Raw genomic sequence first — 57,671 nt, 5'->3', positions numbered from 1 at the left:
ACGGATTTTTAATTTTTAGGAATGATTATTAACCTTTTACTTCTTCGTTTACCTGTTCTGGTAAAACTTCGTAACCCATATTATATAATGTAAAGCTAAAAATATCAGCATATTGTTCAATAGTTTTCTTCACAGGAGTTCCTGCGCCGTGTCCTGCATTGGTTTCGATCCTGATCAAAGTTGGATTACTACCACTTTGCTTTGCTTGTAACTCTGCAGCAAACTTAAAAGAATGAGCCGGTACAACTCTGTCATCGTGATCTCCTGTAGTAATCAAAGTAGCAGGATATGCCACTCCTTCTTTTACATTATGTACGGGAGAATATCCTTTCAAATATTCAAACATCTGTTTGTTATCTTCTGCGGTACCATAGTCGTAAGCCCAACCCGCACCGGCTGTAAAGGTGTGATAACGTAACATATCCAGAACACCTACTGCAGGCAAAGCAACTTTCATTAGATCCGGACGCTGAGTCATAGTTGCTCCAACTAACAATCCACCGTTAGATCCTCCTCTGATAGCAAGATATTCGCTAGAAGTATACTTATTTTCTATAAGGTATTCTGCGGCAGCAATAAAGTCGTCAAATACATTTTGCTTTTGCATCTTGGTCCCGGCATCGTGCCATTTTTTACCATATTCTCCGCCACCTCTCAAGTTAGGTACAGCATAGACACCACCTTGCTCCATCCATACTGCATTGGCAATGCTGAAGGTTGGAGTTAAGCTAATATTGAATCCGCCATATCCATATAATATAGTAGGATTCTTACCATTAAGCTCAATTCCTTTTTTATGAGTTATGATCATAGGAACTTTAGTTCCATCTTTGGAGTTATAGAAAACTTGTTCGCTTTCGTAATCTTCCGGATTAAAATCAATTTTAGGTTTGCGATATAATTCTGAAGTACCTTCTGCAATGTTATATTTATAAATGCTTCCGGGAGTTTTATAGTTGGTAAAAGAATAATATAACTCTTTCTCCTCTTTTTTGGCTCCAAAACCTCCTACACTTCCTACTCCGGGTAATGCTACATCACGAACTAGTTTTCCGTCGTAATCATATTGTAATACCTTTGACACTGCATCTACCATGTATTCTGCAAAGAAATACCCGCCACCGGTACTAGGACTTAATACATTTTCAGTTTCCGGAATGAAATCTTTCCAGTTTTCTGGGGTTGGGTTAGCCGCATCTACTGTTACGATTTTTTTATTGGGTGCATTTAAATTTGTGACTAAATAAAGTTTGGAGTCTACATTTTCAATCACATACGTGTCACTTTCTGTAGTATCTAAAATGGTAACCAGTTTGCTGTTTGGTTTGGTTAAATCTTTAATGAATAATTTATTTCCTGAAGTAGATGTACTTGCAGTAATAATTAGATATCGATTATCTTCGGTCACACGTCCACTTACATACCTATGCTTTTCTTCAGGGCTGCCTCCAAAAACTAAAAGATCGTCTTTTTGGGCAGTTCCTAATTTATGATAGTATACTTTATGTTGATCAGTTTTTGCAGATAATTCACTTCCTTTAGGCTTATCATAACTAGAGTAATAAAATCCCTCATTTCCTTTCCAGGACATTCCCGAAAATTTTATATCTACTAAGGTGTCTTCTACAATTTCTTTGGTTTCAGCATTTTTTACAATTACTTTTCTCCAGTCGCTTCCTCCTTCAGAAATTGAATATGCAAGCAATTTTCCATTTTTAGAAAAACTAATTCCACCCAAAGATGTTGTTCCGTCTTCACTAAAAGTATTAGGGTCTAAGAAAACCTCGGGTTCATCACCTTCGTTTTTAAATCTATAAAAAACAGATTGATCCTGTAATCCATCGTTTTTACTAAAATACGTATAGTCACCTTCTTTAAAAGGAGCACTTACTTTTTCATAGTTCCATAAACTAGACAATCGATTTTTTAGTTGATCTCTAAAAGGTATGCTATCCAGATATCCAAAAGTAACTTTGTTTTGAGCAGCAACCCAGTTTTCAGTCTCTTCACTGCGATCATCTTCAAGCCAACGATAATTATCTTTAACTTCTGCGTCAAAATAGGTATCTATAGTATCTACTTTTTTAGTTTCAGGATAGTTCACTGGCATTATAGTTTTAGCAGTTTCAATTACAGTCTCTTTTTTACATCCTATCATAAAGGAGATCAAAAATAACATTAAAAGTGTTTTTTTCATGATGAGTTAAATTTTGCTGTATATAATTTTAGCATTACATAATTAATGTAACTCACAAATCTATTAAAAGAAGTAAATGCAACATGCTAAAGAAAGTATAAAAAACTGCTCTAATAACGATCATATAGTAATTACACATTTATAGTGTTGCTTTGGGGTTTAGCAACGCTGCTGATCGATTATGTAGAGCAGTCGGAATTTTCCGTCCTCTAAGAAACGAAAATTTTTGCATTTATACCAGTAAAAATGTATAAGAGGGATACTAAAATAAGTTTTTAAAAGTACTCCAATTGACATAGATCAAGAATGTATTTGCCAGAAAAACAAACGCGCCGGGACCAATATTTGCCGGATCTAAAGTAGCGTGAAACAAAATTATATTTACCGAAATAGGTGCCATTAAGACTAAAGCAAAAGGTACCACTTTATTGATAACCAGTAAAAGTCCTACTATGATTTCAATGAGTCCAACAGTTTTAAGAATATAACTACCGGCTAATGCATCAAAGAATATCCCAGCGTCAGGGTTGGCAAATTCAAAATCAGGTAAAAAGCCGATAAATTTATTACTTCCAAAAACGATTAATAAGAGTCCTAATAGAACCCTTAATGCTACTATCAATTTAGTATTCATTGTTTTATTTTTTGATGATTAAGTGATGTATTAGAAGGGAAAATGTTAAAAACCTTACAAATGTTGCTCAAAACCGGAGTTAAAAAAATATCTTACACCTACTGAGAAATAACTAATTGACTTAACTTTTAATATCAAAATAATGAAGCTCACACAACTTCTGATACTCACTTCTTTTATCTATTTATTTACGACAACATCTCTTATTGGACAAGATTATTTTCTAAAAGATAAGGCTCCTTTTGACGACAAAATTCCATCACCCGAAGAGTTTCTTGGCTATCCAATAGGAGAACAGCATACGAGGCATGATCAAATCGTGGCATACTTTACCAAACTTGCAGAGATATCGGAAAGAGCTTCTCTTCAAAATTACGGTAAAACCCATGAGAATAGAAAGTTGATTATACTTACTGTTTCTACACCTGAAAACGTAAATGATCTTTCTAGACTGAAAGTACAACACTTGCAATATACAAACCCCACGATTACTCCATCAAACTATAATGAGCTCCCAATTTTTATTCAACTTGGGTATAATGTACACGGTAATGAACCCTCTAGTTCTGAAGCGGCAATGTTAACAGCATATACTTTGGTAGCATCAAACAATCCAGAAATTAAAAAATATCTGGAGAATGCTGTCATATTTATTGATCCTACCATAAATCCTGATGGTCGAGATAGACATACACAATGGGCTAATCAGTTTAAAGGAAATCCATTGGTCAGTGATAATTATGATGCAGAGCATAATGAAGGATGGCCTCGTGGCCGAACGAATCATTATTGGTTTGATTTGAACAGAGATTGGTTGCTTGCCATTAATCCTGAAAGTAGAGGGAAATTGAAGTGGTATCACCAGTGGTATCCAAATGTTGTAACTGATTTTCACGAAATGGGAACGAATAGCACATATTTTTTTGAACCTATGAAACCTATTGGATCACAAGATCCGATTATGCCAAAGGAGAATTACGAAGATTTAAATAACCTGTTTGCTCCATATTTTTCAGGTGCTTTAGATAGTATAGGATCCTTTTATTTTACCAAAGAAGCATTTGACGGTACGTATCCCGGATACGGATCATCCTACCCTGATTTGCAAGGAGCGTTAGCTCTATTATTTGAGCAAGCCAGTTCCAGAGGACATTTGCAGGACACAGATTATGGAACCATCTCGTTTCCTTTTACAATTCGTAATCAGTATGTTTCTAGTATAGCTACGATAAAAGCCGCTGTCGAAAATAAAGAAACACTCCGCAAGTATCAACAAAACTTTTTTAAATCTGCAGTAACTAATGTAGCAAAGAATACCATTGCAGGTTATGAGTTTGGAGATGCTTATGATCAGAATAGAAATAAAGCATTTATTGATAAATTATTGCTTCATAAAATCAAGGTATATAAAAAGGGAGATCGATATGTAGTACCTGTAAAACAACCTCAAAAAAGAATGGTTCAAACTTTTTTTGAAACCTACAATAAATATAGAGATAGCGTTTTTTATGATGCTTCAGCCTGGAGTGTTGCCAATTTTTATAACATGAAGTATAAGGGACTTAAATCATTAAGTTTAGAAGAAGAAGTCACTTCTTCAGCAGGTGTTGTGGATATTACAAAGGTTTCAAAATCTGATTACGCGTATATCATGGATTGGGATGATTATAACGCGCCGGCTGCTTTGTATTATCTACAATCTAAAGGATTGCTTGTAGCTTCGGGCTTTAAGCCATTTAGTATTAAAACTTCCTCAGGAAATAAAGGTTTTAATTATGGAAGTGTTTTGATTCCCGTCAGCAAGCAGAATAAAACCAGTGACGAAGTATTTACAATAATTGAAGAAACTCAGGAAAAGTTCAATGTGCCTTTTTTTAGTACGAATACTGGATTTAGCACTTCAGGAATTGATCTGGGAAGTAGTAATTTCAGGAAGTTGGATACCCCAAAAGCATTACTGTTAATTGGCGATGGGGTCAATTCATATGAGGCAGGAGAAATATGGCATTTACTGGATACCAGAGTTCATATGCCTATTACTAAGTTAAGAATGAGCATGTTTAATAGGGCTCCTTTAAAAGAATATAATACGTTAGTGATGGTCTCCGGACGATATCAACAGTTAGATTCTCTTCAACAGAAAAAAATAAAGGAATGGGTGTCTCACGGAAATACGCTGGTCACTATTGCAAATGCTTCGAAGTGGGTAATTGATAAGAAAGTGGTAAAAGAGAAGCTTATCAAAAAAGAAAAAGATACAATGAAGAATAAAACTGTAAAACGATTGCCATATGTGGATGCAAGAGAAAATATAGGACGAGAACGTGTAGGAGGTGCAATTTTTGAAGTAGATCTTGATATTACCCATCCATTAGGTTTTGGATATCGAGATGCTTCACTACCGGTGTATAAGAATAATGAGGTATTTATGGCTCCTAGCAAGAACCCATACGCTACCGTGGCAAAATATACAGAAGATCCTCATATTGATGGATTCGTATCCACGGATAATTATGAGAATTATTTAAGACCATCAGCTTCACTGCTAGTGAGTGCTATAGGAAGTGGTAGAGTAATCCTTTTTGCAGATAATCCTAATTTTAGAGGATCTTGGTACGGAACAAATCGTCTGTTTTTAAATGCTTTGTTCTTAGGAAATCACATTTATGTACCCGAAGTAAAGGAATAATTAAAATATCTGATATTTGGAATAAAGAAACCCTTGTTATCAAAACGTAGCAAGGGTTTCTCATTATGAAGGTTGGTTATTTAGCCGATCAATTTATTTTCTAAAAGATATTCACCAATCTGGACAGCATTAGTAGCAGCTCCTTTACGAAGATTGTCTGATACGATCCACATATTTAGTGAGTTCTCTCTGGAATGGTCTCTTCTAATTCTACCTACAAAAACATCATTCTTTCCTTCTGCATAAATTGGCATTGGATAGGTATTCGTGTCCGGATTGTCTTGCACAGTTACACCAGAAGTATTGCTAAGTATCTGACGAATATCATTTTCCTGAAACTCATTCTCAAATTCAATATTTACACTTTCACTATGTCCGCCAACGACCGGTATTCGTATTGCAGTAGCGGTGACAGCAATGGTACGGTCGTCTAAAATCTTTTGAGTTTCATTGACCAGTTTCATTTCTTCTTTGGTATATCCATTTTCTTGAAATACATCACAGTGCGGAATCGCATTTCGATGGATTGGATAGGGATATGCCATTTCTCCTTTTTGACCTGCATATTCGTTTTCCAACTGCTGCACTGCTTTTACTCCTGTACCTGTAATAGATTGGTAAGTAGAAATAATAGCTCGCTTAATTTTATATTTCTCGTGCAAAGGACCAAGTGCCATTACTAATTGTATAGTTGAACAATTAGGGTTTGCTATAATTTTATCTTCTTTGGTTAACTGTTTTGCATTAATTTCTGGAACTACTAATTTTTTTGTTGGATCCATTCTCCAAGCTGAAGAATTATCGATCACCGTAATTCCGGCTTCGGCAAATTTTGGAGCCCACTCTTGAGAAGTGCTTCCTCCGGCAGAAAACAATGCTACATCCGGTTTCATTTCTATAGCAGTGGCTAATCCAACTACCGTAAAGTCCTGATTTTTATAAGATATTTTTTTTCCTATAGATTTTTCTGAAGCTACAGGAATTAATTCCGTTACCGGAAAGTTACGTTCTTCTAACACTTTTAACATCACAGTGCCAACCAGTCCTGTGGCACCTACAACAGCTACTTTCATGCGCTTAATTATTAATGACTTTGAAAAGACACAAAAATCGGTCTTTGTTTTTAAATTCCAGCAAATGTGCTGATTATTTCTATAACAAGAATGATTTTTTCGAAAATTATATTAATTTAAACATTTTGTTAAATAATATACATTTTGTAAAAAAAGAACCGCCCAATTTCTTGAGCGGTTTAGTTAGAATATGTAGTATAGCGGTGAAGCTATTTGTTATTACTTGTTCTGTTTTTTTAGTTCATCTCTAATCTCAATTAGTAACTCTTCTTGAGTAGGACCTGCTGGTGCTGCAGGAGCTTCTTCTTCTTTTTTCTGAGTTTTTTCATACGCTTTTAGAACCATAAAAATACAGAATCCGATGATGATAAAATCAATTACAGTTTGTACAAAGCTACCATAGTTAATAGAAACTGCTTCTTTTATCACTTCGCCATTTTCCATAACAGCATCGGATAGTTTTATTTTTAATTCTGTAAAATCAACCCCTCCCAGAACTAACCCAATTGGTGGCATTAGTACATCATTAGTGAAAGAAGTTACAATTTTACCGAAAGCCCCACCTACTATTACCGCAGTAGCTAGATTTACAATATCACCTTTCATCAAGAAAGATTTAAAATCTTTTAAAAATCCCATTTTATTAAGTTTAGATAATTAGTATGCTACTAATTTAACAAAAATTAAATAACAAAATTAAAATCGATGATTTCTTAATTCCTTACTTTTTCGATTAAAATCAATTATTGTCGATAACAACACGCTTTACTCTGGGAGAAATTGCAGTAAGCAGCTCATAGGAAATAGTACCGGCTGCTTCAGCAATGATAGCAGCAGAGGAGGTATTGTCAAATAAAACCACTTCGTCACCTTCTTCACATTCAATGTTAGTGATGTCTACCATAATCATATCCATGCATACATTACCGATTATAGAAGCCTTTTTACCGTGTATGGTGACGAAACCTTTATTGTTTCCGTACTGTCGTCCGATACCGTCCGCATGTCCTATTGGTATGGTGGCGGTTTTTGTAAAATCCTCTGCTTTAAAAGCTCTATTGTATCCCAGAGTTTCTCCTGGTTCTAACATATGGATCTGAGAGATTATAGATTTCAAGGATGCCACCGGTTTTAATTGATCATCATAGATTGCTTCGTTACCGTATCCATATAAGCCTATTCCAGTACGTACCATATCAAAATGCGCTTCTGGATAGTTGAGTATTCCAGATGTATTGCATTGATGCAGTATTGGTTTGTATTCTAGTTTGTTAATCATCTCTGAAGCGATTTTGTTAAACGAGTTGATTTGTTTTAAAGTGAAATCTTTTTCGTCGTGGTCCTCGCTTGCTGCCAGATGAGAGAACAAGGATTTTACTATTATTGAGCTAGTTTCTTGTAGCTGATCAATAATGTAATCCCCGTCATTTTTCCAGAAACCTATTCTATTTAATCCGGTATTAAATTTTATGTGAACAGGATATTTTTTTTGTTTTTTAGCTTCTGCAACTTTTATAAACTCTCTTAAAATCCTGGGACTATATAAACTGGGTTCCAGTTGATAGTCTATTAGTGATGAAAAATTTACTGGTTGGGGATGTAGTACTAGGATAGGAGTTTTGATTCCCGCTTCCCTTAAAGCAATTCCTTCAAAAACATAGGCAACTGCAAAATAATCTACTCCTATTTTTTCCAAATGTTTTGCCATAGTAACGGCGTCACTACCATAACCGGCAGCTTTTACAACTGCTAATAGTTTTACTTCTGGTTGTAGCTTACTTCGTAAATAATGATAATTGTGAGTAAGGTGTACCAGATTGATTTCCAGAACAGTTTCTTTTACACTACTCATCAGGATTTTCAGAATTTTTAGATAATTCTTTTGGATCTTTGACCTCTATTTCTTTAACTTTTTCTTTTAAAGTAGCTTTATAATAAGCTGCACGGCTTAAAGGTTCATATTCGTCAGTTTCTCCCAGTAACACTAAATCATCTTTTTTAGATTTTCGGTAACTAAATTGGGCAAGATTACCAGTTCGTGTACAAACCGCGTGAACTTTGGTCACATATTCTGCGGTAGCCATCAATGCAGGCATGGGACCAAAAGGATTTCCTTTAAAATCCATATCCAATCCTGCCACAATAACCCGAATACCTTTATTGGCTAAATCATTACAAACACTAACTATTTCATCATCAAAAAATTGAGCTTCGTCAATACCTACAACATCACAAGTATCTGCCAGAATTCTAATATTAGCTGCTGCAGGAACCGGCGTAGAACGAATTTCATTGGCATCATGAGAAACTACCATTTCATCATCATACCTCACATCAATAGCGGGTTTAAAAATCTCTACTTTTTGTTTAGCAAACTGTGCACGTTTCAGTCTACGGATCAACTCTTCGGTCTTACCCGAAAACATCGAACCACAGATTACTTCTATCCATCCAAATTGCTCTTTATGATTTACCGTATTTTCGAGAAACATTTCGTATTTTTCAGCATCAATTAAAAGAAAATCTACTCCTTTAATACCAAAAGAATATTGGAATAATAAATGAAACTATTATTCATTCCGTTTAATTATTTGGTATTGCTTTAAAGATGAGGTAAATTTATTAAAAAACAAAAAGCATAGCCCAAACGAACAAGAAAGTTATGAAGAAGAAATTGGAAGCAGAACTCATAAGCATTGCGCATAGAATTCTAAAAGGTAAGGATAAATCTACCTTGTCGCAGTTACAAGAAGAGGCAAGACAACTATATGAAAAATTAAGTATTTTAAATTATGCTGAATCTCATTTTGGCGAGATCCAACCGACTATTGGACAGATCAGAAGTTCTATGGAAGAGCATAATATTTCTGGGAATCAGTTAGAGCCAGTAGAAAAGATAAAACCTAAACCAATTATTAGTCTTGATGAAGAACCAAACACCGAGGAGGTTTCGGAGACAATGTTTAATTTAGGCAACGAAACAATGCAATCATTCACTCAGGAAGTAGAAGAGCAAAAGCCAGAAATTATCATAGAAAAAATCAATGAGAAGGTAGCCGAAGATCTTTTTGTTCCTGTTCCTAAGTTTACAGAAGAAAATGTTTCTTTATCAGAGCCTATCTATGAAAAAAATGATAAGGGTGAAATAGGTTCAGCCCCTCAAAGTATGCCAATTTTAGATAAAGTTAATCACCAGGATGAAAAACCTAAATCGTTAAATGATCAATTAAAAAAAGGAATCCATATCGGTTTAAACGATCGACTGGCTTTTATAAAGCATTTGTTTGATGGAAGCTCTACAGATTATAATCGTGTACTGTCTCAACTCAATACGCTTAATAGTAAAAGTGGAGCGAGGCAGTTTATAAAAAATATGGTAAAGCCTGATTATAACAATTGGCAAGGGAAAGAGGAATATGAAGAACGTTTTATGGAGATTATAACCAATAAATATGAATTCTAGGTAAAGAATATGATTTTTGACGATAAATTTTTAAGTGTCACAAAAAAACCGCAGGATCAATGAAGATTATTTATTGGATTGCCACGGTAGCAATGTGCGGAATTATGTTATTTTCTGCGCAAATGTATGTTAGGAATACTGAAATGGTGAAAGGTTTTTTTGAGAATCTTGATTATCCTACATATTTAGTGATACCCCTGGCAATTGCAAAAATAGGAGGAATAATTGTGATTCTTACTAACAAAATAAAATGGTTAAAGGAGTGGGCATACGCGGGATTTTTCTTTGATATGGTATTAGCTTATACAGCACATTATGTGAAAGAAGATGGACAGAGATTGTTCGCAACCTTAGGATTGATATTCCTCGTCATATCCTATACAACCGGTAAAAAAGTAAGACCATAATACATGTCTAAATTATTCTTAGTCCCCACCCCAATCGGTAATCTGGAAGATATGACTTTTAGAGCCATTAAAGTGCTTAAAGAAGTCGACCTTATTTTGGCCGAAGATACTCGTAACAGTGGTAAATTATTAAAACATTATGAGATAATGACTCATATGCAAAGTCATCATATGCATAATGAACATAAAACTATAGAAAGCATTATTAGAAGATTACAAAGTGGAGAAACAATAGCTTTAATAAGCGATGCAGGAACCCCGGCAATCAGTGACCCCGGATTTTTATTAACCAGAGCTTGTGTAGAAAACAATATAGAAGTAGAATGCCTGCCTGGTGCCACTGCATTTGTACCAGCATTGGTAAATAGTGGATTACCTAATGATAAATTTGTATTTGAAGGGTTTCTTCCGGTAAAAAAAGGAAGGCAAACTCGATTGCAACTTTTGTCGGAAGAAACCAGAACTATGATTTTCTATGAATCACCTCATAAACTAGTAAAAACATTATCTAATTTTGTCGAGTATTTTGGAGCGGATAGATTGGTTTCTGTGTCAAGAGAGTTGAGCAAGCTTCACGAAGAAACTATTCGGGGAACTGCTCAAGAGGTACTGACTCATTTCGAAAACAAATCTCCAAAAGGGGAAATCGTTCTCATCACAGCGGGAAAAGGCAAGCACTAATGCAATCACTATTATCACAAATCAGGTCGTGTACTATTTGTGAATCGAATTTGCCAAAAGGAGCAAATCCGATTATCTCTGTGGTTGAAACCTCTAAAATTGCTTTGATAAGTCAAGCACCTGGTTTAATTGCTCATAAATCGGGGATTCCTTGGAATGATCCAGGAGGAAAACGATTAAAAAATTGGTTAGGTGTTTCTGATACTGAATTTTACGATCAAAACAACTTTGCTATTGTTCCTATGGGACTGTGCTATCCGGGAAAAGGGAACAGTGGAGATTTACCACCTCGTCCAGAGTGTGCTCCGTTATGGCATAATACAATATTTAATTTTTTAAAGAATTTACAGTTGATAATTTTGATTGGTAGTTATTCTCAACAATATTACTTAAAAGAAAATGTCAAATCCAATCTAACAGAAACGGTAAAATCTTACGAAGATTACCTGCCCAAATATTTCCCAATTCCTCATCCATCGCCTAGAAATAGATTCTGGTGTTCTAACAATCCGTGGTATGAAAAAGAAGTCATCCCTCAGTTACAGAGTCGTATTCGCCAGATTATAACGAATCATTAACGTGGTAAGGTAACTTAAGGTTTACTATTATTTTTGATGTCTTTCATAATTTCTTCAATACTTTTAAGGCGTACGGTTGTTAATGAAGAAGTTGTCTTTGGATTTAATGAAAGATAGGGTTTATAAATAGGCATAATTTTAGGATCTGTGTCGTTAATCAGTGTCTGATTAATTTGTGTATCCAAGGTATAATTTGGATTATGAATAGGCATTTTAGAGTTTGGAGAAGTTACAGGGATTACATTTTTAAAGGATTCCTGATTCGAAAAAGAAGATTGTTCTGTAACTTTTTCCTGACCAAAGATACCTATAGTTATAAAGCTAGTGAGCAGAAGTAATTTGTGCCTAAAACAAGAATAATTCATAATATAAGATTTTGTTATGGTAAAGTTACAAGATTTGTGTTGTTTTAAAAATTGTAAAAGAATTTAAAAATTATAGGTATCTCTAAACGTTTTGATTATACGATAGTAATTGTAGCCATAGCTGTTATTGTATTATGGCAATTGCCTTATTTTGGATGGGTACAATATCCTTTTCATTTGTTAGGAACCTGGTTTCACGAAATGGGTCACGGACTAACAGCCTTATTAGTAGGTGGGAGTTTTGAGTATTTAGAGATTTATGAAAATGGTGGAGGTGTTGCTTATTATCATTTAGGAGGAAGTTATCTATCCTCTTCTGTTGGTAATGCAGTGGTTGCTGCAGGTGGATTATTAGGTCCTGCAATTGTTGGAGCATTATTGATCGGTTCTGCAAAATATCATAGAAGTTCGATGATTGCCATCAGAATACTTATCGGCTTGATGATACTATCTTTGCTAGTGTGGATCCGATCTTTTTGGGGCATTGCGGTGCTAAGCTGTTTTGCGGTGTTTTTATGTATAATCACACTTTTTAAAAGTAGAAAGTTAGAAGTAGTAGTGATCCTGTTTTTGGGTTTACAGTCTGTGTTAAGTACCTATCTGCAGTTAGATTATTTATTTACCAAGCAGTTTGAAAGAGATGGAATAATTCAGATTTCGGATACCCAAGCTATTGCAGAAAATACGATAGGGACGTATTGGATATGGGCAATATTAATTATTCTAATAAGTGTCTCGCTGCTCTGGAAGAGTTTTAGATATTATTTTAAAAAATAAATATAATGTCTTTGATGAAGCGCTTCATATAAAAAACCTGTCAGGTCTACATGTTCTATAATCTAATACTCCGTAAATCCAAAATCCCAGCTGATAAATTAAAAAAGTTTAAAGCTGATTCAGGAACCTTAAAATCCACTTATAAATCAAAACTTTGTGAATTTGTAATAAATGGAGATTATATACACAAAGACTTCATAGATGACAATGAAATTTTAAAAACGATTATTGAAAACTTATATGACTTTATAAAACCCCAAAACTAAAAACCTACCAAATCAGAAGTCTGGTAGGCTTTCGTATTTCAAAATTCTAATTTCTGATTTATCTAAACGTGTTTTCCTTTTTCCCAGCCGTGTTTACCCAAGTATTTTTCTCCGGACTCAATGGCTCCTTCTTCTACGGTCGTTCCCATAGAATCGTTCCATCTATTCAAATAACCAAATAAAGAAATGACACCAAGCATTTCTACAATTTCACCTTCATCCCAGTATTTATAAAGTTCAGTTTTAATAGCTTCGTCTACATTGTTAGGTATTACAGAAGCCGCCAAAGAAAAATCAAGAGCTGCACGTTCCGCATTGCTAAATGCAGGGTGTGTTTTATATTCCCAGATGTTATCTAATTTTTCTTGCTCTGCTCCATAGCGTTCTGCAGCACGAATAGCATGTGCCTGGCAGTATCTACAACCGGTGGCATTACTGCTTACCCAGGCAATCATACGTTTTAAGGCTGAGGTAACTCGGCCTTCATTCGCCATTACCGCTTTATTTAGATTGATAAAAGCTTTAGAAATAGCTGGTCTTCGCTGCATAGTCAGTACAGAATTAGGACAAAACCCTAAAGTTTCATTAAAGAATTCTGCGAGTTCTTTGGTTTCCGGATCGTGATCAGCTGATAAAGGCGTTACTAAAGGCATGTTTTGAGTATTTGTTTTAAGAGTTAATTGAAGGCACCAAAATACAAAATATGTTTTTGCTTACAACTCATCTAAAATTCAATTTTTACAGTGGAGGTTTTTGAGTGCAATTTTATTTTCTTTTTTTCTTTATCAGATAATCGATTTCTATCTAATCGCACATAATTCAGATTTTTTAATGTATAAAATGATGATGGTAAAATGGCAATTTGATTATAGTTAAGGTCTAAATCTTCTAAGGAAGTTAGAAATTTAATATTTTCTGTCAATTCTGAAAGTTGATTCCCTCCCAGATCTAGTTCTTGCAATTTCTTATAGTTTTTTGAAAAACGAAAATGTGTTAGTTGATTATTACTGATATCCAGACTTTTCAGGTTTGATAATTGATCAAAACTTTCAGGTAAATCTTTTATTTTGTTTTGACACAGATTCAATACTTGGAGTTGTTGAAGGTTTCCAAAGGAATGAGGAAGTTCTGAAATATTGTTATCAAGAAGAGATAATTGCCTCAACTTAATTAGATTTCCAACAGACTCTGGAAGCGATGTAATATGATTCCATTCGAAAAAGAGTTTTTCAAGATTGCTCAAGGCTCCAATAGCAGTAGGTAAACGTTGAAGATCATTGCTGCTTATGTCCAAACTTTTAAGATTGCATAAATTGCCTATCTGGTCAGTGATGGTTGTAATATTATTTTTTGAAAGATCAAGATGAGTAAGTTGATTAAGTTCATAAATAGTTTCAGGAATATTTGGTAGATCACTATTAGAAATTTCTAACCATTGTAGTTTTTTTAGTTTTTGGAGGGAAGAAGGTAAAACAGTTATTTTTTTATTCGAAATTGAAAGCTTCTGGAGGTTTCTAAATTCTCCAATTGATTCATCAATCGGAGTATTCTTTCCAATAGTAAGCCTATAAACACGATCTCTATTAGCAAGAGCTTTTTCTATTGAATGATAAGTTATCACCTGTTCAGGAACAAAAGAAACTAAGCAAGTAACTATCAAATTTTGGATTTCTTCCTTTTTATCTTCAGTAAATTTATTATTGAAAATGATCACTTCTTCTAGCTTAGGTAATCCTAATAAAGAGGTTGGTAAATCTTTGAGATTGTTCTCAGATGCTTCGAGTACCTGTAAATTAACTAATTTGCCTACGCTATTAGGCAGACTTGAAAGTTTGTTTTGGGTTAGGTTTAGTTTTATCAATGAATGGAGCCCCTCTATTTCTTTTGGTAATAGCTCTAGTTGATTGTTTGATACATCCAGTTCCTCCAAATTAGATAGTAGGTTCATGGATTGAGGAAGGCTCTTAATTTTATTTTTGGATAGATCAAGAGATCTAAGATTCTTTAATTTTCCTATAGAAGTCGGAATCTTTTGTATGGAGTTTTCTGTTGTAAAAAGTACCTTTAGTTCTTTCAGAATACTTATGTTTTCAGGTATTTCCTCAAGTTTTTGGTTAAGTACGCTAAGCATTTCTAATTTTTTTAATTTAGAAAGAGACGTAGGTAGTTTTTTTAATGACCCTTTCTGTAATCCACTAGAAATCCGTAAGTTTTTTAGATTTTTAAGTTCGCCAATAGACTCTGAGATAAATTCAGCTCCTTTGGGATCAATTACTAAGTATTCTACGTGTTCTTTATGGGCAAGTGCCTCCTCTAACGAAGTATAAATTGTTGGTGGTGTTGACGGTGTTGGAAAAAAATTATTTTCTTGTGCATTCATGGTCGATATCCCTATAACTACTATTAAAGTAACAATTGTTTTTTTATAAGACATAGTACAATCTTCAGATTTCGGGTTCTAATAACTGTTTTGTAAGTTTTTCTAAAAGTATACTATTTGAAATTCTCAGAATACCCCGATTACCGTGAAAGAATATTGTAAATTTTCTAAACTCATCTTTACTTTTTGTACTTTGGATGATTAAATAATTTCCGAAGGATACTGCCGATGAGATGGACCCTGAAACCAAAACCTGAAACTAAAATAATTAATGAGCTTGCAGATGCTCTTCAAGTAGATACCGTGATAGCCTCTTTGTTGGTTCAAAGAGGAATTGAAACTTATGATGATGCCCGAAAGTTTTTTCGGCCTTCATTGCAGGATTTGCACGATCCTTTTTTGATGAAAGATATGGATAGTGCTGTTTCTAGAATCGAAAAAGCAGTTTTAGATCAGGAAAATATAATGGTGTATGGAGATTATGATGTGGATGGAACAACTTCTGTAGCATTAATGTCTTCTTATTTAGAAACATTATCACCACAGATAACCACTTATATTCCGGATCGATATGAAGAGGGATACGGAGTGTCATATCAAGGAATAGATTATGCTGAAGATAACGATATCTCGTTAATTATAGCTTTGGATTGTGGTATAAAAGCTATAGAAAAAGTAGCATATGCAAAGCAAAAAGGTATAGATTTTATAATCTGTGATCATCATAGGCCAGGAGATAAAATTCCAGAAGCAGTTGCAGTACTCGACCCTAAAAGAGAGGATTGCAAGTATCCTTATAAAGAATTATGCGGATGTGGAGTTGGATTTAAGCTGGTACAAGCTATTGCTTCAAAAAAAGGACAATCTGTAGATGATTTGCTATTGTATTTGGATTTGGTTGCCACAGCTATCGGAGCCGATATTGTTCCAATAACGGGAGAGAATAGAGTGTTGGCTTATTTTGGATTACAAGTAATAAACCAAAATCCAAGGATAGGTTTTAGGGCAATGCTTTCGCAAGTAAAAAAAGAAACATTAACAATTACAGATGTTGTTTTTATTATAGCACCCAGAATCAATGCTGCTGGCAGGATGAAGCACGGTTTACATGCAGTTAATTTGCTAAAAGAAGAGGACATAGCACTTGCTTTGCAATATGCATCAGAAATAGAAATGTACAATAGTGATAGAAAAGATGCAGATAAAAGCATTACAGAAGAGGCATTAATGCAAATTACACATAACACGGAAGAAGACAAATTTACTACTGTAGTTTATGATGAACATTGGCATAAAGGGGTAATTGGAATTGTGGCTTCTCGACTTACAGAAACCTATTATCGGCCAACACTTGTTTTTACCAAAAGTGGAGAGAAACTCGCTGCATCGGCGAGATCGGTAAAAGGATTTGACGTGTACAACGCATTAGATGCTTGTTCAGAGCATATAGAACAGTTTGGAGGGCATAAATATGCTGCAGGATTAACGTTGAAAGAAGAACAATATGAAGCATTTAAGCAAAAATTCGAAGAGGTCGTAAAAACAACGATCGACAAAAAACTATTGACTCCGGAAATACAGATTGATTCGATGCTTGAATTTGATCAGATTACACCTAAATTCTATAGAATACTAAAGCAATTTGCACCGTTTGGTCCAGGAAATATGACACCTGTTTTTATGACCGAAAATGTCAAGGATACTGGTTATGCAAAATGCGTAGGCGCTGATGAAAAACATCTGAAATGTAAATTACAGAAAAATGAATTAGCAATTGAAGCGATCGGTTTTAATCTAGGTTTAAAATATGATAGAATCACAGACAACCAGTATGTTAAAATTGCATATACCATTGATGAAAATGAATGGAACGGATCGGTATCACTACAGTTAAAACTTAAGGATATTATTTAAAGTATTTTTATTTAGATTAATTATAAATAATTCTTATTTTTGAGTCAAATACAATTCAAAATGAGTGCTATTGATAAAATTTATAATAATAAAATTGGAATATCTTTTTTTTGGAAACAACAACAGTCGACAGGTTGTCCTAAAGTACAGCTAGTTTTTAGAGATATCGGATTTTTACTTACACTAAACGAGCTTAAAGATTTTTCTGATGCCTGCAGGATTACAGAACAATCTCAGAGTTGCGATCAATGTAATCATCAGAAATGTAGGTCGCTATTGCTCAGGACACCATCGGATAAAATAGATTTGGCTATCAGCAAGGATGAGCTCGAACAAATACAGGAATTGATAAACGGTACTATTTTCAGAATAGAATTACAGCATTGGGTAACAACTTCTGGTCTTAATTAACTACTATCTTAGGAAGTCTAAAATTTTATAAGCAATTTCTTCAGCTTTTGTTTCTTGAATAAAATGTTTTTCATCAATGAAATGAATATCTGCTTCATCTATTTTAAGAGCGTTCTTTACTTTGGTTTGTTGTGGTGTCCATTGCAACATTGTGTCGTGAATTCCCCAAATTACGGAAACAGGAATATCGATACTCTCAAAAACCAAAGAATAGTCTGGAAAATAATTACAGGTTCTTGTAAAGAAATAATACATTCCATCTGTTTTTCCCTCCAACAAAGGAGTTTTGTAACCTTCTACGTCTATTTCATTTAATTTGTTTTCTTTTAGCCCTTCTTTAAACAAGGTTTTCAAAAGTGTATTTGTGGTCACCCCATTTCGATAAGACCACATAGCGGCTTTTGCAGCGGGACCCGGACTAAATCGAATTGGAGGGTAAAAACCTTCTTCGTATAGCAAGGTATTTAATACAATTAATTCTTCTATTCTTTTTGGAGCTTGATTAAATAGTTCCCAAGTCCAAATACCACCAACATCGTGCATTACGTGCGACCAATATTCAATACCTAATCCGTCCATGAGTTCCAAAAGCCTTTTTGCGTGCTCTTTCTCACTGTAAATTTTATACCCTTCTGGAGAATCACTAGAACCGTATCCTAACATATCTGGAACAATAACCCGATATCCTCCTGCAACCAAGGGATCAATCATTTTACGATATAACCAACCAGAAGTAGGAACTCCGTGAAGCAATACAATAACAGGCCCCTTTCCTTTATCAATGTATTTTATAATTCCATCCTCTGTGGGAAAAGAACGCTGCTCTGTTCTAAATTCTTCATAGGTCATCTGACCTTTTCGGATTTTGGTATTTTGATATGGTTTACATCCAAAAAAGGTTACTACAATCAGCAGTAGTAAAGAAAGCTTCTTCATTTAGAAATGACAATTTGTGAGCAGGCAATTTACTTAAAATGATCTTTTTATACTATTACATTTAACAAATTTCTAAGTAAGCCTTTGGACGGTTGAATTACATGATTTTTTTGATTGTAATTTGTCTCTCATTAAAAATAAAATGATCTCCAACTTTCTTTCCTAGCAATAACTTTCCGATAGGAGTATTGGTTGCTATGGCAAAATAAGGGTTACCCTGTATGATTATTTTTCCAGCAGAAACACCTAAAAAATAGTGCCCTTCAGAGGTTTCTATTAGGCTTCCGAGTCGAATTACTTTCGAGGTGGTAGAGATATCAATTTTGGCTAAAATTTCAAGCAATTTCTGCACTTCTACTAGTTGCACGCCTGCTTTTTCTCTCTCTAGTTGAAGCATAGCTCTACCAGTTTCGTGTTTATCACCAGCGGTACTTTTTGTTTCTGAAGTTAGAGAATGCTGAATATTTGCGATTCGGTCCTGAATACGATCAAGACGATCCTGTGCAAATTGTTTACAGTGTCTGAATAATTCTTCTTTTAGATTTTCCAAGAAATTGTTTTTAAGATTCCAATATAAAATATCATTGAGTATTGAGCAAATCGTAATACAGGTTGCGTACTGGAATAAAATCTATTATTTTGATAGCATAAAAGCTCCATAATTCTGCATTTGTTGTAGGATCCATTTCTTTCTTTCTTGAATATATATGGATGTAGGGTTGGCCAGGTATTTTTTCGGATTAGGAAGAATAGCGGCTATGGCAGCGGCTTCATCTTTCTGCAGATCTTTTGATGATTTATTAAACCAGAATTTTGCAGCAGCTTCTGCACCAAAAATACCTTCGCCCATTTCAATACTGTTTAGGTATACCTCTAGGATACGTTCTTTACTCCATAATATTTCTATCAAAAAAGTAAAATAGCTTTCTAGTCCTTTACGAATCCAGCTACGTTGTGGCCATAAGAAAACATTTTTTGCGGTCTGTTGCGATATTGTACTAGCACCTCTTAGTTTTTTTCCTGCTTTATGTTCTGAGATTGCTTTTTCTATTGCTTTAGTGTCAAACCCTTGATGTTCCAGAAATCGTTGATCCTCACTACAAATTACTGCAAGTTGTAAGTTTTTAGAAATATCTTTTAAGGGAACCCATTGATGACGTGTTGGGGAGTTATGCTCTGATTGAAAAGACCTAATTACCATCAGTGGAGTTCCGGGAACATCCATCCACTTGTATAGAAGTACCAACAGGATGCTGAGTACAACAAACGCTAAAGTGCCTTTAAAGATAAAACGAAAGATTTTTTTCATTATCAATACAACGATCTATAAAAGATCAGCTAATTCCGTGCCAACTAGGCTGCCTATTGCAACCCCCATTCCTCCAAGTCTAACTCCGCAGAATACATTGTTAGAAATTTGAGTAACAATGGACTTTTTTTGATTCCCAACACCCATAATGCCACTCCATCTTCGATCTATTTCGAATTCCATATCAGGCAATATGATTGTTTTTAAAATATCTTCCAACTTCTGTTGTACAAGCGGGGTTTGATTCATTTCGGTGGTTTCTTCAGCCTTAAAATCTAGATTTCTTCCTCCACCAAAGAGAATTCTATGATCAATATTTCTAAAGTAATAATATCCTTTATCCAGATGAAAAGTTCCTTGTATATGCAGGTCTTTAATTGGTTTGGTGATTACTACCTGAGCTCTAGCGGGTTTCACATTTTTTATACCTAGCTGAGAAGCAAAACCATTAGCGGCAATGAGTACCTTATGAGATCGTAACGTAAAATGATCTGTTTTTATTTCTACAGATTCAGAAGAATCTACGATGTCTAATACCTTGCAGTTGTTTAATATTTTGATATTGGCAGTCTGAGCTTTATTTAGCAAGGCTTCCATCATTTTACCTGTATCAATCTGTCCTTCAAACTGATTAAGAATATAATGAGGTTGAATATTTTTAAAATTGAAAATGTTATCCTTTTTCAAAAACACCTGATCATTAAAAATTGGTTTTAAAAACGTATTTATCTTCTCGATTTTTGAAAGACAAGTTTCGTATAACAGGTAATCGGTTTTAGTAAAAAGTTCATAACCTCCATTATTTCTATAATCCATAGTAGCGTCTCCCAGTTTTTTACGGAGAAGCTGAAGTCCACGATTTCTTTTTTCTACCAACTGTAAAACTTCTTCTTCGGAATGCGTGTTAAGGTCATCCAAAATTTCAGACAAACTACCAAAGCAAGCAAAACCTGCATTTTTAGTACTGGCACCATTAGGAAGAATACCACGTTCGAGAATAAGAATTTTGGCACTCGGAAATTTTTCTCTTAAACGAAGTGCACAGCTTAGTCCGACAATTCCACTACCAACGATCGTAAAATCGATATTGGATAACCAGGTTTTATATTCCCAATAGCTTAAAGACATCATCTTAAGTCATAAAAAAAGCCTCAATAAAGAGGCTTTAGGTTGTTGATTAGTTTTCTTTTGGGTCTTCCATTTCAAAATCCTCCATAAATTTTGTAGTGTAATTTCCAGATACATAATCTGGATGATCCATTAGTTGTCTATGGAATGGAACCGTAGTTTTAATTCCTTCTACTACAAACTCATCAAGAGCTCTTTTCATTTTATTGATTGCCTCTTCACGAGTCTGTGCTGTTGTTATTAGTTTAGCAATCATTGAATCGTAGTTAGGCGGAATGATATAACCACTATATACGTGTGTGTCAATACGAACTCCGTGACCACCTGGAAGGTGTAAGTTAGTTATTTTACCAGGAGAAGGTCTAAAATCTTTGTATGGATCTTCGGCATTGATTCTACATTCTATTGAATGTAGTTGAGGGTAATAATTTTTACCGGAAATAGGCACTCCTGCAGCAACTAATATTTGTTCTCTGATCAAATCATAATCTACTACTTGTTCAGTGATTGGATGCTCTACCTGAATACGGGTATTCATCTCCATAAAGTAGAAATTACGATGCTTATCTACCAAAAATTCAACAGTTCCGGCTCCTTCATATTTGATATATTCTGCTGCTTTAACTGCTGCTTCACCCATTTTATCTCTTAATTCATCGGTCATGAATGGAGAAGGTGTCTCTTCTGTTAATTTCTGGTGTCTTCGTTGTACAGAACAATCTCTTTCGGATAAGTGACAGGCTCTACCGTTACTATCGCCCACGATTTGTATTTCGATATGGCGTGGTTCTTCGATAAGTTTCTCCATGTACATATCATCATTACCAAAGGCAGCTTTACTTTCCTGTTTGGCAGATTCCCAAGCGCGTTGCAGGTCTTCTTCTTTCCAAACCGCACGCATACCTTTACCACCACCACCGGCACTGGCTTTAAGCATCACTGGATAACCGGTTTCTTTAGCAACTTTAATACAGGTTTCAAAATCAGGAATGATCCCTTCACTACCAGGTACGCAAGGTACTCCAGCTTCGATCATAGTAGATTTAGCAGTTGCTTTATCGCCCATTTTTTCAATCATCTCTGGACTGGCACCAATGAACTTTATTTCGTGTTCTTCACAAATTTTAGAAAATTTAGCATTTTCTGATAAGAATCCATATCCTGGATGGATTGCATCAGCATTAGTGATTTCTGCAGCAGCAATGATATTGGACATTTTAAGATAGGATTCGCTACTAGGAGCTGGTCCAATACAAACTGCTTCATCTGCGAAACGAACATGTAAACTTTCGGCATCTGCGGTAGAATATACCGCCACAGTTTTAATACCCATTTCTTTACAGGTTCTGATTACACGCAATGCAATCTCACCTCTATTGGCAATTAGAATTTTTTTAAACATAACGTTCTAAATTTAAAAGTCTCAAATTCCATGTTCCAAATTCCGACGTATTGGATTTTGGGATTTGTCAATTGGAATTTTAAAATTGGGTTATGATGGGTCTATTAAAAATAAAGGCTGATCAAATTCTATTGGAGAATTATCATCAGCTAATATCTTCACTATTTTACCTGAAACTTCACTTTCGATTTCATTAAAAAGTTTCATTGCTTCAATAATACAAAGTACATCACCTTCTTTAATAGTATCACCAACTTCTACAAAAGTAGGCTTGTCTGGTGCAGGTTTTCTATAAAGTGTACCTATGATAGGTGATTTTATAGTAATGTATTTTGAGTTATCGTCTGCTGCCGGAGTTTCTGCTGGCGGAGTAACGGGTGTTGATTCTGCAGTTTGTATCTGGGCTACTGGTTGGGGAGCAGCCGCAGTATTCATAGGAATCTGTTGTACAAATGTTGTTTCTTTGTTTTCTTCTGAAGTAGTTTTGATAGTAATTTTTACATCTTCCATCTCTAGCTTCACTTCGCTAGCCCCAGATTTGGCAACGAATTTGATTAAATTCTGAATTTCTTTTAAATCCATAATGTTGGGTATTGTGTGTTTTAGTTGTTTAGGAATTATAGGCCCATTTTAAGTAAATAGACCCCCAAGTAAAGCCTCCACCAAATGAGGCAAATACTATATTATCTCCTTTTTTGAGTTGTTTTTCGTAATCGCTTAATAATAATGGTAATGTTGCTGATGTAGTATTACCATATTTATGAATATTCATAAGAACTTTGTTTTCGTCCAGATTCATTCTGTTGGCAGTAGCATCAATAATTCGCTTATTTGCTTGATGTGCAACCAACCAATCAACATCTTCTCCTGTCAAATTATTTCGTTCCATGATTTTTGTACTTGCATCTGCCATATTAGAGACAGCATATTTGAAGACTGATTTTCCATCTTGTTGAACGAAGTGTTGTCTTTTGGCTACTGTTTCTTCTGATGGAGGAAGGATAGATCCACCGGCTTCAATTTTTAGGAATTCACGGCCAACACCATCTGTCCTTAAGTATTCATCTTGTAGTCCAAATCCTTCTTCATTAGGTTCAAAAAGGACTGCCCCACCACCATCGCCAAAAATAATGCAAGTGGTACGGTCTGTATAATCAATAATAGATGACATTTTATCGGCACCAATCAGTAATATCTTTTTGTATCTACCAGCTTCTATATAACTGGCAGCTGTAGACATTCCATATAAAAAACTTGAGCACGCTGCTTGTAAATCGTAGGAAAATGCATTAATTGCTCCTATTTCGGAAGCTGCATATGCTGCTGTAGCGGCTACCGGAAGGTCTGGAGTTGCAGTGGCAAAGATTACCATGTCAATTTCCTTAGGGTCAAGATTTTTTTTGGCAATTAAATCTTCTGCTGCTTTTATACCTAGAAAAGAACTTCCTTTTCCTTCTTCTTTTAATATTCTTCGTTCTTTAATACCAGTACGAGTGGTGATCCATTCATCGTTTGTATCAACCATGGTTGCTAATATCTCATTAGATAACACATAGTCGGGCACATAAGCGCCTACAGCTGTGATAGCGGCTGTGATTTTACTCATATCTTGATTTTAGTTTCATTCAAAAACTTATAATCATAAGTCTCGAATGGAATTTGCTAACGCTTATATTACAGCTATTAGCATCAATAAATTGCTTAGGTTGTTCCAAGACTTTTTGCAAAAATGTAAAAAGTGGTTGAAATTACTAAATTACATGCAAATATGGCGCAAAATAACTGGATTTTGACACATATTCAACTAAAAACAAAAAAACTCTCACAATTGTGAGAGTTCTCTATATAATTTTAACAGTATACTTACGCTACTTCTTCTTCGGTGTTGTCAATAATTACTTGACCACGGTAATATAATTTACCTTCGAACCAATGTGCTCTGTGATATAAATGTGCTTCTCCTGTTGTAGGATCTGTTGCAATTTGCGGTACAGTAGCTTTATAATGTGTTCTTCTCTTATCTCTTCTAGTTCTGGAGATTTTTCTCTTAGGATGTGCCATTGCTTAGCTATTATTTATCGTTTAATAAGTTTTTTAATTTATCCCAACGAGGATCAATTTCCTCGTTATCCTTTTCTAATGTTCTTTCTTTTGGACTTAACTCTTCAAGCTTTTCAAGTATGTCTGATTCTAATGTTCCGTCTTCGACTCCGGGATGAACTCTTTTAGAAGGTACTCCTAAAACAATAAGCTCATAAACATACTGCATTACGTTGATCTCATATTCTCCGTGTGGGATAATAAGAATCTCTTCGTTTTCGTTATTGTACTCTTCTCCAAATTTCACTACTAAAAAGAATTCATTTTTAATAGGTAAATCGAAAGGTTCATTAGTTACATCGCAATTTACATTTACTGTGCCATTGGCCACAAAACGTAGTTCCAACATTGTAGTTTTTTTGTTAAACTCCAAGTCTACTTTTATCGCGGATGCGTTAAATTCATCATACTCAAAATGTTCGAAGAACGTATTGCCAATTTGATACTCAAAATTGTGTAATCCTTGCTTCAGTCCAACAAAAGGGATGTTAAACTCTTTTTTTGGTTTCATTTCATCATCAGTTTCGAGTCTCTGCCGATTTGACAAAGGCGGGTGCAAAGATAACAAAAAATCGTTATGAATTCATTTTTGCAAATAAAATTATATCAGAAAGTTAGTATTTAGCTTATGATAATATGAGTGTTTGAGTTTATATTTCAGTTTTTCTCATAAGTATCTGGATTATAGGTTAGTATCGGATTCTGGATTTTAATACTTCATATCATCTATGTTTTTTACATTTTCAATTCCCTGCAGTCTCTTATGCTGTAATGCATACTTCTATGTTTTATTTCCTTTAAATTGAGGCTTTCGAGGTTGTTTTTTTAGCGGATTCTTGGTTAGTTCTGCATATTCCTGTCTGTTTTTAAAAATTTTTAATGCAGCAAAAACAGCTTCTTTAAAAGATCCATTATCAGCTTTGTTTTTTCCGGCAATTTCAAAAGCGGTTCCGTGATCAGGAGATGTACGAACTTTGTTCAATCCTGCAGTATAATTAACACCTTTACCAAATGATAATGTTTTAAAAGGTATTAAACCTTGATCGTGATAGGAAGCTACAATCGCATCAAAGGCTTTATAGCCATCAGATCCAAAAAAACTATCTGCTGCATAGGGGCCATATATTAATTTACCGGATTCATTTATTTTTTTGATTGTAGGTTTAAGTATTTCTTCGTCTTCTTTGCCTATCACACCATTATCTCCACTGTGAGGATTGATACCCAAAATTGCTATTTTTGGTTTGCTAATGCCAAAATCTTCTTTCAGCGCAGTATAAATAGTATCTACTTTTTGTTCAATAAGCTCTGGTGTTATGGTGTCAGCAATGTCTTTTACAGCCACGTGATCCGTAAGTAGCCCAACCTTAAGTGTATCGGTAATCATAAACATAAGGCTATTGCCGTCTAACTCCTGATCGAGATAATCCGTATGTCCCGGAAAATTAAAGTCTTCAGACTGTATACTATGTTTATTAATAGGAGCCGTTACCAACACATCTACTTCATCATTTTTTAATGCGGCTGTGGCAGCCTTTAAAGATTTTATGGCGTAGGCCCCAACTTTTTCATCTTCTTGACCAAAATTAATATCTATTCCTTCTTTCCAAACGTTTAAGACATTTATTTTACCATCTAGAATTTGAGAGGTTTTATCAATACCGTGTAAATTCACATTGATATCATACTGTTTTTTCAGAAAAGAAAGAACCTTGACAGACGCAAAGATGACGGGAGTGCAAAAATCCAACATACGGGAATCCTCGAATGTCTTTAGTACGACTTCACTTCCAATACCATTTAGGTCACCTATGGATATTCCTAATCTTATTTTTTCTTCTTTCTTCATTATAACTTACTTTATAAGTATTTTTGAAACCTAAAAACAGATTACAAATTTTAAGGTCACAAATTTAACTAAATAATTCGCATTTATGTTTACAGGAATCATTGAAGAATTAGGAACAGTAGTGAATCTAAATGCAGATCAGGAGAATCTGGATATTATGGTTCGTACGAATTTTACCCCAGAACTCAAGATCGATCAAAGTGTAGCCCATAATGGTGTATGCTTAACAGTAGTTTCTATTAAAGATGATTGTTACGTGGTAACGGCAATTAAAGAGACTTTGGATAAAACGAATTTGAAAGATCTAAAAGTCGGACAAATTTTAAATTTAGAACGGGGGATGAAATTAGGCGCTCGTCTGGATGGTCATATCGTTCAGGGGCACGTGGATCAAACAGCCGTTTGCACAAACATAAAAGAAGCAGATGGTAGCTGGTATTTTACTTTTGAGTATGACCCTTCGTTAAGTAATATTACGATCGAAAAAGGTTCAATTACCGTCAACGGCGTAAGTCTTACTGTTGTAAATTCAGAAAAACAGGTATTTAGCGTGGCTATCATTCCGTTTACCTATAAACATACTAATTTCAATACCTTTGAAGTAGGTACTGTCGTAAATTTAGAGTTTGATGTTATTGGTAAATATGTAAAAAGAATCACTGAGTTAGGATAGATTTTTCTCTAATACTTTAACTAGCCAAAATAGTATCTATTTTTTCTACTTCACTAAATCGAAATAGTGAGAAAGATTCTTCGTCTATTTTTAAAATCACGCCCCCTAAATCCTTATCGTTTACACAAGATTTAAAATCTAACACTTTCCCAAAATGTTGACTTTTGGTATCAATTACTTTATACTGCATAATCACAAGTTTTGATTTGTATTCCTTTTAGCATTGCTGGTGTTCTTTCCCCAAAAAACATGCCAGAACGTAGTGATCTCAAAAGATAAATTTAAAATGAGGAGTTGAGTTTTAAAAATTATTTTATCAAGTTTTGTTAACAATTTGAGGTTAGTTATCTGTTTTTCAGATAGCAAACGGTGTAAAATGATAAAACAATCGTTAGGGTTTGGTTAATTTTTTACTTCTGAATTTTCTTTGTTTTATCTTGGTATTATTGTTGTGGAGAAATATAACAATCTTAAGAATTGGGGTTTTGAGATATATTCGTATTGGGTTCGCATTTCAGGTGTCGTAATCCAGGAACGATTCTTAAAATATAATTTTATAAATCACTGAGTTATGGGTACACGCAAATTTTTACTTTTCATCGCTTCCGCTTTCCTACCTCTAATGATATTTTCACAATATAACATTAGAATTGAAGCTTATGTAATTGATCAAAAAACAAATCAACCAATCCCTTATGTCAATATTGGTTTTGTAGATAATGGAATTGGTACTGTAAGTAGAGAAGATGGTTGGTTTCAGCTGTTATATGATGAATCAAGAATACCGAAAACGGCAACGATACAAATCTCTAGCATTGGATATAAAACACTGAGTTTTTCTGCAAATAGATTTTATAATCTACTTACCAAAGACAATAAATTATATTTGAAACCAGAGGTAGAGGTCTTAGAAGAGGCAGTAATTTATGCCGGTAAAAATGTTCGAGACTCGCTAGGATACTTCTCATATGCATCTAACCTTATGGCATATTGGAAGGATAAACAAGCGCTAGGGGGCGAAATGGGCTCTTTAATAAAGCTAGGTAAGAAGAGAAATACCAAAATTCATAAATTAAAATTTAATATTTTAGAAAATTCGGCAGATAGCATTTTGGTGCGAGTAAATGTGTATGATGTTCGACGAGGAAAACCGAATAGGAATATACTACGCAATAATATTTATCACGCAATTTCTAAAAAGAAAGGTGAGGAGACTATTGATTTAGCACCTTACAATATTAGAACGGATGATGATTTCATAATCTCATTAGAATTGATAAAAGTATATGGAGAAAATATAGAGTTTGCCATCACAGCCAGTCCTCGTGGGAAAGCATATTTGAGATATGTCAGTAAAGATGCCTGGAAAAGATTGTATGAAAGAGGTGTAGCATTTCAAGTGGAAACGTCTTATTCTGAATCTGCAATCGATACCGAAGAACGACCAAAGCCAGATCATATTACTTTGTTTTGGGATACCTCGCTATCTATGAGAAACAGGGATTTCGAGTCAGAAAAGAAATTGCTGGAAAAATATTTTTCAGCTCTGGAAGAAGTAACTGTTGACCTAGTTCCTTTTTCTAATAATCTTCAGGATAAACAAACATTTACCATTAAAAAAGGAAATAGTAGAGAGCTCATAAGGACTTTGGAGAGTTTTACGTATAATGGAGCCAGCAATTTTTCTGAATTATTCTCTGAAAATATAGAAACAGATCAATATTTGGTCTTTACAGATGGTTTGGCAACCTACGGAAATCATCAATCAAAATATGACATTCCTGTATTTTATATTAATAGCAAAGAGGAAGGTGATCATATTTTACTTCAACAAGCTAGCCAATACAGCGATGGCTTTTATCTTCATACGCCAAAAATGGGTTTATCGCAAATGCTTACGAGTTTATTGAAAGATACTATTGATGGTTCTGTGTATCATAAAAAGAGCGAAGAAGATTTTCTAGCAGGTGAGGTATATGCAGATAATAGTCCGGTTCAGGGATGCACGGTACGTGTTAAAGGTACTTTGATTGAAACAGAAACCAATGCAGATGGAAAATTTATGATTGACGCCGAGATAGATGATATCTTAGTGTTTGAACATTTCGGAATGGATAAAAAAGAAATGCCAATTACAAGCACAAAAGATTTAAAAGTCATCCTGAACTCTAAATATGACAGATTAGCAGAAATTAATCTAAAATCTAAAAAATCCAGCGGAGGCGAGGATATTGTAAATAGAGGAGATCAAAAAGTGAAGAAAAGAAGTTTAGGAAGTGCTAATTATGTATTGACTGAAGAGGACTTTCCTAAATCAGCAGTTTTTTTATCGGATCTGATACGTGGAAGATTCCCTGGGGTTCAGGTTTTGGGGGTTGGAGATCGCGTAGTTTATCAAATCAGAGGAGCAAGATCTCTCACACAAAATGTCCCGCCACTATTCGTAGTTGATGGGGTCCAATTTTTTGAACCACCTGCGTTTTTACTACCAAATTTGGTAAAAAGCATATCTGTGATCAGCGGTTTAGGAGGAACTGCAAGATACGGGACTTTAGGTGCAGGAGGAGTGTTTGTCATTGAGACAAAACTTAATTCTCCTGACTTCAAGGATGATGAAGATATCAATTCTTTATTGGTAAAAGGAAATGACTATAATGAATCTGTGGTTTTAATAGATACCAATCAAGACAGACCAGCGTATTTAAATGATTTATGGAGCAGTGCTACTTATAAAGAAGCAATCAAAAAGTATTATGAATTAAGAGATACCTATTTTACAGAGGTTTCCTTTTATTTACAAGCTGCAGAATATTTTAGGATGTGGGACAAAAATTTTTCGAAGCAAGTATTATCTAATATTGCTGAGATTGGAAATAACAATTATAAGGCAATGCGTTCGTTAGCTTTTAAATTAGAGGAGTTAGAGCAGATTGACACATCAGTCTTGGTATACGAAAAGTTACTTGAATTGAAACCTAACTATGCGCAATCCTATTTGGACTTAGCTCGAATTTATACTGCAAGCGGAAATTATAAAGAGGCTTTTGATCTATATAAAGAAATGTTAGCCAACAGAAATGACAATGTAAAATTTGATGGCGTTTCTGGACAGTTGAAATCTCAATTGCAGCGTTTTATGAATAATCATAGAGCAGAAATATCTTACACAGATTTACCTGAAACCTTTTTGAAAGTAAAAAGCTCCCCAGCTAGAATTGTTTTTGATTGGAACGATCTCAATGCGGCTTTCGAACTTCAGTTTGTAAGTCCCGAAAATAAATATTTTAAATGGTCTCATCACTATGAACAACAACCTGATGTTCTATTAAAAGAATTAGAACAAGGAGTGAGTTCAAAGGAGTTTGTTCTGGATGAAACTTTCCAGGGACAATGGATTGTAAATATTAAATCATTAAATAATGATGCTTCTTCTTTAAATCCTATTTACATGAAATATACTATTTATCATAATTATGGATTACCAGAAGAAACGAAAGAGGTAAAATTTATTAAATTAAATAATCAAAAAGAAAAAGTTAGTTTAGATAAGTTTACGATCTAGTACAGAAGATATTTAATTGATCAACAAATTTAAAAAAAGCCTTAGTATAACACTAGGGCTTTTAGGTGGTTCAACTTGGGCTCCCTTCGGCTTTGCGAAGGACAGGCTTCTCGTCGCCCTATTTATTTTTTTAAAAAAAGAAAAAGCTGCTCCTATAAAAAGAAACAGCTTTATTCAAAATGGGTGGTCCCACTTGGGCTCGAACCAAGGACCCCCTGTCCCGATAGCTATCGGTAGAGTCAAGTGCTCTATAAAGATTTGATAATTTTTTCAATCATTTCAGGGTACTTTGTAAGGTTTTTAATATACCGTCTGCTTTTCATCGATTTAATTTTTCTTTCTACTGCTAATGCCATACGATAAGTTTTGGTCGGAATAAATAAGTATAATTCCCAGTCATTAGTGATAACGGTATAGCTTTTCTTACCATAAAAGCCAGAATTGTGCTTTTCTATTCTTTCGGATAAATTTTCTTGACATACTCCTACATAATACTTGCTTATTTTTTTACTGTATAAGATGTAACAGCCTATTTCTTTATTTTGTGTCATCGATTTATATGTGAATAAAAAAAGCCCTAGCTACTGCTAAGGCTTCGGGTGGTCCCACTTGGGCTCGAACCAAGGACCCCCTGATTATGAGTCAGGTGCTCTAACCAGCTGAGCTATGGGACCTAAAACGGAGGGCAAATTTAAGTAATTGCCGCAAACACGCCAAAAAAATCTTTCTATATTTTGAGAAAACTTTAGACACGCTAAAATCTACCTTCATGCTCTCTCGTTTTTGGTAAGGGTTAGAAATGGGCTTCCTGACAAAGCTCTACCAAAACACCATTAGTAGTTTTAGGGTGTATGAAAGCAACCAACTTATTATCTGCTCCTTTTTTTGGAGTTTTATTAATCAATTGAAATCCTTCTTTCTCTAATCTTTCCAGTTCTTTTTCGATATCATCTACATCAAACGCAATATGATGAATTCCTTCCCCTTTTTTAGCGATAAATTTTCCAATAGGACCATCATCTTTAGTGCTGGCCAGAAGCTCTATCTTGTTTTCACCGACTTTAAAAAAAGAAGTAATCACAGCTTCACTTTCTACAACTTCTTGTTTGTAAGGAGGAACTCCCAATAATTGTTCGTATAAGGTATTGGCCTGATCAATATCTTTTACTGCAATTCCAATGTGTTCAATCTTATTAATATGATTCATCTATTAAGTTTATTCTTTTTTGTTGTGAAACCTACTTTGTATGGAGGCAGGTGTAACTCCAAATTTTATGGCTGATTTTATAAATTATTATCATTAGTAGGATGTAAAAGTATAAAATAGTTGTAAGCAAAGGATTTTATAATAAAAGAAAATCAATACATCACATAATTACCTATTTTTGTAGCTATGGAAACAAACAGACAGAAAAAAATAGGTGGTGTATTACAACGAGATGTTGCCGACGTAATCCAACATGCTTTACGTGAAGCAGGAGTACAAGGGATTCTAGTTTCTGTTACGAAGGTAAGTGTAACCACAGATTTATCGATAGCAAAGGTATATATGAGTGTTTTTCCTCATAGTGAAGGTGAAAAAGTATTAAATGAAGTCAACGCAGTAAAATCACAAATTAAACATCAAGTAGCGCAGCGTACAAAAAATCAACTTCGTCGTATGCCCGAGCTATCTTATTTTATTGATGATTCTTTGGAGTATATAGATAATATCGAAAAAGCAATTAAAGGAGAAGAGAATCCTATCCAGAATCCTGATTTGCTGCCACGTCGTAAAAAGAAATAAAATTTTATAATGTTTGTTAGAGAATAAGGGTTTTATAATCTTATTAATCTTTTATCTTTATTCCAAAATTAATTTTAGTTAGATTCCGTAGTTTACGATTTGAAATTTCCTTATTACATCGCTAAGCGATATCTATTTTCTCCAGGAAGCAGTAACGCTATTAATATCATTACTGGTATTGCTGCAGCAGGAGTAGTTATTGGTGCTATGTCATTATTCATCGTATTGTGCGGGTTTGCAGGCTTAAAAGATTTTAGCCTTCAGTTTTCGACGTATTTTGATCCTGATCTTAAACTTTTTCCCGCAAGTGGAAAAACATTTGCTTTTACGAATTCTCAGGAAGAAAAACTTTCTAATTTAAAAGGTGTTGCCAATTTCTCTGAGATTATAGAAGAGCGTGTCTTTCTGGAATTTAAGGATAAGCAAAAAACTGCTTTTATAAAAGGCGTTGATGCTAATTATAAAAATGTAATTCAGACAGATAGTATTATTGTCATAGGCGAATGGTTAGTAGGTAATGATGCGCAAGTAGTTTCTGGATTTGGTGTTAGTAGAGAATTGGGTATGGGGGTAGAGCAAGTTTACACTAATTTTTTAAATATATATGTTCCCAAGCCCGGCAAAGGAATTCCTAAAGATCCATCTAAAGCATTCAGAAAGAAAACAGCGGTAAATACTGGTATTTATACGGTAAACGAAGATCTTGACAAAAAGTATGTTTTTTCTACGATTGGTTTAGCAAGAGATTTGTTAAAAATACCAGAAGGTTTTGTTACCAATATAGAGCTAAAATTATCACCGGATACAGATGAAGATGATGTTAAAAAACAATTACGGTTAATTTTTGAAGATCAGATAGTTATAAAGAACAGAATACAACTTAATGATACTCTTTATAAAATGCTAAATACAGAAAATTTAGCTTCGTATTTGGTAATTACCTTGATCGCAATCATCGCGTTATTTAATGTTGCCGGTGCAATTATTATGATGATTATTGACAAAAAAAGTAATATTAAAACACTATATAATCTAGGGGCGACCTTACCAAAAATAAGGGCTATATTTTTGCTGCAGGGATCGCTGATGACAATTTTAGGAACTTTATTGGGCCTTGTCTTAGGCTTTATAATCATTGTATGTCAACAACAGTTTGGTCTTTTGATGATAACACCATCACTGCCGTATCCAACCAAAATCACAGGAGTTAGCTTTGTGCTTGTATTTTTAACAATTACCGTGATTGGTATTATAGCTTCCTTATTAGCATCTAGTAGAATCAATCAGAAATTGGTGAGTTTGTAACCCAAAAAAAAGTTTATACAAACTCAAATCCTGCAAATTTTTCCTGAATCTCATCAAAAGCAGCAAATACATCTTCAGAATGATCACTGGTTACCATCTTGGTTCGGTATTCTTTAAAGTGCGGAATTCCTTTAAAATAATTGGTATAATGTCTTCGTGTTTCGAAAACACCTAGCTTTTCTCCTTTCCAGTCGATAGCCATTTGCAAGTGTCTACGTGCTGCAATAACACGCTCTTCTATACTTGGTGGAGGTAAATGTTCTCCGGTTTTAAAAAAGTGTTTTACCTCTTTAAAAAACCAAGGATATCCGATACTAGCTCGACCTATCATTGCGCCGTCCAATCCATATTGATCTCTCATTTCCATCGCACGCTCTGGACTATCCACATCGCCATTACCAAAAACAGGAATATGCATTCTGGGGTTATTTTTTACTTCTGCAATCGGTCTCCAATCCGCATTACCTTTGTACATCTGCGCGCGAGTGCGTCCGTGAATAGCAATAGCTTTGGCTCCTGCATCCTGTATTCTTTCGGCAACTTCTACTATTTTTATAGAATCATGATCCCACCCCAACCTGGTTTTGACAGTTACGGGCAATTTGGTATGCTCTACCATGGCCTTGGTTAAGGAAACCATCAAATCAATATCTTTCAGAATACCTGCTCCTGCACCTTTACTCACTACTTTTTTTACAGGACATCCAAAATTAATATCTATAATATCCGGTCCAGATGCTTCTACAATCTCAACAGATTTAAGCATAGAATCCAGGTTGGCTCCAAAAATCTGAATTCCTACCGGTCTTTCTTTTTCGTAAATATCCAATTTCATGACGCTCTTTGCCGCATCCCGAATCAATCCCTCACTAGAAATAAACTCGGTATACACCACATCTGCGCCTTGCTCCTTGCAAAGGGCGCGAAAAGGGGGATCACTCACATCTTCCATCGGTGCTAACAGCAATGGAAATTCTCCTACATCTATGTCTCCTATCTTTGCCACAATCTATGTATGTTACGTTATTTCAATTTTATTATGACGCAAAAATACGAATTCTAAGTAATCTTAGAGGATCAATAAAGCTACTGGTCTAAAAATGCAACATTAGATGATATAAACCTTCTAAAATCGATTATATTTGCAGACTAAATGATTTTGATTCAGCAGAATCAAATTTTTCGGGCAGGGATAGAAGTGGCATCCTTTTTTGTTGTTGAAGGCAAGAGCGGTAGAAAACAAAAAAGATATAGCGGATAGCTCGGTTTAGCCCGCCAAAAAAAATAGAGATGAAGAACATAAGAAATTTTTGCATTATTGCGCATATTGATCACGGTAAGAGTACGCTGGCGGATCGGCTTTTAGATTTTACCGGATCTGTTACAGCTCGTGAGGCTCAGAATCAGTTATTGGATAATATGGATCTGGAACGCGAACGTGGGATTACGATCAAGAGTCACGCGATCCAGATGGAGTACACATATAAAGGTGAAGAGTATATTCTGAATCTTATTGATACTCCGGGACACGTAGATTTTTCTTATGAAGTTTCTCGTTCTATTGCTGCTTGTGAAGGTGCTCTGCTAATTGTTGATGCTGCACAAAGTATACAGGCGCAGACCATTTCTAATTTATATTTAGCGTTGGAAAATGACCTGGAAATTATTCCGGTGTTAAACAAGGTAGATTTACCAAGTGCTAATCCAGAAGAAGTAACAGATGATATAGTAGATTTGTTAGGTTGTGATCCTGAAGAGGTGATTCCTGCCAGTGCAAAAACCGGTATTGGAATCGAAGAAATTCTGACCGCCATTATCGAACGAATTCCTGCCCCGGAAGGAAACCCTAATGAACCATTACAGGCTTTGATTTTCGATTCTGTATACAATTCTTTTAGAGGAGTAGAGACTTATTTTAAGGTGGTGAATGGTGAAATAAGAAAAGGACAGCAAATTAAATTTGTTGCCACAGGAAAAAATTATTTTGCTGATGAGGTGGGTACTTTAAAACTAAAACAAGCTCCCAAACAAGTAATTAAAACAGGTGATGTGGGGTATCTCATCACAGGTATCAAAGATGCACGCGAAGTAAAGGTAGGAGATACCATTACAGATGCAAAAACTCCAACCAAGAATGCTATCGCAGGTTTTGAGGATGTAAAACCTATGGTATTTGCCGGGATTTATCCTGTAGATACAGAAGATTATGAGGAGTTAAGGGCTTCTATGGAAAAACTACAGCTTAATGACGCATCGTTGGTCTTTGTGCCGGAGAGTTCTGCAGCATTAGGTTTTGGTTTCAGATGTGGATTTTTGGGAATGTTACATATGGAGATTATCCAGGAGCGTCTGGAACGTGAGTTTAACATGACTGTAATTACTACAGTGCCTAACGTATCATATCACGCCTTCACCAATAAAAATCCTGATGACATTATCGTAGTAAATAATCCATCTGATTTACCGGATCCATCGTCAATGAATCGTGTAGAAGAGCCTTATATCAAAGCGTCAATTATAACAAAGGCTGATTTTGTGGGATCTGTAATGTCTTTGTGTATTGAGAAACGTGGTGAAATCACAAATCAAACATATCTGACAACAGAGCGTGTAGAGCTTACCTTTGATATGCCACTAGCGGAAATCGTTTTTGATTTTTACGATCGTCTTAAAACTGTGTCCAAAGGATATGCTTCTTTTGATTATACTCCAATTGGGATGCGTGCTTCTAAATTGGTAAAAGTGGATATTTTACTGAATGGAAATACCGTAGATGCATTGTCCGCATTATTGCATAAGGATAATGCGTATGCTATCGGTAAAAAGATTTGCGAAAAACTGAAAGAATTGATTCCGCGTCAGCAATTTGATATTCCAATCCAAGCTGCAATTGGAGCTAAATTTATTGCTCGTGAAACGGTAAAAGCGCTACGTAAAGATGTAACGGCCAAATGTTATGGTGGAGATATCTCTCGTAAACGTAAATTACTTGAAAAGCAGAAGAAAGGTAAAAAGCGTATGCGTCAGGTAGGAAATGTAGAAATTCCTCAAGAAGCGTTTATGGCGGTGCTAAAGCTGAATGACTAATTTTATTTAGGGAATTTTACTGGAAATAAGTAGGAATAAACCTATGTTTATTGAGTTAAAAAACAAGATTAAATGCATTTTTTTAGGATAAAGTGTATTTATTGATTGTATTTTGCTATATTTGTTCCAGATTTAAAATATAATTAAAAATCCCTAACGCAACTAGCTATGCAGAATTTTTTTACCAAGCAACCTATTTACGTTTACTTTTTTATTATTTCTATCGTATTGGCTTGCCTTTCTTAGTAAAAGATAGTTCTCTATCAGTCACCTTTTGATATAAAAATTACTCGGATTAAATAAATTTGTTTTTTTTGGCTTCGATCATCTTTGCCAACATATATTCTACACCGTTTTCATCGTTACTCTTGGTGCTGTAATTGGCGGCTGCTTTTACATTAGGATGTGCATTTTGCATAGCAAAACTGTAGGTGGCTTGTGACATCATCTCCAAATCATTGTTGTAATCACCAAATACCATGGTTTCTTGGGTTGAAATATTGAGACTCTTTTGAAGATTTTGAAGTGCGTGTCCTTTATTAGCATCATTGTGAGATAAATCTAACCACATTTTGCCAGAAACTTTTACTTTTAATCTGTTTTCTAGATGTTTTAATGCAGGATATAAATATTTTTCTGATCCTTTTTCATTGCAGATAGCGATTTTTAGATACTGATCATCTAGTACCTGAGACAAATCATCTACAATCTTATATCTTCCGTAGAATTCGTTAAGCATGTTTTCAAAATCTTTCCCATAATCTTCGATATATGCTCTCTTTCGACCACATAATATTACCTGAGAGCCTTTTAAATCTTTTGTGATTTCTAATAACTCTAAATAGGTTTCGCGATCAATTTCTGTGGTTTGCAATTCTTCATCCTTGTGCATGGTTAAAGCGCCATTTTCTGCAATGACAATCATATCATCTTTAATGGCGTTCAATTTATGTAGGATACTATAGTATTGTCTGCCGCTTGCTGCAACAAACGTAACTCCTAATTCTTTTAGTTCGTCAAATAGATAGAAAAAGGATTGACTTACTTCTCCTCTGGAATTAAGAAGTGTGCCATCCATATCTGTAGCAACCAGTTTTATTTGGGATAAACCCATGCGATTAAAATTTAAAAAGCAAAGGTATAGGAGTTAAAAGTAATACAATCTGTTATTGATATAAATTTATATTAAATTGGTGTTTTAGAATATTTGAAAATGAAATTTTTCCAAAAAGAAATAAAACTCCAATCGTATCCCAGAGGCTTTCATTTAATTACTGAGGAGGTTCTTGCCGAAATTCCAGAAATTACCAAGATAGAAATCGGACAATTACAAGTATTTATTAAGCATACGTCTGCAAGCCTAACCATCAATGAAAATGCGGATTCAACGGTTCGACAAGATTTTGAAAGCCATATGAACCAACTGGTTCCTGAAAACCAACCGTATTATATTCATACTTATGAAGGACCTGATGACATGCCGGCACACATTAAAGCTTCTTTAATGGGAACATCTGTGCAGATACCCATTACAAAAGGGGAACTAAACTTGGGTACCTGGCAGGGAATTTATTTATGCGAACATAGAAATTATGGAGGTTCCAGAAAATTGGTCTTGACTGCTTTTGGTTCTTAAAACCAGTTAGCCCAGGGAATTCTGGAAAGCATCAATAACCAGGCAATTGTATAAAAAATCGCAAGCATTTTAAACTTGGGAGTGGATGTAAGTTTCTTTTTATGTTTAGAATATCCAATAGTAATAAAAACAACCATAGCAATCATCATGGTAGGGTGTTCTACATTATACAGTCTTAATAGAGGATCACCCATAATATCCTTTACAGGAACATCACTAAACCATAAAACAGTAGGTGATACAAAGAATATAATAATTCCGATCAAGAGTTGCAGATGAGTTACGATTAGTGCAAAAAGTGATATTCTAAAATCTTTGGGGGCGTATTCTCTTTTAGAAAAGAAACCGATTAAAGCATTAATAGTGGCTAGTGTAACCACTAGAACAACCAGATAAGCCCAATAAGAGTGAACGACTTGTATAGCTTCGTACATAATGATGTGTTTAGTTAGTGAAAACTATTTTTATCCCGAACTATTCAGAGGTAAAAATAGCAAGTTGAACTCATCCCGCTGCAAAGCGGAATCTTATTTTTAAATTAATTTTCTCAAAGGTAAACATAATGAATAAAAAAACCTCGCTCAAATGGAGCGAGGTTTTGATATATAATGATAAGAAGGTGTTAGTTAAAGATATATCTTAAACCAACTTGCATTTGCCATCTTGATGATTGTAATCCTCTATCATCTAACTGCTCTAATCCATCTTCGAAAGAAGCAGGGTTAAAACTAAACTCTGGATTTGGACCAGCCTGCTCTGTTTCTAATAATCCAACATTCCCAGGAATAAACTTACGTTTCCCCCAATCTTCATTTAGTAAATTAGTGAAGTTGAAAATATCTAAAGATACCTGAAGTGTATTTTTGTGCTTTCCTGTATTGATATAAAAATCTTGTAGGAATTTTAAATCAATAGTATTACTCCAAGGACCTCTGTCGCCATTTCGCTCTGCATATTGTCCTCTTCTACTTCTTAAGTAATCATTTCCTTCAATAAATGCGTCTAAAGCATCCCATTGTTGTTGAGAACTTAATCCATTTTCTCCATCAACCAATACAATTTCGCTTTGGTTAGCAGGTATATATATTAAAGCATTATCTCTAGAGTCATCATTTAAAAGATCTCTACCTTCTCTATAAACAAATGAGTATGGAGCACCTTGATTAGCTTCAAAGAAAAGTGCTATAGTAGATTTCATAAATCCAAGGTATTCCTTTTCATAACTTACGTTTGCAGTGATACGAGAACCTTGAGAGAAATCAGATCTGGATGTTGGTAAGTCAGAGTTTTTACCGTTTACAGTTTGGATATTTCTCCACTGAGAACTGTTTTGAGAAGAAGTTCCATCAAAAATAGACTCTGCCTCACCGTAAGAGTAAGAAACACTTCCTTGGAATCCATTTTCAAATGGTTTTCTTAACGTAACAGATGCGTTATATGAGAAACCTTCACCAGTGTTAGTTCCTAGAGTAATTCTACCATAGGTGTTATCTAAAAGATCTCCAAAACTGTCGCTATAAAAAGGTCTGTTATCAGCACCATTCAAGAAACCTTCAGCTTCTCCGATGTTTAAGTTTTCATAATAGATATTTGTAATTACATCCGTATATAAGAAGTCTGCACTAGCAATTAATCCCCATATTGGCAATTTTTGATCTATTGCAATATTATATTTCATAAACTGAGGTAACCTTAGGTTTGGTGTGAAAATATCTATATTACCGGCAAGTCCACCTGTTCCAGGTTCTACAGCCACTGGTTGTTGGTTAATGTCAGGGTTAAAAGTGATGGTTGAAGGATCTAAGTTAAATCCACCGGTAAATCCACCAGTAATACCATTATTATTATATGATCCACCAGGCCATACTAAAGGAATTCTAGAAGTAAACATCCCTAAACCACCACGGATTTGAGTAGTTTTGTTGTTTTTTACATCCCAATTAAATCCAATTCTCGGAGATAAATGAGCTTTAGGGTTGATTGCTTTACCAACTCTTGCACCTTGAAGATCTTTTCCTGCAGCCTCCAAGATAGGAATTGTTCTATTGTTGAAATCATCATTTACAGGACCATCATCAAAAATAGGTACATCTACTCTTAAACCTGCAGTAAATCTAAAGTTTTCAGCAATACTTACTTCATCCTGAATGTAAACACTTGGCTGGTATAATTTGAATTCTGAAGCACCGTCAGATTCATCACCTACAGCTGTTCCTCCAACTAAAGAATAACCTCTTTGGTATTCATCAATAATACCAGCGTAGAAGTCGCTAACACTGTTAAATGTATAGTCACCATAGTTAAACGCAAAGAAAAGGTTCTTTATTTTTGAAAACTCGTGTTGGGTACCAATTGTAATGGTGTGTTTACCGCTATAGATTTCAAAATTATCCGCTATATTTAAAATATCCTGATCCAATAAGTTAGCAGTAGAGAAAGGTTCAGCACCAAAAGTAATAGTACCACCACCATCTCTAATATCGACGCTTGGGAATGGATTGCCAGAAGGATCACGATCATCTCTAACCGATTTATATCCAACTAATAGACTATTAGATGCCCAACTACCGAAAGAAGAATTTAATTCTAAAGTAGTTTCATTTTTCGTACTTTCAAAAAATTCAGACCCATTAATGAAACCAATATTTCTGTTACCACTATTTCTTGCTTCAAGATTTTCTGCCTTTACAAAATTGTGTTTAACACTCAACTGATGATTATCGTTGATATTCCAGTCTAGTCTTACTGTAAACTTATCACTATCTAAAGTTCTGGTATTATTATCAAATCCACCTGGATTAAATCCGTATGTAGTCTGTAAGAAATTAGAAAGATCTTGTATTTGAGATAAACTAGAATCACCTTGGTAATTACTAAAATTAAAAGGTTGTGGAGTTTCAGTTTGTTCTCTTTCGTAGTTTACAAAATAAAATAATTTGTCTTTTACGATTGGACCACCTACTCTAATACCATAGATGTTAGAAGAAAAGTCTGCTAATTTTTCAGCAGATTCACCATCTCCAACAAGACTAGGAGGAGTTTTTCCTGCAAGATCCTGATTTCTAAAATATGTGTAAGCAGATCCCTGGATTTTGTTTGTCCCGGATCTTGTAATCGCGTTGATCGCACCACCGGCAAAACCAGATTGTCTTACATCAAATGGAGCAATGTTAATTTGAAAGGTCTCGATAGCATCGATGGAAAACGGATTCACTCCAGTTTGTCCACCGTCTGTTCCTGATCCTGCCAAACCAAATACGTCGTTACTTACACCACCATCAATATATAGGGCGTTGTAACGGTTATTTTGCCCTGCTAAAGAAACAGAGAACCCGTCATCACCTTCAGTGATCTGAGCTTGTGGAGTGATTCTCACAAAATCAGCTACAGATCTTGAAACAGAAGGTAAATTATTAATTTGTCTTTCTGTTACTGTGGTTTCAGTACCTGTTTTACCTGAGTCAAATACCCCATTACGAGTAGCTGTTATTACAACTTCTTCAAGAGCACTAGCTTCTTCTTTCATCTGAGTACTAATGTTTTTAGAATCTCCCAATTGAAGATATACTCCATCCTGAACAAATCCTAAAAAACCTACGTATGAGATTGTCACTCTGTATGGTCCGCCAGTTCTCATATTTGCGATTCTGTAGAAACCGTCAAAATCTGTAATTGCGCCATACTTAGTCCCGGAAGGAGTGTGAATTGCAATTACATTAGCACCCGGAAGCGGTGCTCCGGTATTATCCGTTACTTTTCCATTCATGGAAGATTTTGTAACACCCTGAGCAAAGGTTTGTGCAACCGTTGCTAAAAGAATTACAACAAATAAAAATGTAATCTTTTTCATTATAATGAATTGAGTTAATTGTTTGGCGCAAAAAAACAAATCTTTGCGCAATTAAAGTTTATCTTAATGTTAAAATTTTTACATAAAATTTTAACGGTTTTAAGGTAGCTCTATTTTACAATGGATTGATTTTAAGCTTATTGAAAATATCCAAAAGTTATTAACCAGTAAAAACTTAATTCAAATACTTTTTTAGCAGCGTTTTCGTAGAGGAATCGTGGTTAGAAATCTGCGAATTATCGATTTCATTTAAAATTTTTGTAGCCAATTGCTTACCTAATTCTACACCCCATTGATCATAACTAAATATGTTCCAAATTACTCCCTGAACAAAAATTCGTTGTTCATACATCGATACTAATGCTCCTAAACTCTTTGGTGTTAATTTGTTTATCAGTACCGTTGTCGTTGGTTTATTACCGGTAAAAATTTTGAAAGGGACTAACTGTTTTAGTTTATCCTCAGGAAGATTTTTGGATTTCAATTCATCAAGAACGTCAGCTTCAGTTTTTCCGTTCATCAACGCTTCTGTCTGTGCAAAGAAATTTGCCATGAGTTTATCCTGATGATCATTATCCCCAAACAAAGAGTGTTTAAAACCAATAAACTCTGCAGGAATCAATTTGGTTCCTTGATGAATTAACTGAAAGAATGCGTGCTGGGCGTTTGTTCCGGGTTCTCCCCAGATGATGGTTCCGGTTTGGTAATGAATTGGGTTTCCATTGCGATCCACACTCTTTCCGTTACTTTCCATGATACCTTGTTGCAAATACGCTGGTAACCTGTGCAGATACTGAGAGTACGGTATGATCGCTTCGCTTTCTGCTTCAAAAAAGTTGTTGTACCAAATACTTAATAATCCTAAAATTACTGGAATATTTTCTTCGAAATTTGTTTTTCTAAAATGTTCGTCCATTTCGTGAGCACCTTCTAGCAAAGATTCAAAGTTTTTATAGCCCACAGATAAACTTATAGATAATCCTACAGCACTCCAAAGCGAAAAACGACCACCAACCCAATCCCATAATGGAAAAATATTGTCTGCATCAATACCGAATTTGGTTACATTAGGAATATTACTAGATACGGCAACAAAATGTTTGCTAACTGCCTCTTGAGAGGCTTGTTTTATAAACCAACTTCTGGCAGTAGTAGCATTGGATAATGTTTCCTGCGTAGAGAAGGTTTTTGATACCACTACAAATAATGTAGTTTCCGGATCAAGATCTTTTAAGTTTTGGTGCACGTGATCACCATCTACATTGGATATAAAATGTACTTTTAGATGGTTTTTATAATATTCTAAAGATTCTGTGATCATAGCAGGTCCAAGATCAGAACCACCAATACCGATATTTACAATATCTGTGAATGGTTTGTTCGTGTATCCTTTTAATTCACCATTAATAACCTTATCACAAAATGTTTTTATTTTATTTTTTACATCAGATACTTCTGGCACTACATTTTTTCCATCTACCTGAACTGTATTGTTAGAAGGAACTCTAAGCGCTGTATGAAGCACTGCTCTTTCTTCGGTTTCGTTTATGACTTCTCCTTCAAAATAGCTTTGTATGGCTTTATCAAGTTGTACTTCTTTAGCAAGGTCTATCAAAAGCTTTTTTGTGGTTGCATCGATTCGGTTTTTAGAATAATCTATATAAAATTCCTTCCATTCGATGGAGAATTTTTCTGCTCTTTCCGGAGATTTTGCAAAAAGCTCTTTTAAGTGAGTGTCCTTTATATTGCTATAATGGTTTTGGAGTGCTTCCCAGGCTTTTGTGGTGGTGGGATTAATAGTTGGTAATGCCATCTGATTATAGAATTTCTTGTTTTGGTTTGAAAATAATACTATCTAATTTTGCTTTTAGTGGTTCTATATGTGTAAAAAATGCTGGTTTCAAACTATCATTTAAAGGTTTAGAGGAGGGTAAATCCTCTCTAAACGGATCCACTTCTTTACCGTTTTTCCAGAAACGATAACAAACGTGTGGTCCACTGGTATTTCCGGTCATTCCAATATAACCAATTACATCTCCCTGTCTTACATATTCTCCAACTTTTACAGCCTGTCGGCTCATATGCAAATATTGAGTGTCGTAGGTGGCATTGTGCCGGATTTTTACGTATTTTCCGTTTCCTCCTTTTCGTTCGGACTTGGTCACGGTGCCATCTGCTGTTGCCAGAATCGGTGTTCCAACGGGGGCGGCAAAATCTGTTCCCCGATGAGGTCTTATTTTGTTACCATAGTACCGAATTCTTCGTTTTAGATTATACCTAGAAGAAATTCTACTAAACTGAACGGGTGCTCTTAAGAAAGCTCTACGTAAATTGTTTGCCTCTTGATCAAAGTAATCTGATGTTCTATTAATGGTATCATCTTCAAACTTAAAGGCATATATAGGTTTGCTTCTATGTTCAAAATACGAAGCTTTAATTTCGCCAATACCGGCAGGTATGGTATCGTTTATATACTTCTCGGTGTAGATTACTTTAAACTGATCGCCTGCCTGCAGCCTAGTAAAATCTATGGTCCAGGCATAGATATCCGCCATCTTATATGCAACCAAGAAACTAAGGTTCATGTCATCAAAGGTTTGAGACAGATTGCTCTCTATAGTTCCAGAAGCTATGCGCTCTACAATTTTTACAGGTTTGGTACTTTTTCTGGCAATAATGCTATCTCTAAAATCCACAACGGTGTAATCGATAAGACCGTTTTGATATACAAAAACCTGAGCTTTTTGGGTAGTGTCTTTAGATTTTAAAAGTGTGTAAGCTTTTCCTGCTCTAATTCTGGCAACATTAAAGGTGTCTTTGATTTTATTAGAAATTTCAAAAACTTTAGCTCTGGAGATACCATGACTGTCTAAAATAGCACCAAAGCTGTCTCCTGGCCTAACCGTGTCTCTTACAACAGTAAATTCATTAAGGTTGTATCCAAACTCCTTGACAACAGGTGGCTCTTTTATTTCTTTAATTGCTTCAGGAATGACAACTTCCTTCGTTTTCTTTTCTTGCTGACATGAAATCAATACTACTGATAATAGTAGTAGATAACCTAAATTCTTCAACTGACTTTATTTTGTGGTATTAAATTGATGGGTAACCCATTGTTGCCCCCAATTCTCTTTTTCTTCTGTGTTCCAAAGGTTAGGAAAAAACATAATCCTTTGAAAACTTGGGGGTAAAAACTTTTTCCAGTTGGTTCCTCCTGTGGCTAATACTTCGCCTTTATCCCTATTGAGATATCTGTAGGCGGCTCCCATATGCATTAATAACCAATTAATATTCACATTGGTGTCAAAAGTACGTAAAGCATTAATAAGCTGCACATTATTTTGTTCTTTTTCTGGAAGCTCAAGGTATTTATGATATATCGTACTTTGTTTTACCTGATGGGCAATTCGCATCATCCTGGGAGTATAACGGTATTCAAATTGTTTAAGCGTAAGTGTCTTTTCGCCTGTTTTGATATCCGTTGCGCCAGATTTCCAATAAAGATGTTCATACACTTCCTCCAAAGGATCTTGTTCAGAAAAATGTTCTCGTTCCTTACTGTTCACTAAATTTTTTAACGGAGTAGCGTAAATCTCGATCAGCCTAAATTGTACAGATTGAAAACCACTGGCAGGTAATAATGACATTCTGTATTTAAGGAATTGATCTTTATCCATCCCCTTAATCATTACATCAAATGAATCTATTAAAACTCTAAAATATCGATTGATTCTATCTAGTTTTTTTGTAAAGAATTCTGCAGTCTGTAATTTATCATCAATGATCTGCTTTAGTTCGTGAATAATTAGTTTGAAATATAATTCTGTAATCTGATGATACATAATAAATATTTCTTCATCCGGGAAATGTGTTCTTGGTATTTGTAGACTAAGTAAAGTGTCCAGATGTATATAGTCCCAATAGGTTAGGTATCGATCGTGTAGTAAACCATCTAAGTAGGATCCAAGATCCTGTCCAGAATTTTTAAACTTTTTTTCGAGTTGCCTTATTTTTTCGGCAATCTCGGGCTTTATGGGTTCGTCCATTAATCAATTACAATTTTAAGAGGATGTTTAAGTCCTTTATAAGCTATTAAATCTGCATTAATAGATCCAACAAGAATATCAGCTTTTATTCTTATCGGCATACGATTATCATCATCACTTACCCAAACGGTCAAACTTTCTTCTTCCTTAAAGACTCTTTCTGCTTGTACAATTGGGCGAAATTTTAAACAACGAATTTTATTATCATTCATTTTAATCGTTTCTCTTCCTAAAAAACGTAATTTAAACAAGTAGTTTTCATTGTCAAAAAACATGTTTACGAATTTCTCGTCTCCTATCTTTAGCGAAGATACATCAATATTATTTCTCAGATAGTAAAACGAAGACATCATGTCTTGTATGTTGTCTTTGATGGTAAAGTTTTCTTTTTTGTTATACTTTTTATTGAAAACCTGAGCTTTTTTGTTTTCGTGATCAAAATTGATCTCGATGTCTTTGGTGTGGCCACCTTCATTAATTTTCCGAATGAAGCGATACGGCTTCACTTCATTTTTATCAATATATGTTTCGTAGTAATCTTCAACTTTAAAAAATAGACTTAATACTGATGAGGATTTTCCGGTACCAACAATATGGTGAACCGGCATTCCATTAAGCGTTTCGTCCTTCACTTCTAATGTTGCGTAACTGGCCGTAAAAAAACCATATCTAATTTTGAATTTAAACCATTCTCCGTGTTGAAAAGAGCTATGGCTATCTTGCGCAATAGAAGTAGTTGTAATTAAAATTACTAATAAAAGAATATATCTTTTCATTTGTTCTTTTTTATCATTTTTTTTCAGTTGTTAAATGTAACTCGCTATTAAACATTTTTTTGTGTAACAACTTAACAGTTATGGTTCATTTTGCAACTATTTTTGGTATCGTGTCATTAAACATAAACACTCTAGTCAGAAGTGTTTACAATATCCATTCCAAAAATACTATATAATATAAACAGATAAAAACGGGGAGTATTACTAAATTTTAAAAAAATCAATAAAAAAAGAGAGCCACCACAGCTCTCTTTTACTTTTATTAACCAACTAAAAACTTAAATTATGAGAATAATTATTGTTTTTGGTATAAGCAGTAACCACTCCGCTTATAATACAAACATCCGCTTTTTTTGCATAATTATCAAACGAAAACGTTTTTTTATTATCATATTTAACAAAAATTTAGGCACAAACGGATAATTTTTCAATAATCTCAATTAATTAACATTGGTTATTCAAATTTTTCAAAGGATTTTAAAAATATTTTTAATGTTATAAGGTTCCTCTTTGTTCTTGTTCTCTTTCTATGGCTTCAAAAAGTGCTTTGAAATTACCTTTACCAAAAGATTGGGCCCCTTTTCTCTGTATTATTTCAAAAAACATAGTCGGACGATCTAATACGGGTTTGGTAAAAATCTGAAGTAGATATCCCTCGTCGTCTCGGTCAATAAGTATTCCAAGTTCTTTTAAGGGTTCGAGGTCTTCATCAATTTCTCCAACTCTATCTAAAACGGTTTCATAATAACTGGCTGGTACTGTCAGAAATTCTACTCCGCGATTTTGAAGCGCAGAAACCGTTTCTATAATATTATCTGTTGCCAAAGCCATATGCTGAACACCTGCACCATTATAAAAATCAATATATTCTTCGATTTGTGATTTTTTTCGACCTTCTGCGGGTTCGTTAATCGGAAATTTGATTCTACCATTCCCATTACTCATTACCTTGCTCATCAGGGCAGTATATTCTGTAGAGATATCTTTGTCATCAAAAGACACTAGCTGAGCAAATCCCATAACTTTGGCATAGAACTCGCACCATTTGTTCATCTCATTCCAGCCCACGTTTCCTACCATGTGATCAATATATTTAAGCCCTGTTGATGCTGTTTTGTATGATTTATTCCAGGCAATATAACCAGGTAGGAATGCTCCGTTATAATTTTTTCTTTCTACAAAAACATGTACAGTTTCTCCATAGGTATGGATCCCCGAGAAAACTACTTTACCGTCTTTGTCTTCTTTTGTAGTCGGTTCCATATAAGATTCTGCGCCACGTTTAACCGTCTCTTCATAACTTTTTGTAGCATCATCGACCCAAAGAGCCACTACTTTTACACCATCACCGTGAGCATTAATATGTTTATTAATATTTCCATCTGGTTGTAGCGGTGAAGTTAGTACTAATGTAATTTTGTCTTGACGTAATACGTAAGAAACACGATCTTTTAGACCGGTTTCTAATCCTGCATACGCAATGGGCTGAAATCCCCAGGCTGTTTGATAATAGTATGCTGCTTGTTTTGCATTGCCTACGTATAGTTCTACATGATCTGTTCCCAGAAGTGGTAGGAAATCTTCTGCCTGTGGAACTATTTTTTCTAAATTTTGAGATTTTATATTTGTTGACATGACTTTTTAATTAGATAATTAGTAAATGTGAAAATTAGATGATGATATTTAAAAATCCGAAGGATTTTTAGTTATGATGTCACCACATTGCTCTTATTTGATTAGTAATATCCATATTAGGCTTTAGAATTGTTTATTGATTTGACCGAGGAACTTATGATTTTATTCAAAATCTTTATTATAGATTCTAAATGTTTGCTTTCCGGATAATTCTTTATCGCATCGCATATAAATAACCAATATTCCGTTTCATCCGCTTCCTTTATAGCAATTTTCATCTTATGAATAAAATCTTTTTTGCTTTCTGCGTTTTGAGCTTCTTTGATATTAGCGCCAATAGAAGTTCCTGATTTAAGTAATTGATTAGCTAATACAAATTTTCTTAAGGTTTCTAGTTCTTCATCATATTCAACAATTTTTATTGCAAAGGCAAAGCTCTTTATCAGAATTATATTGTCTTTATATTTTTCATTAAATGTCATGATCAACTAAATACTTTAGACAAAATGTTAATAATCAAAAAATCATATTCTCATTATCATATTCGCCAATTTTCTAATTTATTTATTCTAGCCAAGATTTATAATAATCTTCGTCTGCAATTTTCATGGCCTCCTTTGTAACCATCAAAGGTTTAAAAGTGTCAACCATCACAGCTAGTTCATCTGTTTTAGTTTTTCCGATACTTCTTTCTACAGCGCCAGGATGTGGACCGTGTGGAATCCCTGCCGGGTGTAGTGAGATATGACCGGCAGCAATATCATTCCTACTCATAAAATCGCCATCTACATAATACAGCACTTCATCACTATCAATATTACTGTGATTATAGGGAGCTGGAATGCTTTCTGGATGGTAATCATACAATCGTGGAACAAAAGAGCAAACTACAAATGCATCGGTTTCAAAAGTCTGATGTACCGGCGGTGGCTGATGTACTCTTCCAGTTATTGGCTCGAAATCGTGAATGGAAAATGCATACGGAAAATTGAACCCATCATAACCTACCACATCAAAGGGATGTGTAGCATAGATCATGTCAAAAATCTCATCTTGCTTTTTTACCTTGATTAGAAAATCTCCTTTTTCATCATTGCTTTCTAATTCATAGGGAGCTCTTAAATCTCGCTCACAAAATGGAGAATGCTCTAATAATTGTCCAAACCAATTTCTATATCTTTTTGGAGTATAAATAGGTCTCTTTGATTCTACAATAAATAATCGGTTATCCTTTGTGTCAAAATCTAATTTATAAATGGTGCCGCGAGGGATTAAAATATAATCACCATATTTGAAATCCAAATTCCCTAAATGACTTCTAAATTTACCGGTTCCTTTATGTACAAAAATCAGTTCGTCTGCATCGGTGTTTTTGTAGAAGTAATCAGTAGTAGATTCTTGCGGAGCAGATAAAATTATACTTACGTCACTATTAGTCAATACGTTTTTTCTACTTTGTAAGTAATCCTTTTCAGGATTTACTTTGAATCCGTGTAATCTGTAGGATTTAATATTATTGTGGATAGCAATTTCTGGTGCAACACTATAACTTGCTTTAATTTCTTTTACTTGTGTAGGTCGTTGATGGTGATATGAATTGGTTGACATCCCATCAAAACCTATGGTGCCAAATAATTGTTCGTAATATAATGACCCATTGGGTTTTCTAAAAATTGTATGTCGCTTAGGAGGTATTTCACCTAAAGAATGATAAAAAGGCATGAGAATTAAAATTATGTTATTAATTACTAGATGGTAAAAAGTAAGCAATAGTAGTGTTTACCTTATTCCGGATTACGTTTGATAAGGTAGTGTAATAGCAATAATAAGTCCTTCCAAAACAAGCTCATAACATTACAAATATCGTAAATAATTCTCTCTTTTTTGGTTTTAAGCTTTGTTAAAACCAAAAACCAATACTAAAATACCATTCTCCCTGTTTTTGTTCTGGAGAATATGAGTATTTTACCTGTATAGGTCCGGCAAAGGTCTCAAGTCCATACCCTAATGCATAACCCGAATATTCGGGAGAATCAATCCATTTACCGTTACGAAATAACTCATTGCCTATATTAGCGTAGTTGGCAGCAAGGTTCAAATGGTTTTTTGGAAATACCTCAAAGTCTAAAGTAATAGCTGTTTTGAAAAAACTATTTCCAACGATACTCAAAAAGTCATACCCATAAAAAGGGATGTTGTTGTTCACCATTTTTGCACCAAATCCCCCCATAAAAAAATTAAGACTCCTTACGTTTTGTTCTTCCCATCGATTACCAGCACTCAATCCAAGGTTAACAGAAGTTTTATCAAAAACCTTAAATGCATATCCAAAATCAGCTTTTGCAATTACAAAATTGCTATTCTCACTGTTAGGATTATCATCAAACAAATAATAATTAATATCTGCATCGAAGAAAAAGCCGGAAGAAGGGAAGTATTTATTGTTATAACTGTCAAATTTTAAATAAGAGAATGCGCTCCAATAATTACTATTATCAAAAACCACTCTTGGTAATTGATCTTCATCTTCTCCTATGGTTTCAGAAATAAGTCTGAATCTTCTATACTCTGCTCCAAGACCAAGCGAAAAAGTTTGATTCAACAAGGTTTCCGCATATAACTGCGTCTTAAAATCCAGATAATCAAGATTGATTTTATTCACCTCTATGTCAGGCAAACTGAAATCTTCTCGAACCAACTCATATGCTACATTTCTATTAAAACGGTTAAGACTGTTTTTGAAGCCAATACTCCAATAGAATCCTTTATCAATATAATAATCAAAATTATATCTGATATTATCCCCTAAAGCTACATCAAATGAAAGGACATCATTATTGAACAGCAAACTTTTTTTGGTAAAATTAATCAGAGCTGCAGTTTTATACAAATCATCATAATGCAATGCAAAGCGCAGTAGCGTAGTGTTTTTTGATTCTTTTACATTTAACACCAACTCTTTACCGTCTTCTTTGTCTGTTAGTCGATGACTAACTCTATCAAAGTTACCTGTAGCAGATAGGTTATTGATGCCTTCGTACAACTTTACATAAGTTGTGGTCTTTGGGTTATTTAGTTTTAGCTTTAATTTCCCTTTAATGTACGATCTCGTATATCTATGATTTCCTGATATAACAAGGTTTTTTATAAGAAGTGTATCAGAACCTTTAGAAGTTTTTATTTTAGGCGCAGAATGTTTTTGCAATCTCTTTATTGCTCTTAATTTTTCATAATTAGCAAAGGCTGCTTTTTCTCCATTGGTAATGATTTTATCTGCCTGATCAAAAGAAATTAATGAAAAATCTGAAATGGAAGGTTTGATATACACATCGGTTTCTGGCATTTTAGATTTCATGTCTTCAATTGTTCTAAAATTACTTATCTGTAACATGATGTTAGTCACAGAATTTAATTCTTCTCGTGGCATTAAGCTATCCTGAACATCAATCCCTATAACTATCTCAGCTCCTTTTTTACGGATTTCTTTTATTGGATAGTTATTAGAGACACCGCCGTCGGTCATTAATATCCCATTTAGTTCTATTGGACTAAAAATGGAAGGCAATGCTCCACTAGCTGAAACTGCTTCTGGAAGGTATCCTTTATCCAATAAAATTTGTTCTCCAGTTGCTATATTTGTAGAGATACAAAAGAATGGAATTGGAAGCTTACTAAAGTCATCGACTTCGTGAACATGAGAAGTTAAACGAGCAAACTCATTGAAGAAATTCTGCCCCTTGGACAATCCTTCAGGTAATCCTATTTTAAAATCATCGAAAGGAAGGGTTAAGGCATATTTTTCAGAATCCTCTCGTTCATAAAAAGTTTTTGCTTTTCTGGGTAAGTCATCCTGGATTAGGACATCAAAATCTACCGTTCTGAAAATAGAGTCTAACTCTTTGGCTGTATATCCAGAGGCGTATAATGAACCTACAATTGCTCCCATACTGGTTCCGCCAATATAATCTATTCGTATACCGGCTTCTTCAATAACTTTTAAGGCACCAATATGTGCTAACCCCTTGGCACCGCCACCACTTAAAACAAGCCCAACTTTAACATCCTGATCTTCTGGATTATCGTGAATTTCAAGAACATCTCTGTCTTGGGACATCACGATATTGGATAGAAAGTTAAAAACAATCAGCACCAGTATATTCCGCATGTTAAAAGAGGTGGAACGCATAAGAGATTTATTCTTTTTTAGAAAGATAGTAATTAAACACTTTGGTTGCGCGAGATTCTCCTATTACTTCTGCAAGTTCATTTTTAGTGGATTCACTAATTCTTTTTACGGATCTAAAGTGTTTTAGTAACTCGATAACTGTTTTTTCTCCTATTCCGGGAATGGTATCTAATTCTGTATCTAAAGCTGCTTTACTTCTTTTCTGTCTATGAAAAGTAATTCCAAAACGATGGGCTTCATTTCTTAAATGCTGAATGATTTTTAAAGATTCTGATTTTTTATCCAGATATAATGGGATAGAATCTCCTGGATAATAGATTTCTTCTAATCTTTTTGCAATTCCGATAATGGTGATTTTTCCACGAAGATCAAGTCTTTCTAAAGCCTTTAATCCAGAAGAGAGTTGACCCTTTCCTCCATCAACAATCACCAACTGTGGTAGTGGTTGCTCTTCATCTAATAATCTTTTGTACCTGCGATATACCACTTCTTCCATAGAAGCAAAATCATTGGGGCCTTCAACAGTTTTAATATTGAATTTTCTGTATTCTTTTTTACTAGGCTTTCCATTTTTAAACACAACACATGCCGCTACCGGATTGGTCCCTTGTATGTTAGAGTTATCAAAACATTCTATATGTCTTGGTTCCTCTGGTAACCTAAGGTCTTTTTTCATCTGAGCCATCAGACGTTTTACGTGTCTATCAGGGTCTATAATTTTTATTTGCTTAAAACGCTCCTGTCTATAGTATTTTGCATTACGTATAGATAAATCGACAATCTTCTTTTTGTCTCCTAATCGAGGAATTGTAATTTTCACATCTTCTCCTACATCAACTTTGATCGGAACATATATTTCTTTGGAACCAGAACCAAATCGTTGTCGTAATTCGATAATAGCCAGTTCTAATAATTCTTTATCTGTTTCTTCTAGTTTCTTTTTTATTTCGGCGGTATGTGATCGAACAATCGCTCCATAAGAAAGTTGAAGAAAGTTGACATATCCGTAGGATTCATCAGAGATTATGGAGAAAACATCAACGTTACTTATTTTTGGATTAACTACGGTAGATTTAGCTTGATACTTTTCTAAAACTTCAATTTTTTCTTTGATCCGTTGTGCCTCTTCAAACTCCATTTTTTGGGCGTGATCTACCATTTGTTTACGAAATCTGTTTAAAGAATCTTTGAAGTTACCTTTAACAATTTCCCGGATTGCCTCTATATTTTGATGGTATTCTTGCTCTTGTTGTAACCCTTCACATGGACCTTTGCAATTGCCTAGGTGATACTCGAGACATACTTTATATTTCCCGTCTTCAATTTTTTGCTGTGATAGATCATAATTACAGGTTCTTAACTGGTATAGTCCTTTGATAAGATCTAAAAGGGTATTTACCGTTTTAAAGTTTGTATACGGCCCAAAATATTCTGATCCATCTTTTACTAAATTACGAGTAGGAAAAACTCTGGGGAAACGCTCATTTTTGATACAAATCCAGGGATACGTTTTATCATCTTTGAGCATTACATTGAATCGCGGTTGATGCTTTTTTATCAGATTGTTTTCTAATAATAATGCATCTGTTTCAGTCTCGACAATGATATGCTTTATAGTATCAATTTTCTTAACCAGTACTCTGGTTTTATAATTGTCGTGATTCTTTGTAAAATATGAAGAAACTCTTTTCTTTAAATTTTTGGCTTTACCAACATACAATAGTTTGCCATCCTTATCATAGTATTGATAGACTCCTGGGCTCGTTGGTAACGTTTTTAGCTGTATATCTAATGTGGCTTTTTGCATAATGTAAGTGTAAATTTAGTAGTTTACAGGAATTATTAAATACACTTCGCATGAATATTATGTTAAAAACAAAATATGGATTTAACTATTAAAAGGTATTATACTATAGAATACATCTCGTTTTTTATTACTTTAGTGCCATATTTTTAAAGATATTTTTTTGAAGGATCAAAAAAAAATAATTGGCAGGACAGATAAGGTGGATTTCCCTCTTCTAGATTTACAGGATATAGATGCAAAAGTCGATACTGGAGCTTATACTTCTTCAATTCATTGTAAAGAAATCAAAGAAGTAGGGCAGATTTTAGAGTGTCGATTTCTTGATCCTACCCATCCCGAATATAATGGCAAAAAATTTACATTTACAAACTATGATATTACTGCGGTAAAAAGCAGTAATGGTAAAGTAGAGGTGAGATATGCTATTAGAACAAAAATTACACTTTTTGGCAAAACCCATCCAATAACACTTACATTATCTTCTCGAGACGATATGCGTTTTCCTTTATTGATTGGTCGCAAATTTCTAAGCGGAAAATTTTTGGTAGACCCTCAGTTAGAAGATCAGTCATATAACTTAAAATCGTAATGAACATTAAAATACTATCTCGCAGTGCGAGTTTATATTCTACAAATGCTTTGGTACAAGCCGCGTTGAAACGGAAGCACAATGTCCAAATAATAGATCCTTTAAACTGTGATATTATAATCGAAAAGAAAAAACCCGAAATTTATTACCGAGGAAAAAAATTAGATCACGTAGATGCTGTAATACCAAGAATTGGATCATCAATAACATTTTATGGTACAGCGGTGGTGAGGCAGTTTGAAATGATGAATGTTTTTACGACAGTTCAATCACAGGCATTGGTAAATTCTAGGGATAAATTAAGAAGTCTACAAATTTTATCAAAAGCTGGATTAGGTTTGCCAAAAACCGTTTTTACTAATTATTCTAAGGATGTTTCAGAAGTAATATCACACGTTGATGGGGCACCTCTTATCATTAAATTATTAGAAGGAACACAAGGATTAGGGGTCGTTTTAGCAGAAACGAAAACAGCTGCAGAATCCGTACTAGAAGCATTTAATGGACTGCAGGCTAGAGTAATTGTGCAGGAATACGTAAAAGAAGCCAAAGGAGCTGATATAAGAGTGCTAGTTGTAGATGGTCAAGTTGTGGGTGCTATGAAAAGACAAGGAAAAGAAGGTGAGTTTCGATCTAATTTGCATAGAGGAGGAAGTGCAACAATCATCGAATTGTCTGAAGAAGAAGAGAATGCAGCTATAAAGGCAGCAAAAGCCCTTAGACTAGGAGTTGCCGGTGTAGATATGTTACAAAGTGAAAGAGGACCACTTATTCTTGAAGTAAATTCTTCTCCAGGGTTAGAAGGTATTCAAACTGCAACCGGAAAGGATATTGCAAAATCAATTATTCGTTACATAGAAAGAAGTGTGTAAGGAAATATGGAAAATAAAGCTAAAAACAATGTCTTAAGTATTTTAGGAGAAGATATTCCACTTGGGGCAAGCAAAACAATTAATCTTAATATTGCTAAGCTTTATACATCTACAAAGATAGAAATTCCGGTTATAATTGAAAGGTCTAAGAAAAAAGGCCCAACTGTATTGATAACAGCAGGTATACACGGTGATGAGATTAATGGTGTAGAAATCGTTCGTCAAATTATTTCAAAAAAAATCAATAAACCTGCAAAAGGAACCATTATATGTATTCCTGTTTTAAATGTGTTCGGTTTTTTGGGAATGCAACGCTCTTTTCCTGATGGTAGAGATCTTAATAGAGTGTTTCCTGGTACAAAAAGTGGTTCTTTAGCCAGCCGTTTTGCATATCAATTTGTTAATGAAGTCTTACCGGTAGCAGATTTTTGCTTGGACTTCCATACAGGAGGTGCCAGTAGATTCAATGCGCCACACATTCGGGTTGATGAAAAAAATGAAAAATTAGTAGAATATGCAAAAATCTTTAATGCTCCATTTACTATGTTTTCTAAAAATCTAGACGGATCGTATCGTGCTACCTGCGCTAAAAAAGGAATTAATATTTTATTATTTGAAGGTGGGAAATCACAAAACAGTAATAAAGATATAGCCAGAGAAGGTGTCCAGGGTACTATGAGAATATTACATCACTTAGATATGTTGAACCCATCTTTTGTAGTTCCTGAAATTAGAACAGAAACAATCTTTATTAAAAAGAGCTCATGGATTCGTGCTAAATACAGCGGATTATTGCACGTAAAAATTCCATATGGCAAGCACGTTGAAGTAGGAGAGCATTTAGCTACAATAACCGATCCTTACGGAAAGATGCGTCATGTGGTAAAAGCTAGTAATGAAGGTTATATTATTAATGTGAATGAAGCACCCATTGTTTATAAAGGAGATGCAATTTTCCATATCACAAAGGTATTGGGTCATGGGAAACTCGTGTAAAGCTAATTTAAGGAAAAAGTATAAAAAATTACGCGCTGAGCTTTCAGACGAAGCGATTGAAGATCTAAGCGTTGTGATCGCTAACAATTTACTAAAGTTGCCAATCTGGGAGAAATCTTTTTACCACATTTTTTTATCTATTCAAGAACAGAAAGAAATTAATACAGAGTATATTTTACATATTCTACAGGGGAAAGATAAAAATATCGTAGTGTCAAAAAGTAATTTTGAAAACAATACACTAACAAATGTACTTTTAACAGATAATACGAAATTTGAGGTAAATTCCTGGGGAATTCCTGAGCC

At 34.6% G+C, this 57,671-nt stretch carries 53 protein-coding genes and 1 tRNA gene (1 of these 54 running past the window's edge); 18 read left to right on the top strand and 36 right to left on the bottom strand.

All coding sequences use genetic code 11. The features are described from left to right. Positions 1-28 precede the first annotated feature (28 nt). Together ACE94K_RS03075 and ACE94K_RS03070 are read right to left on the bottom strand one after the other, a co-directional pair. Positions 29-2,197: a prolyl oligopeptidase family protein gene (locus ACE94K_RS03075; RefSeq protein WP_378179770.1), complete on the bottom strand. Its 2,169-nt coding sequence runs from the start codon at positions 2,195-2,197 to the stop codon at positions 29-31. A gap of 262 nt (positions 2,198-2,459) precedes the next feature. Then, complete coding sequence (locus ACE94K_RS03070; protein ID WP_378179768.1) at positions 2,460-2,831, bottom strand: DoxX family membrane protein; 372 nt, start codon at positions 2,829-2,831, stop codon at positions 2,460-2,462. Between the two features lie 142 nt (positions 2,832-2,973). Between ACE94K_RS03070 and ACE94K_RS03065 the strand changes: the two genes are divergently transcribed. Continuing rightward, positions 2,974-5,520: a M14 family zinc carboxypeptidase gene (locus ACE94K_RS03065; RefSeq protein ID WP_378179764.1), complete on the top strand. Its 2,547-nt coding sequence runs from the start codon at positions 2,974-2,976 to the stop codon at positions 5,518-5,520. An 80-nt stretch (positions 5,521-5,600) separates the two neighbouring features. Here the strand turns inward: ACE94K_RS03065 and ACE94K_RS03060 are convergent, their stop codons facing one another. From ACE94K_RS03060 to ACE94K_RS03045, 4 genes are all read right to left on the bottom strand, one after another. Beyond that, a complete protein-coding gene (locus ACE94K_RS03060; RefSeq protein ID WP_378179760.1) occupies positions 5,601-6,593 on the bottom strand; it encodes an aspartate-semialdehyde dehydrogenase in 993 nt (330 codons plus the stop codon). Between the two features lie 219 nt (positions 6,594-6,812). Beyond that, positions 6,813-7,232, bottom strand: a complete 420-nt coding sequence (gene mscL, locus ACE94K_RS03055) for a large-conductance mechanosensitive channel protein MscL (protein ID WP_378179757.1) — start codon at positions 7,230-7,232, stop codon at positions 6,813-6,815. Positions 7,233-7,332: 100 nt separating this feature from the next. Continuing rightward, positions 7,333-8,445: an alanine racemase gene (gene alr / locus ACE94K_RS03050; protein WP_378179754.1), complete on the bottom strand. Its 1,113-nt coding sequence runs from the start codon at positions 8,443-8,445 to the stop codon at positions 7,333-7,335. Then, entirely contained in the window at positions 8,438-9,085 is a 648-nt protein-coding gene (locus ACE94K_RS03045; protein ID WP_378179751.1) for a thymidine kinase, read from the bottom strand. The genes alr and ACE94K_RS03045 overlap by 8 nt, the downstream gene beginning before the upstream one ends. 170 nt (positions 9,086-9,255) lie before the next feature. Between ACE94K_RS03045 and ACE94K_RS03040 the strand changes: the two genes are divergently transcribed. From ACE94K_RS03040 to ACE94K_RS03025, 4 genes are read left to right on the top strand one after another with little or no spacing between them, the layout of a single operon-like run. Further along, positions 9,256-10,056, top strand: coding sequence for a hypothetical protein (locus tag ACE94K_RS03040; protein ID WP_378179749.1), 801 nt, complete (start codon positions 9,256-9,258; stop codon positions 10,054-10,056). Positions 10,057-10,115: 59 nt separating this feature from the next. After that, on the top strand, positions 10,116-10,463 hold the full coding sequence (locus ACE94K_RS03035) for a DoxX family protein (protein WP_378179746.1): 348 nt from the start codon (positions 10,116-10,118) through the stop codon (positions 10,461-10,463). 3 nt (positions 10,464-10,466) lie between these two features. Beyond that, positions 10,467-11,144, top strand: coding sequence for a 16S rRNA (cytidine(1402)-2'-O)-methyltransferase (rsmI, locus tag ACE94K_RS03030; RefSeq protein ID WP_378179743.1), 678 nt, complete (start codon positions 10,467-10,469; stop codon positions 11,142-11,144). Continuing rightward, on the top strand, positions 11,144-11,722 hold the full coding sequence (locus ACE94K_RS03025) for a uracil-DNA glycosylase family protein (protein WP_378179740.1): 579 nt from the start codon (positions 11,144-11,146) through the stop codon (positions 11,720-11,722). Before rsmI ends, ACE94K_RS03025 begins: the two co-directional genes overlap by 1 nt. Positions 11,723-11,736: 14 nt before the next feature. Here the strand turns inward: ACE94K_RS03025 and ACE94K_RS03020 are convergent, their stop codons facing one another. Then, positions 11,737-12,087, bottom strand: coding sequence for a hypothetical protein (locus tag ACE94K_RS03020; protein WP_378179737.1), 351 nt, complete (start codon positions 12,085-12,087; stop codon positions 11,737-11,739). Positions 12,088-12,156: 69 nt separating this feature from the next. Here ACE94K_RS03020 and ACE94K_RS03015 point away from each other — a divergent pair, with 69 nt between their 5' ends. Then, a complete protein-coding gene (locus ACE94K_RS03015; RefSeq protein WP_378184206.1) occupies positions 12,157-12,864 on the top strand; it encodes a M50 family metallopeptidase in 708 nt (235 codons plus the stop codon). A 328-nt stretch (positions 12,865-13,192) separates the two neighbouring features. Here the strand turns inward: ACE94K_RS03015 and ACE94K_RS03010 are convergent, their stop codons facing one another. Next, entirely contained in the window at positions 13,193-13,783 is a 591-nt protein-coding gene (locus ACE94K_RS03010; protein WP_378179735.1) for a carboxymuconolactone decarboxylase family protein, read from the bottom strand. A gap of 71 nt (positions 13,784-13,854) precedes the next feature. After that, positions 13,855-15,564, bottom strand: a complete 1,710-nt coding sequence (locus tag ACE94K_RS03005; protein WP_378179733.1) for a leucine-rich repeat domain-containing protein — start codon at positions 15,562-15,564, stop codon at positions 13,855-13,857. A 174-nt stretch (positions 15,565-15,738) separates the two neighbouring features. On the opposite strand from ACE94K_RS03005, the gene recJ reads away from it, so the two are divergent. Continuing rightward, a complete protein-coding gene (gene recJ, locus ACE94K_RS03000) occupies positions 15,739-17,424 on the top strand; it encodes a single-stranded-DNA-specific exonuclease RecJ (protein WP_378179731.1) in 1,686 nt (561 codons plus the stop codon). Between the two features lie 60 nt (positions 17,425-17,484). After that, positions 17,485-17,835 carry a hypothetical protein gene (locus ACE94K_RS02995; protein ID WP_378179729.1) on the top strand — a complete coding sequence of 117 codons (351 nt, stop codon included), beginning with the start codon at positions 17,485-17,487 and terminating at the stop codon, positions 17,833-17,835. Between the two features lie 3 nt (positions 17,836-17,838). Here ACE94K_RS02995 and ACE94K_RS02990 read toward each other — a convergent pair whose 3' ends face one another. The 10 genes from ACE94K_RS02990 to pdxA form a co-directional block, all read right to left on the bottom strand. Next, the gene (locus tag ACE94K_RS02990; protein WP_378179727.1) at positions 17,839-18,771 is read right to left on the bottom strand and encodes an alpha/beta fold hydrolase; all 933 of its coding nucleotides are present in this window, start codon (positions 18,769-18,771) and stop codon (positions 17,839-17,841) included. Between the two features lie 97 nt (positions 18,772-18,868). Continuing rightward, the gene (locus ACE94K_RS02985; RefSeq protein WP_378179725.1) at positions 18,869-19,321 is read right to left on the bottom strand and encodes a 3-oxoacyl-ACP synthase; all 453 of its coding nucleotides are present in this window, start codon (positions 19,319-19,321) and stop codon (positions 18,869-18,871) included. A gap of 84 nt (positions 19,322-19,405) precedes the next feature. Beyond that, positions 19,406-20,080, bottom strand: a complete 675-nt coding sequence (gene mtgA / locus ACE94K_RS02980; RefSeq protein WP_378179723.1) for a monofunctional biosynthetic peptidoglycan transglycosylase — start codon at positions 20,078-20,080, stop codon at positions 19,406-19,408. A gap of 15 nt (positions 20,081-20,095) precedes the next feature. Beyond that, positions 20,096-21,208, bottom strand: a complete 1,113-nt coding sequence (locus ACE94K_RS02975; RefSeq protein WP_378184204.1) for an NAD(P)/FAD-dependent oxidoreductase — start codon at positions 21,206-21,208, stop codon at positions 20,096-20,098. 49 nt (positions 21,209-21,257) lie between these two features. After that, positions 21,258-22,610 (bottom strand): acetyl-CoA carboxylase biotin carboxylase subunit, encoded by a 1,353-nt coding sequence (accC, locus tag ACE94K_RS02970; RefSeq protein WP_378179720.1) that lies wholly within the window; start codon positions 22,608-22,610, stop codon positions 21,258-21,260. A gap of 90 nt (positions 22,611-22,700) precedes the next feature. After that, on the bottom strand, positions 22,701-23,192 hold the full coding sequence (gene accB, locus ACE94K_RS02965; protein WP_378179718.1) for an acetyl-CoA carboxylase biotin carboxyl carrier protein: 492 nt from the start codon (positions 23,190-23,192) through the stop codon (positions 22,701-22,703). Between the two features lie 28 nt (positions 23,193-23,220). Next, a complete protein-coding gene (locus ACE94K_RS02960) occupies positions 23,221-24,216 on the bottom strand; it encodes a beta-ketoacyl-ACP synthase III (protein ID WP_378179716.1) in 996 nt (331 codons plus the stop codon). Between the two features lie 257 nt (positions 24,217-24,473). Continuing rightward, positions 24,474-24,671: a 50S ribosomal protein L32 gene (rpmF, locus tag ACE94K_RS02955; protein ID WP_280933679.1), complete on the bottom strand. Its 198-nt coding sequence runs from the start codon at positions 24,669-24,671 to the stop codon at positions 24,474-24,476. Positions 24,672-24,681: 10 nt separating this feature from the next. Next, positions 24,682-25,221, bottom strand: a complete 540-nt coding sequence (locus ACE94K_RS02950) for a DUF177 domain-containing protein (protein ID WP_378179714.1) — start codon at positions 25,219-25,221, stop codon at positions 24,682-24,684. Between the two features lie 270 nt (positions 25,222-25,491). Next, positions 25,492-26,559 carry a 4-hydroxythreonine-4-phosphate dehydrogenase PdxA gene (gene pdxA / locus ACE94K_RS02945; RefSeq protein WP_378179712.1) on the bottom strand — a complete coding sequence of 356 codons (1,068 nt, stop codon included), beginning with the start codon at positions 26,557-26,559 and terminating at the stop codon, positions 25,492-25,494. Positions 26,560-26,644: 85 nt separating this feature from the next. Between pdxA and ACE94K_RS02940 the strand changes: the two genes are divergently transcribed. Beyond that, a complete protein-coding gene (locus tag ACE94K_RS02940; RefSeq protein ID WP_378179709.1) occupies positions 26,645-27,232 on the top strand; it encodes a riboflavin synthase in 588 nt (195 codons plus the stop codon). Between the two features lie 16 nt (positions 27,233-27,248). Here ACE94K_RS02940 and ACE94K_RS02935 read toward each other — a convergent pair whose 3' ends face one another. After that, positions 27,249-27,422 (bottom strand): hypothetical protein, encoded by a 174-nt coding sequence (locus ACE94K_RS02935; RefSeq protein WP_378179706.1) that lies wholly within the window; start codon positions 27,420-27,422, stop codon positions 27,249-27,251. Positions 27,423-27,803: 381 nt separating this feature from the next. Here ACE94K_RS02935 and ACE94K_RS02930 point away from each other — a divergent pair, with 381 nt between their 5' ends. Further along, positions 27,804-30,794 carry a carboxypeptidase-like regulatory domain-containing protein gene (locus ACE94K_RS02930; protein ID WP_378179703.1) on the top strand — a complete coding sequence of 997 codons (2,991 nt, stop codon included), beginning with the start codon at positions 27,804-27,806 and terminating at the stop codon, positions 30,792-30,794. A 248-nt stretch (positions 30,795-31,042) separates the two neighbouring features. Here the strand turns inward: ACE94K_RS02930 and ACE94K_RS02925 are convergent, their stop codons facing one another. The 3 genes from ACE94K_RS02925 to mce form a co-directional block, all read right to left on the bottom strand. Beyond that, on the bottom strand, positions 31,043-31,345 hold the full coding sequence (locus tag ACE94K_RS02925) for a GIY-YIG nuclease family protein (protein ID WP_378179700.1): 303 nt from the start codon (positions 31,343-31,345) through the stop codon (positions 31,043-31,045). 49 nt (positions 31,346-31,394) lie between these two features. After that, positions 31,395-31,468, bottom strand: a tRNA-Ile gene (locus ACE94K_RS02920). 119 nt (positions 31,469-31,587) lie between these two features. After that, complete coding sequence (mce, locus tag ACE94K_RS02915) at positions 31,588-32,001, bottom strand: methylmalonyl-CoA epimerase (protein WP_378179697.1); 414 nt, start codon at positions 31,999-32,001, stop codon at positions 31,588-31,590. 186 nt (positions 32,002-32,187) lie between these two features. Here mce and rbfA point away from each other — a divergent pair, with 186 nt between their 5' ends. After that, positions 32,188-32,580 (top strand): 30S ribosome-binding factor RbfA, encoded by a 393-nt coding sequence (rbfA, locus tag ACE94K_RS02910; protein WP_378179694.1) that lies wholly within the window; start codon positions 32,188-32,190, stop codon positions 32,578-32,580. Between the two features lie 99 nt (positions 32,581-32,679). Continuing rightward, complete coding sequence (locus tag ACE94K_RS02905) at positions 32,680-33,885, top strand: ABC transporter permease (protein ID WP_378179692.1); 1,206 nt, start codon at positions 32,680-32,682, stop codon at positions 33,883-33,885. A gap of 13 nt (positions 33,886-33,898) precedes the next feature. Here ACE94K_RS02905 and dusB read toward each other — a convergent pair whose 3' ends face one another. Further along, positions 33,899-34,891, bottom strand: a complete 993-nt coding sequence (dusB, locus tag ACE94K_RS02900) for a tRNA dihydrouridine synthase DusB (RefSeq protein WP_378179689.1) — start codon at positions 34,889-34,891, stop codon at positions 33,899-33,901. A gap of 284 nt (positions 34,892-35,175) precedes the next feature. Between dusB and lepA the strand changes: the two genes are divergently transcribed. After that, positions 35,176-36,972, top strand: a complete 1,797-nt coding sequence (gene lepA, locus ACE94K_RS02895) for a translation elongation factor 4 (RefSeq protein WP_378179686.1) — start codon at positions 35,176-35,178, stop codon at positions 36,970-36,972. 295 nt (positions 36,973-37,267) lie between these two features. Here lepA and ACE94K_RS02890 read toward each other — a convergent pair whose 3' ends face one another. Next, the gene (locus ACE94K_RS02890) at positions 37,268-38,086 is read right to left on the bottom strand and encodes an HAD family hydrolase (RefSeq protein WP_378179683.1); all 819 of its coding nucleotides are present in this window, start codon (positions 38,084-38,086) and stop codon (positions 37,268-37,270) included. Between the two features lie 99 nt (positions 38,087-38,185). Here ACE94K_RS02890 and ACE94K_RS02885 point away from each other — a divergent pair, with 99 nt between their 5' ends. After that, positions 38,186-38,608 (top strand): secondary thiamine-phosphate synthase enzyme YjbQ, encoded by a 423-nt coding sequence (locus ACE94K_RS02885; RefSeq protein ID WP_378179680.1) that lies wholly within the window; start codon positions 38,186-38,188, stop codon positions 38,606-38,608. Here the strand turns inward: ACE94K_RS02885 and ACE94K_RS02880 are convergent. The 11 genes from ACE94K_RS02880 to uvrC form a co-directional block, all read right to left on the bottom strand. Continuing rightward, entirely contained in the window at positions 38,605-39,042 is a 438-nt protein-coding gene (locus ACE94K_RS02880) for a hypothetical protein (protein WP_378179677.1), read from the bottom strand. The two genes, ACE94K_RS02885 and ACE94K_RS02880, sit on opposite strands and share 4 nt — an antisense overlap. Positions 39,043-39,230: 188 nt before the next feature. After that, complete coding sequence (locus tag ACE94K_RS02875; RefSeq protein ID WP_378179674.1) at positions 39,231-42,458, bottom strand: carboxypeptidase regulatory-like domain-containing protein; 3,228 nt, start codon at positions 42,456-42,458, stop codon at positions 39,231-39,233. 175 nt (positions 42,459-42,633) lie between these two features. After that, positions 42,634-44,271, bottom strand: coding sequence for a glucose-6-phosphate isomerase (gene pgi, locus ACE94K_RS02870; protein ID WP_378179671.1), 1,638 nt, complete (start codon positions 44,269-44,271; stop codon positions 42,634-42,636). Positions 44,272-44,275: 4 nt separating this feature from the next. Further along, complete coding sequence (locus ACE94K_RS02865; protein ID WP_378179668.1) at positions 44,276-45,532, bottom strand: peptidoglycan DD-metalloendopeptidase family protein; 1,257 nt, start codon at positions 45,530-45,532, stop codon at positions 44,276-44,278. Between the two features lie 6 nt (positions 45,533-45,538). Next, complete coding sequence (locus ACE94K_RS02860; RefSeq protein WP_378179665.1) at positions 45,539-46,504, bottom strand: tryptophan 2,3-dioxygenase family protein; 966 nt, start codon at positions 46,502-46,504, stop codon at positions 45,539-45,541. After that, on the bottom strand, positions 46,504-47,280 hold the full coding sequence (locus ACE94K_RS02855; RefSeq protein ID WP_378179662.1) for a DUF3108 domain-containing protein: 777 nt from the start codon (positions 47,278-47,280) through the stop codon (positions 46,504-46,506). The genes ACE94K_RS02860 and ACE94K_RS02855 overlap by 1 nt, the downstream gene beginning before the upstream one ends. Positions 47,281-47,775: 495 nt before the next feature. Further along, positions 47,776-48,915 carry a 4-hydroxyphenylpyruvate dioxygenase gene (gene hppD / locus ACE94K_RS02850; RefSeq protein WP_378179659.1) on the bottom strand — a complete coding sequence of 380 codons (1,140 nt, stop codon included), beginning with the start codon at positions 48,913-48,915 and terminating at the stop codon, positions 47,776-47,778. 116 nt (positions 48,916-49,031) lie between these two features. Continuing rightward, positions 49,032-49,397: a four helix bundle protein gene (locus ACE94K_RS02845; protein ID WP_378179656.1), complete on the bottom strand. Its 366-nt coding sequence runs from the start codon at positions 49,395-49,397 to the stop codon at positions 49,032-49,034. 82 nt (positions 49,398-49,479) lie between these two features. Continuing rightward, the gene (locus ACE94K_RS02840; RefSeq protein WP_378179653.1) at positions 49,480-50,637 is read right to left on the bottom strand and encodes a homogentisate 1,2-dioxygenase; all 1,158 of its coding nucleotides are present in this window, start codon (positions 50,635-50,637) and stop codon (positions 49,480-49,482) included. 178 nt (positions 50,638-50,815) lie between these two features. Next, positions 50,816-53,080, bottom strand: a complete 2,265-nt coding sequence (locus ACE94K_RS02835; protein ID WP_378179650.1) for a patatin-like phospholipase family protein — start codon at positions 53,078-53,080, stop codon at positions 50,816-50,818. 28 nt (positions 53,081-53,108) lie between these two features. Beyond that, positions 53,109-54,908 (bottom strand): excinuclease ABC subunit UvrC, encoded by a 1,800-nt coding sequence (uvrC, locus tag ACE94K_RS02830; RefSeq protein ID WP_378179647.1) that lies wholly within the window; start codon positions 54,906-54,908, stop codon positions 53,109-53,111. Positions 54,909-55,068: 160 nt separating this feature from the next. On the opposite strand from uvrC, the gene ACE94K_RS02825 reads away from it, so the two are divergent. The 4 genes in view from ACE94K_RS02825 to ACE94K_RS02810 are tightly spaced (at most 6 nt apart) and all read left to right on the top strand, a layout consistent with a single transcriptional unit that may run on beyond the window. After that, the gene (locus tag ACE94K_RS02825; protein ID WP_378179644.1) at positions 55,069-55,497 is read left to right on the top strand and encodes an ATP-dependent zinc protease; all 429 of its coding nucleotides are present in this window, start codon (positions 55,069-55,071) and stop codon (positions 55,495-55,497) included. After that, the gene (gene rimK / locus ACE94K_RS02820; protein ID WP_378179641.1) at positions 55,497-56,369 is read left to right on the top strand and encodes a 30S ribosomal protein S6--L-glutamate ligase; all 873 of its coding nucleotides are present in this window, start codon (positions 55,497-55,499) and stop codon (positions 56,367-56,369) included. The genes ACE94K_RS02825 and rimK overlap by 1 nt, the downstream gene beginning before the upstream one ends. 6 nt (positions 56,370-56,375) lie before the next feature. After that, positions 56,376-57,365 (top strand): succinylglutamate desuccinylase/aspartoacylase family protein, encoded by a 990-nt coding sequence (locus ACE94K_RS02815; RefSeq protein ID WP_378179638.1) that lies wholly within the window; start codon positions 56,376-56,378, stop codon positions 57,363-57,365. Then, a protein-coding gene (locus ACE94K_RS02810) for a 5-formyltetrahydrofolate cyclo-ligase (RefSeq protein ID WP_378179635.1) crosses the window boundary here: on the top strand, positions 57,349-57,671 show its 5' portion. It continues 259 nt past the right edge of the window; the window shows 323 of its 582 coding nt (coding positions 1-323); it begins with the start codon at positions 57,349-57,351; its stop codon lies off the right edge, out of view. The genes ACE94K_RS02815 and ACE94K_RS02810 overlap by 17 nt, the downstream gene beginning before the upstream one ends.

Source organism: Aquimarina besae (assembly GCF_042434905.1).
Classification (GTDB): domain Bacteria; phylum Bacteroidota; class Bacteroidia; order Flavobacteriales; family Flavobacteriaceae; genus Aquimarina.
The sequence above is the reverse complement of the archived record's forward strand: the minus strand, read 5'-3'. Positions and strand labels throughout refer to the sequence as shown.

What these genes read in the sequence shown, in the direction of transcription:
- rbfA (WP_378179694.1), top strand. Translation starts at nt 32,188, where the DNA reads ATGGAAACAAACAGACAGAAAAAAATAGGTGGTGTATTACAACGAGAT.
- ACE94K_RS03005 (WP_378179733.1), bottom strand. Translation starts at nt 15,564, where the DNA reads ATGTCTTATAAAAAAACAATTGTTACTTTAATAGTAGTTATAGGGATA.
- hppD (WP_378179659.1), bottom strand. Translation starts at nt 48,915, where the DNA reads ATGTCAACAAATATAAAATCTCAAAATTTAGAAAAAATAGTTCCACAG.
- accC (WP_378179720.1), bottom strand. Translation starts at nt 22,610, where the DNA reads ATGTTTAAAAAAATTCTAATTGCCAATAGAGGTGAGATTGCATTGCGT.
- ACE94K_RS03035 (WP_378179746.1), top strand. Translation starts at nt 10,116, where the DNA reads ATGAAGATTATTTATTGGATTGCCACGGTAGCAATGTGCGGAATTATG.
- ACE94K_RS02880 (WP_378179677.1), bottom strand. Translation starts at nt 39,042, where the DNA reads ATGTACGAAGCTATACAAGTCGTTCACTCTTATTGGGCTTATCTGGTT.
- pdxA (WP_378179712.1), bottom strand. Translation starts at nt 26,559, where the DNA reads ATGAAGAAAGAAGAAAAAATAAGATTAGGAATATCCATAGGTGACCTA.
- ACE94K_RS02990 (WP_378179727.1), bottom strand. Translation starts at nt 18,771, where the DNA reads ATGAAGAAGCTTTCTTTACTACTGCTGATTGTAGTAACCTTTTTTGGA.
- ACE94K_RS02835 (WP_378179650.1), bottom strand. Translation starts at nt 53,080, where the DNA reads ATGCGGAATATACTGGTGCTGATTGTTTTTAACTTTCTATCCAATATC.
- ACE94K_RS03045 (WP_378179751.1), bottom strand. Translation starts at nt 9,085, where the DNA reads ATGTTTCTCGAAAATACGGTAAATCATAAAGAGCAATTTGGATGGATA.
- ACE94K_RS02855 (WP_378179662.1), bottom strand. Translation starts at nt 47,280, where the DNA reads ATGAAAAGATATATTCTTTTATTAGTAATTTTAATTACAACTACTTCT.
- ACE94K_RS02925 (WP_378179700.1), bottom strand. Translation starts at nt 31,345, where the DNA reads ATGACACAAAATAAAGAAATAGGCTGTTACATCTTATACAGTAAAAAA.
- ACE94K_RS02940 (WP_378179709.1), top strand. Translation starts at nt 26,645, where the DNA reads ATGTTTACAGGAATCATTGAAGAATTAGGAACAGTAGTGAATCTAAAT.
- ACE94K_RS03020 (WP_378179737.1), bottom strand. Translation starts at nt 12,087, where the DNA reads ATGAATTATTCTTGTTTTAGGCACAAATTACTTCTGCTCACTAGCTTT.
- alr (WP_378179754.1), bottom strand. Translation starts at nt 8,445, where the DNA reads ATGAGTAGTGTAAAAGAAACTGTTCTGGAAATCAATCTGGTACACCTT.
- recJ (WP_378179731.1), top strand. Translation starts at nt 15,739, where the DNA reads ATGAGATGGACCCTGAAACCAAAACCTGAAACTAAAATAATTAATGAG.
- rsmI (WP_378179743.1), top strand. Translation starts at nt 10,467, where the DNA reads ATGTCTAAATTATTCTTAGTCCCCACCCCAATCGGTAATCTGGAAGAT.
- ACE94K_RS02995 (WP_378179729.1), top strand. Translation starts at nt 17,485, where the DNA reads ATGAGTGCTATTGATAAAATTTATAATAATAAAATTGGAATATCTTTT.
- pgi (WP_378179671.1), bottom strand. Translation starts at nt 44,271, where the DNA reads ATGGCATTACCAACTATTAATCCCACCACCACAAAAGCCTGGGAAGCA.
- rimK (WP_378179641.1), top strand. Translation starts at nt 55,497, where the DNA reads ATGAACATTAAAATACTATCTCGCAGTGCGAGTTTATATTCTACAAAT.
- mtgA (WP_378179723.1), bottom strand. Translation starts at nt 20,080, where the DNA reads ATGAAAAAAATCTTTCGTTTTATCTTTAAAGGCACTTTAGCGTTTGTT.
- ACE94K_RS02840 (WP_378179653.1), bottom strand. Translation starts at nt 50,637, where the DNA reads ATGCCTTTTTATCATTCTTTAGGTGAAATACCTCCTAAGCGACATACA.
- lepA (WP_378179686.1), top strand. Translation starts at nt 35,176, where the DNA reads ATGAAGAACATAAGAAATTTTTGCATTATTGCGCATATTGATCACGGT.
- ACE94K_RS02950 (WP_378179714.1), bottom strand. Translation starts at nt 25,221, where the DNA reads ATGAAACCAAAAAAAGAGTTTAACATCCCTTTTGTTGGACTGAAGCAA.
- ACE94K_RS02860 (WP_378179665.1), bottom strand. Translation starts at nt 46,504, where the DNA reads ATGGACGAACCCATAAAGCCCGAGATTGCCGAAAAAATAAGGCAACTC.
- ACE94K_RS03040 (WP_378179749.1), top strand. Translation starts at nt 9,256, where the DNA reads ATGAAGAAGAAATTGGAAGCAGAACTCATAAGCATTGCGCATAGAATT.
- ACE94K_RS03060 (WP_378179760.1), bottom strand. Translation starts at nt 6,593, where the DNA reads ATGAAAGTAGCTGTTGTAGGTGCCACAGGACTGGTTGGCACTGTGATG.
- accB (WP_378179718.1), bottom strand. Translation starts at nt 23,192, where the DNA reads ATGGATTTAAAAGAAATTCAGAATTTAATCAAATTCGTTGCCAAATCT.
- ACE94K_RS02930 (WP_378179703.1), top strand. Translation starts at nt 27,804, where the DNA reads ATGGGTACACGCAAATTTTTACTTTTCATCGCTTCCGCTTTCCTACCT.
- ACE94K_RS02975 (WP_378184204.1), bottom strand. Translation starts at nt 21,208, where the DNA reads ATGTCTTTAAGCTATTGGGAATATAAAACCTGGTTATCCAATATCGAT.
- ACE94K_RS03075 (WP_378179770.1), bottom strand. Translation starts at nt 2,197, where the DNA reads ATGAAAAAAACACTTTTAATGTTATTTTTGATCTCCTTTATGATAGGA.
- ACE94K_RS03070 (WP_378179768.1), bottom strand. Translation starts at nt 2,831, where the DNA reads ATGAATACTAAATTGATAGTAGCATTAAGGGTTCTATTAGGACTCTTA.
- ACE94K_RS02935 (WP_378179706.1), bottom strand. Translation starts at nt 27,422, where the DNA reads ATGCAGTATAAAGTAATTGATACCAAAAGTCAACATTTTGGGAAAGTG.
- ACE94K_RS03010 (WP_378179735.1), bottom strand. Translation starts at nt 13,783, where the DNA reads ATGCCTTTAGTAACGCCTTTATCAGCTGATCACGATCCGGAAACCAAA.
- uvrC (WP_378179647.1), bottom strand. Translation starts at nt 54,908, where the DNA reads ATGCAAAAAGCCACATTAGATATACAGCTAAAAACGTTACCAACGAGC.
- ACE94K_RS02960 (WP_378179716.1), bottom strand. Translation starts at nt 24,216, where the DNA reads ATGAGTAAAATCACAGCCGCTATCACAGCTGTAGGCGCTTATGTGCCC.
- mscL (WP_378179757.1), bottom strand. Translation starts at nt 7,232, where the DNA reads ATGGGATTTTTAAAAGATTTTAAATCTTTCTTGATGAAAGGTGATATT.
- ACE94K_RS02885 (WP_378179680.1), top strand. Translation starts at nt 38,186, where the DNA reads ATGAAATTTTTCCAAAAAGAAATAAAACTCCAATCGTATCCCAGAGGC.
- ACE94K_RS02845 (WP_378179656.1), bottom strand. Translation starts at nt 49,397, where the DNA reads ATGACATTTAATGAAAAATATAAAGACAATATAATTCTGATAAAGAGC.
- ACE94K_RS03065 (WP_378179764.1), top strand. Translation starts at nt 2,974, where the DNA reads ATGAAGCTCACACAACTTCTGATACTCACTTCTTTTATCTATTTATTT.
- ACE94K_RS02815 (WP_378179638.1), top strand. Translation starts at nt 56,376, where the DNA reads ATGGAAAATAAAGCTAAAAACAATGTCTTAAGTATTTTAGGAGAAGAT.
- ACE94K_RS02890 (WP_378179683.1), bottom strand. Translation starts at nt 38,086, where the DNA reads ATGGGTTTATCCCAAATAAAACTGGTTGCTACAGATATGGATGGCACA.
- ACE94K_RS02875 (WP_378179674.1), bottom strand. Translation starts at nt 42,458, where the DNA reads ATGAAAAAGATTACATTTTTATTTGTTGTAATTCTTTTAGCAACGGTT.
- ACE94K_RS03025 (WP_378179740.1), top strand. Translation starts at nt 11,144, where the DNA reads ATGCAATCACTATTATCACAAATCAGGTCGTGTACTATTTGTGAATCG.
- mce (WP_378179697.1), bottom strand. Translation starts at nt 32,001, where the DNA reads ATGAATCATATTAATAAGATTGAACACATTGGAATTGCAGTAAAAGAT.
- rpmF (WP_280933679.1), bottom strand. Translation starts at nt 24,671, where the DNA reads ATGGCACATCCTAAGAGAAAAATCTCCAGAACTAGAAGAGATAAGAGA.